Annotated in this window: 51 protein-coding genes, 3 pseudogenes and 1 riboswitch (2 of these 55 cut by a window edge); of the genes and pseudogenes, 43 read left to right on the forward strand and 11 right to left on the reverse strand. The window is 47.0% G+C overall.

Features of this window, described 5'->3' with window-relative positions; translation table 11 throughout:
* The 4 genes and pseudogenes from AC50X8_RS13065 to AC50X8_RS13080 form a co-directional block, all read right to left on the reverse strand.
* A protein-coding gene (locus AC50X8_RS13065) for a hypothetical protein (RefSeq protein WP_494880022.1) crosses the window boundary here: on the reverse strand, positions 1-566 show its 5' portion. 1,201 nt of this gene lie to the left of the window's left edge; 566 of the gene's 1,767 nt are visible here — the first part of the coding sequence; the start codon lies at positions 564-566; its stop codon lies off the left edge, out of view.
* Positions 567-580: 14 nt separating this feature from the next.
* Entirely contained in the window at positions 581-925 is a 345-nt protein-coding gene (locus AC50X8_RS13070; protein WP_494880023.1) for a helix-turn-helix domain-containing protein, read from the reverse strand.
* A pseudogene (locus AC50X8_RS13075) lies at positions 891-1,607 on the reverse strand (Gfo/Idh/MocA family protein); the annotation flags it as partial. The pseudogene AC50X8_RS13075 and the gene AC50X8_RS13070, both read right to left, overlap by 35 nt.
* Before the next feature lie 19 nt (positions 1,608-1,626).
* Positions 1,627-1,983 (reverse strand): annotated as a pseudogene (locus tag AC50X8_RS13080) (gfo/Idh/MocA family oxidoreductase); the annotation flags it as partial.
* A 57-nt stretch (positions 1,984-2,040) separates the two neighbouring features.
* On the opposite strand from AC50X8_RS13080, the gene AC50X8_RS13085 reads away from it, so the two are divergent.
* Positions 2,041-2,388: a jacalin-like lectin gene (locus tag AC50X8_RS13085; protein WP_494880212.1), complete on the forward strand. Its 348-nt coding sequence runs from the start codon at positions 2,041-2,043 to the stop codon at positions 2,386-2,388.
* Positions 2,389-2,547: 159 nt separating this feature from the next.
* Positions 2,548-2,673: a hypothetical protein gene (locus tag AC50X8_RS13090; protein WP_494858952.1), complete on the forward strand. Its 126-nt coding sequence runs from the start codon at positions 2,548-2,550 to the stop codon at positions 2,671-2,673.
* A gap of 224 nt (positions 2,674-2,897) precedes the next feature.
* Here AC50X8_RS13090 and AC50X8_RS13095 read toward each other — a convergent pair whose 3' ends face one another.
* The 5 genes and pseudogenes from AC50X8_RS13095 to AC50X8_RS13115 all read right to left on the reverse strand — a co-directional run bounded on the left by AC50X8_RS13095 (position 2,898) and on the right by AC50X8_RS13115 (position 7,226).
* Positions 2,898-4,385 (reverse strand): hypothetical protein, encoded by a 1,488-nt coding sequence (locus AC50X8_RS13095; RefSeq protein ID WP_494880024.1) that lies wholly within the window; start codon positions 4,383-4,385, stop codon positions 2,898-2,900.
* Positions 4,386-4,690: 305 nt separating this feature from the next.
* Positions 4,691-4,840: pseudogene (locus tag AC50X8_RS13100) on the reverse strand (DJ-1/PfpI family protein); the annotation flags it as partial.
* Positions 4,827-4,967, reverse strand: a complete 141-nt coding sequence (locus AC50X8_RS13105) for a hypothetical protein (RefSeq protein ID WP_494880025.1) — start codon at positions 4,965-4,967, stop codon at positions 4,827-4,829. The pseudogene AC50X8_RS13100 and the gene AC50X8_RS13105, both read right to left, overlap by 14 nt.
* A 28-nt stretch (positions 4,968-4,995) precedes the next feature.
* On the reverse strand, positions 4,996-5,868 hold the full coding sequence (locus AC50X8_RS13110; RefSeq protein WP_494858959.1) for a DPP IV N-terminal domain-containing protein: 873 nt from the start codon (positions 5,866-5,868) through the stop codon (positions 4,996-4,998).
* 35 nt (positions 5,869-5,903) lie between these two features.
* A complete protein-coding gene (locus tag AC50X8_RS13115; protein WP_494858964.1) occupies positions 5,904-7,226 on the reverse strand; it encodes a hypothetical protein in 1,323 nt (440 codons plus the stop codon).
* 462 nt (positions 7,227-7,688) lie between these two features.
* Positions 7,689-7,788, forward strand: a riboswitch (purine riboswitch).
* A 214-nt stretch (positions 7,789-8,002) separates the two neighbouring features.
* Here AC50X8_RS13115 and purE point away from each other — a divergent pair.
* The 22 genes from purE (at position 8,003) to AC50X8_RS13225 (ending at position 32,331) form a co-directional block, all read left to right on the forward strand.
* Positions 8,003-8,488, forward strand: coding sequence for a 5-(carboxyamino)imidazole ribonucleotide mutase (purE, locus tag AC50X8_RS13120; protein ID WP_046231578.1), 486 nt, complete (start codon positions 8,003-8,005; stop codon positions 8,486-8,488).
* Complete coding sequence (gene purK, locus AC50X8_RS13125; protein ID WP_494880026.1) at positions 8,488-9,672, forward strand: 5-(carboxyamino)imidazole ribonucleotide synthase; 1,185 nt, start codon at positions 8,488-8,490, stop codon at positions 9,670-9,672. The genes purE and purK overlap by 1 nt, the downstream gene beginning before the upstream one ends.
* Positions 9,673-9,676: 4 nt before the next feature.
* Positions 9,677-10,972: an adenylosuccinate lyase gene (purB, locus tag AC50X8_RS13130; protein WP_056030629.1), complete on the forward strand. Its 1,296-nt coding sequence runs from the start codon at positions 9,677-9,679 to the stop codon at positions 10,970-10,972.
* A gap of 16 nt (positions 10,973-10,988) precedes the next feature.
* Complete coding sequence (locus tag AC50X8_RS13135) at positions 10,989-11,888, forward strand: phosphoribosylaminoimidazolesuccinocarboxamide synthase (RefSeq protein WP_056030626.1); 900 nt, start codon at positions 10,989-10,991, stop codon at positions 11,886-11,888.
* 191 nt (positions 11,889-12,079) lie between these two features.
* Positions 12,080-12,322 (forward strand): phosphoribosylformylglycinamidine synthase subunit PurS, encoded by a 243-nt coding sequence (gene purS / locus AC50X8_RS13140; protein WP_056030616.1) that lies wholly within the window; start codon positions 12,080-12,082, stop codon positions 12,320-12,322.
* A 3-nt stretch (positions 12,323-12,325) separates the two neighbouring features.
* Entirely contained in the window at positions 12,326-13,021 is a 696-nt protein-coding gene (gene purQ / locus AC50X8_RS13145; protein WP_056030613.1) for a phosphoribosylformylglycinamidine synthase subunit PurQ, read from the forward strand.
* Positions 12,999-15,242, forward strand: coding sequence for a phosphoribosylformylglycinamidine synthase subunit PurL (gene purL / locus AC50X8_RS13150; protein ID WP_494880027.1), 2,244 nt, complete (start codon positions 12,999-13,001; stop codon positions 15,240-15,242). Before purQ ends, purL begins: the two co-directional genes overlap by 23 nt.
* The gene (gene purF / locus AC50X8_RS13155) at positions 15,227-16,705 is read left to right on the forward strand and encodes an amidophosphoribosyltransferase (RefSeq protein ID WP_056030607.1); all 1,479 of its coding nucleotides are present in this window, start codon (positions 15,227-15,229) and stop codon (positions 16,703-16,705) included. The genes purL and purF overlap by 16 nt, the downstream gene beginning before the upstream one ends.
* Before the next feature lie 123 nt (positions 16,706-16,828).
* Complete coding sequence (gene purM / locus AC50X8_RS13160) at positions 16,829-17,872, forward strand: phosphoribosylformylglycinamidine cyclo-ligase (RefSeq protein ID WP_056030604.1); 1,044 nt, start codon at positions 16,829-16,831, stop codon at positions 17,870-17,872.
* A complete protein-coding gene (gene purN, locus AC50X8_RS13165) occupies positions 17,872-18,498 on the forward strand; it encodes a phosphoribosylglycinamide formyltransferase (RefSeq protein ID WP_056030601.1) in 627 nt (208 codons plus the stop codon). Before purM ends, purN begins: the two co-directional genes overlap by 1 nt.
* Positions 18,499-18,567: 69 nt before the next feature.
* Positions 18,568-20,118, forward strand: coding sequence for a bifunctional phosphoribosylaminoimidazolecarboxamide formyltransferase/IMP cyclohydrolase (purH, locus tag AC50X8_RS13170; RefSeq protein WP_056030598.1), 1,551 nt, complete (start codon positions 18,568-18,570; stop codon positions 20,116-20,118).
* A 15-nt stretch (positions 20,119-20,133) separates the two neighbouring features.
* On the forward strand, positions 20,134-21,399 hold the full coding sequence (gene purD, locus AC50X8_RS13175; protein ID WP_494880028.1) for a phosphoribosylamine--glycine ligase: 1,266 nt from the start codon (positions 20,134-20,136) through the stop codon (positions 21,397-21,399).
* A gap of 817 nt (positions 21,400-22,216) precedes the next feature.
* Complete coding sequence (locus tag AC50X8_RS13180; RefSeq protein ID WP_494858978.1) at positions 22,217-23,323, forward strand: polysaccharide deacetylase family protein; 1,107 nt, start codon at positions 22,217-22,219, stop codon at positions 23,321-23,323.
* 44 nt (positions 23,324-23,367) lie between these two features.
* On the forward strand, positions 23,368-24,783 hold the full coding sequence (locus AC50X8_RS13185) for an FG-GAP repeat domain-containing protein (RefSeq protein ID WP_494880029.1): 1,416 nt from the start codon (positions 23,368-23,370) through the stop codon (positions 24,781-24,783).
* 20 nt (positions 24,784-24,803) lie between these two features.
* Entirely contained in the window at positions 24,804-25,553 is a 750-nt protein-coding gene (locus AC50X8_RS13190; protein WP_056030582.1) for a response regulator transcription factor, read from the forward strand.
* The gene (locus AC50X8_RS13195) at positions 25,511-26,959 is read left to right on the forward strand and encodes a sensor histidine kinase (RefSeq protein ID WP_494880030.1); all 1,449 of its coding nucleotides are present in this window, start codon (positions 25,511-25,513) and stop codon (positions 26,957-26,959) included. Before AC50X8_RS13190 ends, AC50X8_RS13195 begins: the two co-directional genes overlap by 43 nt.
* Before the next feature lie 313 nt (positions 26,960-27,272).
* Entirely contained in the window at positions 27,273-27,854 is a 582-nt protein-coding gene (locus AC50X8_RS13200) for a thioredoxin family protein (RefSeq protein ID WP_056030576.1), read from the forward strand.
* A 117-nt stretch (positions 27,855-27,971) separates the two neighbouring features.
* A complete protein-coding gene (locus AC50X8_RS13205) occupies positions 27,972-28,793 on the forward strand; it encodes an alpha/beta hydrolase (protein WP_056030572.1) in 822 nt (273 codons plus the stop codon).
* Between the two features lie 352 nt (positions 28,794-29,145).
* Entirely contained in the window at positions 29,146-30,207 is a 1,062-nt protein-coding gene (locus tag AC50X8_RS13210; protein WP_494880031.1) for a DUF3048 domain-containing protein, read from the forward strand.
* Positions 30,208-30,498: 291 nt separating this feature from the next.
* On the forward strand, positions 30,499-31,110 hold the full coding sequence (locus tag AC50X8_RS13215) for a DUF47 domain-containing protein (RefSeq protein WP_056032854.1): 612 nt from the start codon (positions 30,499-30,501) through the stop codon (positions 31,108-31,110).
* A 24-nt stretch (positions 31,111-31,134) separates the two neighbouring features.
* Positions 31,135-32,130, forward strand: coding sequence for an inorganic phosphate transporter (locus AC50X8_RS13220; RefSeq protein ID WP_494880032.1), 996 nt, complete (start codon positions 31,135-31,137; stop codon positions 32,128-32,130).
* Positions 32,131-32,202: 72 nt separating this feature from the next.
* On the forward strand, positions 32,203-32,331 hold the full coding sequence (locus AC50X8_RS13225) for a hypothetical protein (protein WP_494880033.1): 129 nt from the start codon (positions 32,203-32,205) through the stop codon (positions 32,329-32,331).
* On the opposite strand, the gene AC50X8_RS13230 is transcribed toward AC50X8_RS13225, so the two are convergent.
* Entirely contained in the window at positions 32,328-32,897 is a 570-nt protein-coding gene (locus AC50X8_RS13230; RefSeq protein WP_494880034.1) for a tyrosine protein kinase, read from the reverse strand. The two genes, AC50X8_RS13225 and AC50X8_RS13230, sit on opposite strands and share 4 nt — an antisense overlap.
* Before the next feature lie 341 nt (positions 32,898-33,238).
* On the opposite strand from AC50X8_RS13230, the gene AC50X8_RS13235 reads away from it, so the two are divergent.
* From AC50X8_RS13235 to AC50X8_RS13265, 7 genes are all read left to right on the forward strand, one after another.
* Positions 33,239-33,529, forward strand: a complete 291-nt coding sequence (locus AC50X8_RS13235) for a YerC/YecD family TrpR-related protein (protein WP_046231556.1) — start codon at positions 33,239-33,241, stop codon at positions 33,527-33,529.
* Between the two features lie 13 nt (positions 33,530-33,542).
* The gene (locus AC50X8_RS13240; RefSeq protein ID WP_494880213.1) at positions 33,543-34,328 is read left to right on the forward strand and encodes a sirohydrochlorin chelatase; all 786 of its coding nucleotides are present in this window, start codon (positions 33,543-33,545) and stop codon (positions 34,326-34,328) included.
* Positions 34,329-34,460: 132 nt separating this feature from the next.
* Positions 34,461-35,378, forward strand: a complete 918-nt coding sequence (locus AC50X8_RS13245; protein ID WP_099517062.1) for a diacylglycerol kinase — start codon at positions 34,461-34,463, stop codon at positions 35,376-35,378.
* A 143-nt stretch (positions 35,379-35,521) separates the two neighbouring features.
* Complete coding sequence (rlmD, locus tag AC50X8_RS13250) at positions 35,522-37,057, forward strand: 23S rRNA (uracil(1939)-C(5))-methyltransferase RlmD (RefSeq protein ID WP_494880035.1); 1,536 nt, start codon at positions 35,522-35,524, stop codon at positions 37,055-37,057.
* A 375-nt stretch (positions 37,058-37,432) separates the two neighbouring features.
* Complete coding sequence (locus AC50X8_RS13255; protein ID WP_494880036.1) at positions 37,433-37,918, forward strand: SNF2-related protein; 486 nt, start codon at positions 37,433-37,435, stop codon at positions 37,916-37,918.
* 90 nt (positions 37,919-38,008) lie between these two features.
* Positions 38,009-40,528 carry a site-specific DNA-methyltransferase gene (locus AC50X8_RS13260; RefSeq protein ID WP_494880037.1) on the forward strand — a complete coding sequence of 840 codons (2,520 nt, stop codon included), beginning with the start codon at positions 38,009-38,011 and terminating at the stop codon, positions 40,526-40,528.
* Positions 40,528-43,041, forward strand: a complete 2,514-nt coding sequence (locus tag AC50X8_RS13265) for a DEAD/DEAH box helicase (RefSeq protein WP_494880038.1) — start codon at positions 40,528-40,530, stop codon at positions 43,039-43,041. Before AC50X8_RS13260 ends, AC50X8_RS13265 begins: the two co-directional genes overlap by 1 nt.
* A gap of 479 nt (positions 43,042-43,520) precedes the next feature.
* On the opposite strand, the gene AC50X8_RS13270 is transcribed toward AC50X8_RS13265, so the two are convergent.
* On the reverse strand, positions 43,521-43,736 hold the full coding sequence (locus AC50X8_RS13270) for a hypothetical protein (RefSeq protein WP_494880039.1): 216 nt from the start codon (positions 43,734-43,736) through the stop codon (positions 43,521-43,523).
* A 197-nt stretch (positions 43,737-43,933) separates the two neighbouring features.
* On the opposite strand from AC50X8_RS13270, the gene AC50X8_RS13275 reads away from it, so the two are divergent.
* The 12 genes from AC50X8_RS13275 to AC50X8_RS13330 form a co-directional block, all read left to right on the forward strand.
* Positions 43,934-45,799, forward strand: a complete 1,866-nt coding sequence (locus tag AC50X8_RS13275) for a DNA/RNA helicase domain-containing protein (protein WP_494880040.1) — start codon at positions 43,934-43,936, stop codon at positions 45,797-45,799.
* A gap of 33 nt (positions 45,800-45,832) precedes the next feature.
* A complete protein-coding gene (locus AC50X8_RS13280) occupies positions 45,833-46,009 on the forward strand; it encodes a hypothetical protein (protein WP_494880041.1) in 177 nt (58 codons plus the stop codon).
* A gap of 324 nt (positions 46,010-46,333) precedes the next feature.
* On the forward strand, positions 46,334-46,906 hold the full coding sequence (locus AC50X8_RS13285) for an RNA polymerase sigma factor (RefSeq protein WP_494859006.1): 573 nt from the start codon (positions 46,334-46,336) through the stop codon (positions 46,904-46,906).
* Positions 46,896-47,456 carry a hypothetical protein gene (locus AC50X8_RS13290; protein WP_494880042.1) on the forward strand — a complete coding sequence of 187 codons (561 nt, stop codon included), beginning with the start codon at positions 46,896-46,898 and terminating at the stop codon, positions 47,454-47,456. Before AC50X8_RS13285 ends, AC50X8_RS13290 begins: the two co-directional genes overlap by 11 nt.
* 253 nt (positions 47,457-47,709) lie before the next feature.
* Positions 47,710-48,111: a hypothetical protein gene (locus tag AC50X8_RS13295; RefSeq protein ID WP_494880043.1), complete on the forward strand. Its 402-nt coding sequence runs from the start codon at positions 47,710-47,712 to the stop codon at positions 48,109-48,111.
* Positions 48,112-48,246: 135 nt separating this feature from the next.
* Positions 48,247-49,302: a hypothetical protein gene (locus tag AC50X8_RS13300; RefSeq protein ID WP_056034447.1), complete on the forward strand. Its 1,056-nt coding sequence runs from the start codon at positions 48,247-48,249 to the stop codon at positions 49,300-49,302.
* A gap of 14 nt (positions 49,303-49,316) precedes the next feature.
* The gene (locus tag AC50X8_RS13305; RefSeq protein ID WP_494880044.1) at positions 49,317-50,537 is read left to right on the forward strand and encodes a transcriptional regulator; all 1,221 of its coding nucleotides are present in this window, start codon (positions 49,317-49,319) and stop codon (positions 50,535-50,537) included.
* A gap of 16 nt (positions 50,538-50,553) precedes the next feature.
* The gene (locus AC50X8_RS13310; RefSeq protein ID WP_494880045.1) at positions 50,554-51,426 is read left to right on the forward strand and encodes an ABC transporter ATP-binding protein; all 873 of its coding nucleotides are present in this window, start codon (positions 50,554-50,556) and stop codon (positions 51,424-51,426) included.
* Between the two features lie 44 nt (positions 51,427-51,470).
* Positions 51,471-52,643, forward strand: coding sequence for an ABC transporter permease (locus tag AC50X8_RS13315; protein ID WP_494880046.1), 1,173 nt, complete (start codon positions 51,471-51,473; stop codon positions 52,641-52,643).
* Positions 52,624-54,660 carry a DUF5050 domain-containing protein gene (locus AC50X8_RS13320; protein WP_494880047.1) on the forward strand — a complete coding sequence of 679 codons (2,037 nt, stop codon included), beginning with the start codon at positions 52,624-52,626 and terminating at the stop codon, positions 54,658-54,660. The genes AC50X8_RS13315 and AC50X8_RS13320 overlap by 20 nt, the downstream gene beginning before the upstream one ends.
* A gap of 134 nt (positions 54,661-54,794) precedes the next feature.
* Positions 54,795-55,181, forward strand: coding sequence for a hypothetical protein (locus AC50X8_RS13325; protein WP_494880048.1), 387 nt, complete (start codon positions 54,795-54,797; stop codon positions 55,179-55,181).
* Positions 55,182-55,265: 84 nt separating this feature from the next.
* Positions 55,266-57,671: the 5' portion of a DEAD/DEAH box helicase gene (locus AC50X8_RS13330; protein ID WP_494880049.1), read on the forward strand. The gene runs 753 nt beyond the window's last position; only the first 2,406 of its 3,159 coding nucleotides appear in the window; the start codon lies at positions 55,266-55,268; the stop codon falls past the right edge of the window.

Consider the following 57,671-nt stretch of genomic DNA (forward strand, 5'->3'; position numbering starts at 1 on the left):
GCAAGCCAAGCATCCGCACGAGCGACGAGCGCCGGATCAGGGAACGACCTGTTCAGCAGGCCAAGGGCAGCTGTCAGAATCCAGCGGTGGTTTGGCGTATGACAGCCGCCTTCAAGCATAGCTGGCGTTGCCCGCTTCAGGAACAGCGCAAGCAGGGAAGCGGCTTTTTCAAAAGCAGGATGCTCCACACTTTGCTGCACCAATAGCTCATAAAGCTGTGCAAAGCCAATAACGACAAAACCGGTGTCCGGCGGCGAATGGTAGTTGGTTGATCCTAGCGTAATCGTTCCGTCGCTATGCTGGCGGTTCAGCATATATTGCAGGGCAAGCTCAAGACTGGCAAGCAGCTGGTTGTCGCGGTAGAACGCCGATTCCGGACTGCACAAGGCAGCTGTCCACTTTGCGATAACAGCGCCTGTTCCGACATGGCTTGGATGGGGCAGGCCTGTAAAAGAGTCGATGATGCCTCCGACATTGCGGCTCGCCGAGTCTTTAATTTGAAGGTCAAGAGATAGTGTGACAAGCTGATCATTCAATTGCACCAAGCGCTGATAGATGGAGTCCATGATGTTGCTCCTTTTTAGGTTTGTGGTTGTTTTGAATGCTTGCGGTATTGAGCGGGAGTGCAGCCGTATTTTTTGCGAAAGACACGGTGCAGATAGCTTGCGCTGGTGAAGCCATGCTGCTGGGCCAGCACCTCGACCGTCTCGCTGCTTTCAAGCAGCTGCGTGCACACATGGGTCAATCTGACCTGTTCTACGTAGCTGCTGAACGTTTGGTTGGAATGCGTTTTGAAAATGCGCTGCAGCTGGCGCGCGCTAATCTGGACGCGCTCTGCCACAAGCTCCAGCGTGAAGGGCTCCTGGTAATTGTCTTTAATAAACTGCTCCGCCAGCCTCCACAAGGCCAAGCGCTCCGCTCGCATAACGCAGCGTGACGGCTGCGTTGTCCTCGACTTCTTTGCCGGTCACATAACCAAAGCTTGCGCTCACGCTGCTTGGCATGCCCAGAAACAGCCGCACCAAGTACATCGGATGGCAGCCGAGATCAGTTAGTGCGCCGCCGCCGCTTTGAGCCTGCTTGAAGAAAGCCTCCGGCAAATAGCCGAGCGGTTCAAGCTCGGTGGGCAAAGCGCCGCTATGGGACAGGCGAGCGCGCACAAGCGTTAACTCGCCAAGCAAGCCATCGCGAGCCAACTGCTGTGCGGCTTGCGTGAACGACGTATTCAGCCGGGGCAGCGATACGGTCAGCGCAACGTCAGCTTGCCGCACACTCTCCAAAATGTCGTCGCACTCCGCAAGCGTCAAGACGATGACCTTTTCGGTGAAAATATGCTTGCCCGCCGCCGCTGCTGCTTTTATGATTTCCGGATGGTCGACCGTTGGCGCAGTCACAATAACAGCGTCGATGGAGGCATCCGCCAGCAGCTCGTCAAGCTGCTCATAGAAACGGATTCCCCGGGCTTCAGCTTCCGCCCGGCCGCGCTCCGGCTGCTCGTCCCAGATAGCGGCGAGCTCGGTGCCTGGATGCTGCTGTGCCTGCAAGGCGTAGTCCTTCGCATGCACATGCCAGAAGCTTAATACAGCTGTTCGAATCGGTTTTTGCATAAAGAGAGAAGCCTCGCTTTCAGTCGAAGTATACCGCTTTACCTGACGCAGCAGATTCATAAATGGCCTCTAGTATCTCCGAAACAACGCAAGCCTGCTCTGGAGTGACGACCGGCTCCGTATCATTCAGCAGCGCATCAAACCACAGCCTCATCTCCACATCCTGCATCGATTCCTTCTTGCCTTCGTAGAAATCGACGCCCTTCGGATCGAGCTTGATTTGATTCTCGTACAGTTTACCATATTTCTCGCCGTTTAGGCGCAGTCCATCTGTCATATCTGCGCCGCCTTCTGTACCGCTTAGCGTCGTGCGGGGTTCCTTCGTATCCAGCGTATTCAGCGCCCAGCTGGCTTCGAGCATAATGGTCGCACCGTTCGGGGCTCTGGCGGTGAGCATTTCAACCAACTGGCGCATCTGCCGAGCGGCCAGCGGCTGACATCGCTCAGCATCCGCAGCGGCTCGCGTCTGGATGGCATCCAGCTGGGGTTTGGAAGCGGCGTGGTGCTGAGTGCTGGCGGAACGTCAGCTGCACAGAGCAGCATTCAGCTCGCTTCTGATGAGTATGTGAAAAGTGTAGTGCTGAACCAAGGCAGCCGCAACGGCGGCATGCACATCTTCTATGCCAAGTTTACGACTAACAAAGGGCAAGTGCTGTCTGGCGGCACAACGACGTCCGATGCGGTAACCTTTACGGCGCCGGAGGGCTGGTATATTGCAGGTTTTTATGGCAAGGCGGATAGTGAGATGGATCGGCTGGGTGTCATTTATAAGAAGCTGTAGATGTATTTCTTGAATATGCTTAATGCTTCCTAACAAAACAGGGCATTCTCTCACTAGTCAAAGACTAATGCGAGAATGCCCTGCATTTTTAGCGGAAATTAGTTTAGAACGTGTATGGAAAGGTAGCTTCATGCTATTTATTTCTCGTTTTAGGGGCTCATGCCCCGTGCAAAGATGGATTTGGCGGACACAGCAGCAGCTATTTTAATCAGATCACGGGTTATGGCACGGGCTGCGGACTCAGAAGCCGCTAATACGCTGCCAAAAGCCATTTTGACGGGATAATGAGGGCAATAACGGATTTCCTGTCCGCGTGCGGCCAGAAATCAGAGCAAAAGCCAGAATAGCGGAATCTCAGTCCTTCAAAAAGAAGGGAGCGTCCCGAGTTGCGCAGCCTCAGCAGTATTCGCATGCGGCGGGTATCCAACATTGAATAGTCAGATGAGACTGGCCCCTACTAAGCGCAAAGCAAAGCAAGCAACAGTCCGACTCAGGTCTGCATACATACCCTAATATACAGAAATATTAACGAGGCTTCCTTTAATAAATAGCGTCTGCAACGATTCATTATTGAGGGTTCCAAGCGTTAAAAGTTGAGATGGAGTCGAAGCAGATTGAAGAGGAGCGATTTCACCCGATTTCGTCAAAAACCATGAACCTTGATTTTCTGTAATATAATATTTAACATTTTCAAACGTAAAGGATACTTCATGCCCCGTATTCAAATCCTCTACTAATTGGTTATAAGAATAATCGGAGTCGGTTTCAACTATATACCAAGGGCCTCTCTGCGGTTTGCTGTTATAATGCCAGTCGTGCCTGTGTGGAACATTTGGGTTAATTTGCGTGTTGCCATGGTTGGTATAGTCAATATCCAGCTCAGCCCTGCCATCGGAGCCGTAATACCTTCTTTGTTCTAGTTGGCCTTGTTTAATATTATCCTTCGAACTATATGGTATTCCGGTAACTGGCAAGCTCCGCGCATTTTCTACAATAGAATGATAAGGTGCTGGACTGCCATTACGCTTCGCATTGTCATAAGAGAGAAAAGTATAATTGCTGGCATTTGCTTTTGTTAAGGCAGCGAAGTTGCCCGTTACACTCGGAAAGCCAATAACGATTTGTCCAGTTATTACGCCGCCCGCACGTCCAATAGTTGGTGTTTTATATTGTTTAACTGTATAATCGGCATTCAGTACACCTTGTGGAGCAGGCATAACGATGGAATTCGGGAATACGGTGCTTGAAGGGAATACGACTTCTACGTAACGACTTTTGGTGCGTCCATCTACAAAGATAGGTTTCGTCGTATAGGTGCCCTTCTCAATTTTAAATCGGGTAACAAATTCATTATAGGCATCGCGGGCATTGGCGAAAGGTTTATTATTTAAATCTAATAACCCACTGTAGCTAGGATTTACTCCTGATCTGAATTCAATGGTTGCTTTTCCAGATATATCAATATAAATCGCACGTATTTGAACGTTAGCCATGTATCCTATATTTCCCTCGCCAACAGCATTACTTTGAGCGATAACAGAGCTCGGACGTATAATCGCCCCTGGCCCCATAATATCCGCTATGACTTTGTTGTCATAATAAGTAGCTCCGCCTCCAAAATGGTCATACCATTTGTCCTGCAAGTAAGCGAGTGTCTGAGGCGTCCAGGATACGACATAAGAATTAGGTGTATTCCAGCCATCTCGCATACCATATGTACTTTCTGTGATGGAAGTTTTAATAGAAGCAGGGGCATCATCCCACATCGATTTTGCAAAAATCTGAATATCCTCTTGCAGCTCAGGCTTAACTCCGATTGCCCCATCTACTGAAGCGACATAAACCGCACCGCTCCAATAGGCTAATGCTGCGGCTTCAATGCCACCTTCTGCAACGGGAAGCGAGCTTGCCTCTGTCTTTTTCACAGGAATTGCGATAGTAGCTACTAGTGAAACTAGCAATAAAGCTGCTAAGATTTTTCTTGAAACATTGAACATCCAAATAAACCTCCATTTTTTTGTGATTCCTAAGTATTAGGTCTATTTTACTGATTTAAAGTAAAATTATTATTAATATACTACAAAAGTTGGGTTTTTGCGATATTTGGAATGATATATTTGGAATTTTTCGTTTTAGATGATCTTTTTTACTTTATATAGGGGAAAGGAGAAAGGGATGTTGTTTTCTGTTTAAAAGAAGCCATCGGTTAAATGCGTGCAGCTACATGGGCTGCACGCATTTAACCGATGGCTTTTCCATGCCTGATTAAGCTTGCTGATTGGAGAGAAAGAAATCCCGTCAGCTATAGCTCAAACTGTCCATCATACTCCATTGATCTAGCCGTATTTCTAGCCGCCTGTGGGCCTAAAATACGATCCACCATATGCAGCGACATCTCGATGCCTGCGGAAATGCCAGCCGAGGTGATGACATTACCTTCATCTACATACTTGGAACGGGTGATAGGCATTCTCCTGCCCCCAGTTCAGCGCAGTTACTGCAAAAACCTCGAAAGGACCGGCAAAATCAAGCAGCTCTACATCATTAAATAAAAGAATGCCTACTTTGTAATTTTCCATAGCTGTGTTTCCTCCGCTTCTTCCTATATTATTGCAGCAGCTCATCTGGAACATCAATTACTCTAATTTCATTTCCATTTGGCTGTGCGACAGTCGAGTAGACGATTTGATTTTGCGTAGGCGACCATGCCATATCAGAAGCGTTGCCTGGCAATGGCAGCATGACGGGATCGGCGCTGCTGTCTATTTTATAAATATATAGATTAGGAAGCTGCTCAGGGTATTGTGCGGCAAGTGCAATATGGCGTCCATCCGGTGACCAGCAATAGCTATAAATAACCTCAAAAGGCTTGGGAAGCTGCACTTGCTTCGTTACACGTTTGTTTATGTCATATATATTTATTTGATCTAAGGCAATTCCGTTGATACTATGCGCCTCTGTTTTTTCTAAGAAAAGCAGCTTATTGCCATCCGGCGAAAGCACAAACTCTCTGCCTTTAGTTAAGGCTGGATCGAGCGTATCTGGCGCGGTAGAGCTCTCGGATAGATCAAGTTTGCGAACGCCTTGTTTTGAAGTTCCAAGATAGGCAATTTGATGATGAATGTAGAGGACATTAAACCAAGCGATATTTTTGTGCAAAATCATTTTTTTACGAGAATCAAGAGTGACTGCTCCAAGCTCTCCTTGGAGGCTATTTGAATCTGTTACTGAAAAATAGGCGATTTGCTCGGCGTTCATCCAAGCGGCATGAGAGACAGAGGCTTCAGAAACGAGTTTTTTGCTTTTTCCCGTTTTCATGTGTTTGACCCATAAATTCCGATCTTGAATATAGGAGATTTGCTCTCCATCAGGCGACCATTTTACATATGAGTAATGGGTTCCATTATGGTCAGGGCGGGCAACGACTCCATCTCCATCAGTAAATGCTACTCCTTTAGAGGAACATCCCGCTGTCAGCAAAATGAGGAACAACAACATTATAAAATAGGGCTTATTCATTTCGGTGCCTTATCTATTAAATATTGAGGAACCCACTCTTCAACTTCCCAAAAAGGTTTAGTTGCTGCATCAGCAAATGTAGCTGGATAGTGTTTAGGGTATTCAAATGCCTTTGATGCCATTAAGTAATTAATGGTTCCTAAGTTTGAAGGTACATCGACGATCTCATTCACTTCCTTTTCCATGAGGCTCACTCTGAAAATAACGTTTTCTATGAATTGTTGTTCTGCTGCTGTTTCCTTCTTAAGATAGCCTTCTGAGATCGCGAGCTTGTGTCCGGAGAATATAGAACCATTGTGTGCTTTCCATAAAAGATCCTGATTCGGAGTAGCCATGAAATTCCTCCATTTTATTTCATTTTCAGACCAAATCTCCTCCGCCTTAGTATTTGTTGCTACAATAAATGAGCTTTGAGCCCAATAAATATCGGCTATCATTTGAGCATTAACGTACTGCCAATATTGTGATTTTTGAAATCTTTGAGATTGTTCCTCCCACTCCATAAAACCTATAATATCAATGCCGTAATTGATTTTAATATCTCTTGTACTTGGGTTTGGATAGTGTTTTCCTTGATATTTTTTGAAAAAATTAGCTACATATTCAATTCTTGCTGAAGGATCATCTAAAATATTTTGTAAATCCGTGGGGATCATTATGCAATGTTTAGGATCGCTGCAGGGGGCTGCATGTGAATAGACTTTGCCTTTTACTGTAGCTCTGCACCAATTACCGCTAGTATCTTTTAAAGCTTCTGTCTTATTTGTGGATGCAGTTGTAGCCATGCCAAGTAACCTTGGCATACTACGATAATAATCGTACTTTACCAAGGGTTCTTTTTCCATCTTGCTCGACAATATTTTTACTGCTGTTTGTTTTTTCATCTTTGGGTCAAACTCGACCTTATCTAACTGATCTCTTTTTTGTCCAAGTACTAGCTCGAACTTGATCGTGCTTTTTCGTTCATCGGTTTGTTCAGTATAGCTTTGAACAAATGCATGTGGAAAAATTACTTCTCTAATGGTTAGCTCATTTCTTATAATGAGGATTGTACATTTACGGTAATAATCCTCATCTATCCCGGCCTTTGATAATGCCCAGGTATAAAGCATATCAGAGTTATTACTATTGCCTAATAAAGGTGGGAACAAGCGTATTGCGGCTTCACCTCGAATATAGAGGGTATGAGAAGAGTCTGAGGATTTTGCCCACGAATCTGTTGGAATTTTATGCTTAAAGCTGAACTGGGAAATTTGACCGTTTGTTAAAGCGATAGGAATACGTTTTGATGCACATTCAATTTTTAATGAAATACTCATCCTACAACTCCCCTTAATATATATGATTCCAAAAATGAATAAAATTTACATTCATACTAAATGTATTCTGTAAAATCTCTAGAAATCCTTTCGACAAATTTTTTGAATTTTTAAGGTAATTCAGTAATCTTAATTATTGTATAGAAAGGATTATTTGGTGAACGGGCATAATGAAGTCCGGCGTTTTAATTTGATAGACATAAAGTAGTTGGGAAGGGGAGTAATGCTTAGTTCGGTACATTGGTCAATATGAACTTAAGGCAGGGCCCTGCGAATATTCCTCCCATAAATCCACTTCTCTTATAGCTGTCTGTGCGTAATCCCGAGTAAATTCCTGTCATATTATGATATTTTACCTGCCAAAAACGAACTTTAATAAAAGCTACTCTTTTCAACGTTCGTATTTTGTTGACAGCCCCGTGGGGATTAGATAAACTGGAAGAGGTCAGAAGCGGAGCAATCCGTTCATTATAGTGTTGGTCTCGTATAATCTCGGGGATTGGCCCGAAAGTTTCTACCCGAAAACCACAATTTTCGGACTACGAGCAAGCTTGAAGCGGCTAACTTCAGGCATAAAGAGCGCCATGCGGTTCCCGGAAGACGGGAGGCTGCGCTGTGCGCTTGGCTCGGGTCCCGCAGCATACGTATGATTAATACTCTTACGGTAGCTGTCGGGATTTTTCTGTTGGAATCGGGCAGTTTAGAGGATAAGGAAAGCTTCGGGTTACGGTTTTATATGGTTTACCTATTATATAGATGAAAGAAGGTTTGAACGCATGTCTGCGAAGGTAGGCGTCATCATGGGCAGCAAGTCGGATTGGGATACAATGAAACTGGCTTGCGATGTGCTGGAAGAGCTTCAAATTCCTTATGAGAAAAAGGTTGTATCGGCGCACAGAACGCCCGATTTAATGTTTGAATATGCGGAAACGGCAGCGGAGCGCGGACTTAAGGTCATTATCGCGGGGGCTGGCGGAGCTGCACATCTTCCCGGCATGGTCGCCGCCAAAACGGTGCTGCCGGTTATTGGCGTTCCTGTCAAATCGTCGAATCTCAGCGGCCTAGACTCGCTGCTGTCCATCGTGCAAATGCCTGGCGGCATTCCGGTTGCAACTGTCGCGATCGGCAATGCAGGCGGCACGAATGCCGGACTGCTGGCTGCTCAGATGCTCGGGGCATTCGATCCGGACATTCAGGCACGCGTGATCGCAAGACGCGAGCGCGTTAAGCAGGAAGTGCTGGAAAGCAGTGAGACGCTATGATGGCTGAGGCGGACAAGCAGCGGCAGGATAACATCCGCACGCTGCTGCCAGGCAGCACAATCGGCGTACTCGGCGGCGGGCAATTGGGCCGGATGATGGCGCTCGCAGGCAGCGCAATGGGCTACAAATTCGTCGCGCTTGATCCTGCGGTGGATTCGCCTTGCGGACAAGTCGCAGACCAAGTAGTCGGCGCTTATGACAATCATGAGGCAGCGCGCGAGCTGGCGCAGCGTTCGGATGTCATTACGTATGAATTTGAAAATGTGAATGCGGAAGTTGCCGCGATGCTGATGAAGGAGTCTTACGTGCCGCAAGGCAGCAAGCTGCTTTATACGACGCAGCATCGGCTGCGGGAGAAGCGGGCGATTGAGGCGGCGGGCGTAAAGGTTGCGCCTTACAGCGAAATTCGCAGCAGCGCGGAGCTTCATATAGAAGCTGAACGATTAGGCTTGCCATGTGTATTAAAAACAGCGACGGGCGGCTACGACGGCAAGGGGCAATGGGTCATCCGCGCTGCGGAGGAGATCGACGAGGCGTACGAAACGCTGAGCCGCGCTGGAACCGAGCTGGTACTGGAGAAATTCATCTCCTTTGAAAAAGAGCTATCGGTCATTGCAGCGCGCAGCCCACAGGGCGAGGTGAAAGCATTCCCCGCGTCGGAAAACATCCATATCGACAACATTCTTCATCTGTCGATTGTACCGGCCCGGATCGATGAGGGCATTCAGCGCAGAGCGGAGCAACTGGCGATGCAAATCGCCGAAGGGCTGGGCGCTGTTGGATTAATCGCCGTTGAGCTGTTTTTGACGGCTGACGGTGAGCTGTATGTGAATGAGCTGGCGCCAAGGCCGCATAACAGCGGACATTACACGATGGAAGCGGCGCATACGTCGCAGTTTGAGCAGCATGTACGGGCGGTATGCAATTTGCCGCTTGGGCGTACGGAGCTGCTGACGCCAGTCGTAATGGTGAATGTGCTCGGCCAGCATGTAGAGCCGATCATTCAGCGTTTTGGCGCTCGGGATGAAGCGGCAGAGCGCCTCGGTGTAACGCCGAAGCTGCATCTGTACGGCAAGAAGGACGCCGTTCACAAAAGAAAAATGGGCCACATTAACGTGCTTGCTCCAGATGTGGAAGCAGCGCTGCAATGGATAGATGAAACAACAATTTGGAAGGTGGAGTAGCTACATGTTAGAGCGTTACAGCAGACCGGAAATGAGAGCGATTTGGACCGAGGAGAATAAGTTCCAAGCATGGCTGGAGGTTGAGCTTTGCGCATGCGAGGCTTGGTCGGAGCTGGGCATTATTCCGAAGGAGGACGTGGAAGAGCTTCGTAAAAACGCGAGCTTCAACATCGACCGCATTTATGAAATCGAGCAGGATACGCGCCATGACGTTATCGCCTTTACGCGCGCTGTATCCGAAACGGTTGGCCCTGAGCGCAAATGGGTGCACTACGGCCTGACATCGACGGATGTTGTAGATACGGCTACGGGCTACCTACTGCTGCAAGCCAATGCGATTTTGCAAAAGGATATTGAGCGTTTCATCTCGATATTGCGCGAGAAGGCGATTCAGTACAAAGATACGCCGATGATGGGACGTACGCATGGCGTTCATGCTGAGCCAACTACCTTCGGCCTCAAAATGGCATTGTGGCACGAAGAGATGAAGCGCAACCTGGAGCGTTTCCTGCATGCAGCTGATGGCGTGCAATACGGCAAAATTTCCGGTGCTGTCGGCACTTACGCGAACATCGATCCTTTCGTAGAAGAGTTCGTCTGCAACAAGCTGGGCACGAAAGCTGCGCCAATTTCGACGCAAACGCTGCAGCGTGACCGCCATGCGGAGTACATGGGCACACTGGCGCTCGTTGCTTCGTCGCTGGACAAGTTCGCTACGGAAATCCGCGCTTTGCAGAAGAGCGAATTCCGCGAGGTGGAAGAGCCTTTCGCCAAAGGTCAAAAAGGTTCATCGGCTATGCCGCACAAACGCAACCCAATCGGCTGCGAGAACATTTCCGGCTTGTCGAGAGTTATTCGCGGACATATGCTGACGGCTTACGAGAACATTCCGCTGTGGCATGAGCGCGATATTAGCCATTCGTCCGCAGAGCGCGTTATTTTGCCGGATGCTACGATGCTGCTGAACTACATGCTGAATCGTCTGGGCAACATCATCAACAATCTGCAAGTATTCCCTGAAAATATGAAGCGCAACATGCAGCGTACGTTCGGCGTGCCGTTCTCCGGCCGCGTCATGACGAAGCTGATCGACAAAGGCTTCAGCCGCGAGCAGGCTTATGACACCGTTCAACCGCGCGCGATGCAGGCTTGGGAAGAGCAGCGCCAATTCCGCGACATTATTGAATCGACGAAGGAAATTACCGAGCTTCTGTCGACGGAAGAGATCGACGATTGCTTTAACCCAACATGGCATTTGAAGCATGTGGATACGATTTTCACCCGTCTTGGATTGAACTAAGGAGGCTTACTGGCGTATGACTGCAATCTCTCAAAGCTTGTCCACTGCTGAGCCGTATGTGAAAGCGCCCCTGCTGTACAAGGGGAAGGTTAGAGAGCTTTACGATCTGGGCGAGCATTTTCTGATCGTTGTAACGGATCGCATTTCGGCATTTGATTATGTGCTTGACCCGGCAGTGCCGGAGAAAGGCAATGTGCTTAACCGCCTGTCGGCTTTCTGGTTTGAGCAGACCGCTTCGATCCAGACGAACCACGTCGTGCATACCGATGTGGACAAGCTGGGCGAGCTTATTACGGAGCCTGAGCTGCTTCGCAACCGGATTATGGTAACTCGCAAAGCGGAGCGCATCGATATTGAATGTGTCGTGCGCGGCTATATCACAGGCGGCGGCTGGAGACAATATCAGCAAACGTCTGCGATTAATGGCATCGAGCTTCCGGCAGGCATGCGCAAAAATGAGCGTTTTCCGCAGCCGATCTTTACGCCAGCGGCGAAAAACGACGTCGGCCACGACGAGGATATCCCGTTTGAGCGGATGCAGGAGCTGGTTGGCGCCGAGCTTTCCGAAGAGCTGCGCGACCGCAGCATCAAGCTTTACGAGTTCGCTCACGCTTATTGCGCCGAGCGCGGCATCATTCTTGCCGATTGCAAATTCGAATTCGGCCTGATTGACGGCAAAGTGATTCTCATTGACGAGATTTTCACGCCAGATTCCTCGCGCTTCTGGGCAGAGGGCAATTACGCCTATGACATCGAGATCGACAGCATGGACAAGGAGCCGGTGCGCACCTATTTGCTGGGCTCGGATTGGGACAAGAACAGCAAGCCGGATCCGCTGCCGGAAGCGGTTGTCGAAGAGACGACGAAGCGGTATCAGGATATTTACCGCCGCTTGACAGGTGCGGAAAGCTACTAGCTTTTCCGCGCAGGCAGCAGCGTTGAAGCCAGCAAGAGCAAGCTAAAGAAATAGATCAACAGCGATACAAGCAAAACGATAAAAGCAAAGCGATTTTGCTGGAGGGAGCCTGTGGGGTGCTCGCCTAAAGCAGAAGAAAAGCGAAGCAGCGTTAGCGCTACATTATTATTTTCATTATCAGGAGGCCAACAATGAAAGCAACCGTCTACGTAACAATCAAGGAAAATGTACTTGATCCGCAAGGAACAGCTGTACAAGGAGCATTGCATTCGATGGGTTTTGCCGAAGTGGAAAAAGTGCGGATCGGCAAATATTTGGAGCTAGAGCTGGGCGCAATCGACCGCAGCGAAGCGGAGAAGCGCATCAAGGAAATGTGCGAGAAGCTGCTTGCGAACACGGTCGTTGAAGATTACCGTTTTGAGCTGGAGGGATAGGCGATGAAGTTTGCGGTTCTGGTTTTTCCAGGTTCCAACTGTGATATTGATTGTTACAAGGCGGTAGAGGAAGCGATTGGCCAAAAGGTAGAGTATGTATGGCATACATCGACGGATCTTTCCGGTTTTGACGCGATTTTGGTGCCAGGAGGCTTCTCCTACGGCGATTACCTGCGCTGCGGCGCGATTTCGCGTTTTGCTCCTGTCATGAATGAAGTGAAGAAAGCAGCAGAGGAAGGCAAATTTATCCTCGGCATTTGCAACGGGTTCCAAATCCTTACGGAAGCAGGCTTGCTGCCAGGCGCTTTGATTCGCAACAGCGGCCTCAAATTCCGCTGCCATCAGACGCCGCTGGAAGTTGTGAACAATGGCAACCCGTTCACGAACCAGTATGCGGAAGGCGATATTATCAACATTCCGATCGCCCACGGCGAAGGCAACTACTATTGCGACGACGCGACGCTGGCACAGCTGGAAGCGAACAAGCAAATTATTTTCCGCTATGCGGGCGACACCAATCCGAACGGATCGGTATCGAATATCGCGGGCGTGAGCAACGAGCGCGGCAACGTAGTCGGCATGATGCCGCATCCAGAGCGTGCAATCAACCAATTGTTCGGCTCAGAGGACGGCAAAAAAATGTTTACATCGATTTTGAATGCATGGAGGGAACAGCATGGCGCAGCAGTTAACAGCTAAGGAACCGACAGCGGAACAAATCGCGGATCAGCGGATTTATACGCAGTTCGGCGTAACGGATTATGAATATGAGCTGATTTGCGGATTTCTTGGCCGCCAGCCAAACTATACGGAGATCGGCGTATTCAGCGTCATGTGGTCGGAGCATTGCTCTTACAAAAACTCCAAGCCGATTTTGAAAAAATTCCCGATAACCGGACCTAAAGTTCTAATGGGACCAGGCGAAGGCGCGGGTATCGTTGATATCGGCGACAATCAAGCGGTCGTATTCAAAATCGAATCGCATAACCATCCATCCGCGGTTGAGCCTTACCAAGGCGCAGCTACAGGTGTAGGCGGCATTATCCGCGACATTTTCTCCATGGGCGCACGTCCTGTTGCTTTGATGAACAGCTTGCGTTTTGGCCGTCTTGAAAATGAGCGCGTTAAATATTTGTTCGAAAATGTTGTCAGCGGTATCGCTGGCTACGGCAACTGTATCGGCATCCCGACTGTCGGCGGTGAGGTTATGTTCGACGAGAGCTATGAGGGCAATCCGCTCGTTAACGCGATGTGCGTGGGCCTCATCGATCATGATAAAATCCAACGCGGCGTCGCTAAAGGGGTAGGCAACCCGGTGTTTTATGTCGGTCCGGCAACTGGCCGCGACGGCATTCACGGCGCAACCTTCGCTTCGGTCGAGCTGTCCGAGGAATCCGAGGAGAAGCGTACGGCGGTTCAAGTCGGCGATCCATTCATGGAGAAGCTGGTTATGGAAGCGACGCTTGAGCTGATCGATTCCGGCATCGTGCTTGGTATTCAAGATATGGGCGCAGCTGGCCTAACTTGCTCCAGCGCCGAGATGGCTTCGAAAGCCGGCAACGGCCTTGAGCTGTACCTCGATGAAGTGCCGCAGCGCGAAACAGGGATGACGCCATACGAAATGATGCTGTCTGAATCGCAAGAGCGCATGCTCTTCGTTGTAGAGCCGCAGCATGAAGCGCAGGCGAAAGAGATTTTCGAGCGTTGGGGCATCATTTGCGCCAAAGTCGGCAAAGTAACGGATGACGGACGTCTCCGCTTGTTCCACCAAGGCGAGCAAGTGGCAGATATGCCGGTAACAGCGCTCGTTGACGAGTGCCCGGTTTATGACAAGCCTTCGCAGGAGCCTGCTTATTACAGCGCAAATGCGGCAATCGACACAACAGCTTATCCGGAAGTAACGGATTTGACGGCTGCGCTTGAGAAAGTTCTCGCTTCGCCAACGGTGGCAAGCAAAGAGTGGGTTTACAATCAATACGACTATATGGTGCGTACGTCGACAGCGGTTCAACCGGGTTCGGACGCAGCAGTCGTGACAATCAACGGTACACGCAAAGCACTTGCGATGACAACAGATTGCAACAGCCGTTATGTATACCTTGATCCAGAAGTGGGCGGACGCATTGCCGTAGCGGAAGCTGCGCGCAACATCGTATGCTCCGGCGCAGAGCCGCTGGCAATTACGGACAATCTGAACTTCGGCAGCCCAGAGAAGCCGGATGTATTCTGGCAGATCGAGAAATCGGCAGACGGCATGTCCGAAGCTTGCCGCGTATTGGAAACGCCAGTTATCGGCGGCAACGTCAGCTTGTACAATGAAAATGCAAAAGGCGCGATTTACCCAACGCCGGTTATCGGCATGGTAGGTCTCGTTCATGATATCGATCATATTACGACTCAAGGCTTCAAAAACGAAGGCGACGTCATCATTCTCGTCGGCGAAACGAAAGCTGAAATGGGCGGAAGCGAGCTTCAATACGTGCTGCAAGGCGTGAACGAAGGACGTCCTCCGGTGATTGATCTAGCTGTTGAGAAAAAGATGCTCGGCGCTGTGCTGAGCGCGATTCAAAGCGGCTTGGTCGCTTCGGCGCATGACTTGTCCGAAGGCGGTATTGCGGCTGCGTTGGCAGAATCCTGCATAAGCGGCAAGCTTGGTGCAGAAGTTAATATAAATACAGAGCTGCGCGCTGATCATGCATTGTTCAGCGAATCGCAATCGCGTATTTTGCTGTCGGCGAAGCCGGAGCAAGCAGCAGCGCTGCAAGCATTGCTGTCTGAGCAAGGCGTTGCCCACGCGGCAATCGGTTCGGTAAAAGGAGCTGCTCTTTCGATCAGCATCAATGGCAAATCCGGCATTCAGGCGCCGGTACAACAACTGGAGAAGGTCTGGAAGGATGCGATTCCATGTCTGATGAAATAAAGCAGCCTAAGCTTTGGTCAGGCGATTATTATAATCAAGGCGGCGGTCGGGAGGATTTCTTCGACAAGCTGCGCGAGGAATGCGGCGTCTTTGGTGTCTTTAACCATGCAGACGCAGCATCGCTTTCCTACTATGGTCTTCATGCATTGCAGCATCGCGGCGAGGAGTCGGCCGGCATTTGCACCGTCGATACGACGGACCGCAATCGGTTCAGCTACCACCGCGGCATGGGACTCGTTAAGGAAGTATTCGACAAGGAGCGCCTAGCGGGGCTCCCTGGCGATCGCTCGATCGGCCACGTGCGCTATTCGACGGCGGGAGAGAGCAAGCTGGCGAATGCGCAGCCGCTGATCTTCCGCTATCGCGATGGCGATCTTGCGGTAGCGACGAACGGCAATATCGTAAATGCGCCGGAAATTCGCAAGGAGCTGGAGAACCTTGGTTCTATTTTCCAGACGACGAGCGATACCGAGGTTATTGCGCATTTGATCGCCCGCTCGCCGAAGGATTTTGTGACGGCAGCGAAAGAAGCGCTCCAACGTATTGTTGGAGGCTTCGCTTTCCTGATTATGACGAACGACAAGCTATTGGTCGCTTCTGATCCGAACGGACTTCGTCCGCTCGTGGTAGGCCGCATTGGCGACGGTTATGTGTTTTCCTCCGAGTCGTGCGCGTTTGAATCGATTGGTGCCCAATATTTGCGTGACGTTCAGCCGGGCGAACTGCTTATTTTTGATCAGGATGGCATGAAAGAGGATCGTTATGCGGAAGTGACGCGCCGGGCGACCTGCGCGATGGAATATATTTATTTTGCCCGTCCCGACAGCGACATTCATGAAATCAATATTCATTCCGCGCGCAAGCGGATGGGCAAGCAGCTCGCGATGGAATCGTTCGTCGATGCTGATATCGTAACGGGTGTGCCGGATTCCAGTATTTCCGCAGCAATCGGTTATGCGGAGCAGACGGGCATTCCTTATGAGCTTGGACTTATCAAAAATAAATACACCGGACGTACGTTCATCCAGCCTTCGCAGGAATTGCGCGAGCAGGGCGTGAAGATGAAGCTGTCCGCCGTGCGTAAAGTCGTAGAAGGCAAACGCGTCGTTATGATTGACGACTCGATCGTTCGCGGCACGACGTCGCGCCGGATCGTCAATATGCTGCGTGAAGCAGGAGCGACGGAAGTGCATGTGCGAATTACATCGCCGCCTTTCAAGAACCCTTGCTACTACGGCATTGATACGCCAAGCCGCGATGAGCTTATTGCTTCTTCCCGCACCGTGCAGGAAATTTGCGAGTTGATAAATGCGGATTCGCTGTCCTTCCTTAGCGACAGCGGCTTTATCGATTCGGTTGGCGGCAATGACGGTGCTTATAACCGCGGCATGTGCCTCGGCTGCTTTGATAATGATTACCCGACGCCTGTGGATGAGGAATCGGACAAAAGCTGCAGCTGCTAGACATAAGGCAGTCTAGCTGCAGCATGAAGCTTTGCTTGTGTAATTAGGATTAATAGTGCTGCATGCGTGCACGCCTGGTTCAGGCGTGCCAGCTTGGCGGCTACGATAAAGGGGTTGAACGATGTGGCAGAAGCGTATAAAAAAGCTGGCGTCGATATAGCGGCTGGCAACGAAGCGGTCGAAAGAATGAAGAAGCATGTCAAGAAGACGTTCCGTCCTGAGGTGCTGACGGATCTTGGCGGCTTTGGCGGCCTGTTCGGCCTAAACAAGGATAAATATGAGGAGCCGGTGCTCGTATCGGGAACAGATGGTGTTGGCACAAAGCTGAAGCTGGCTTTTGCAATGGACAAGCATGACACGATCGGTATCGATGCGGTTGCCATGTGCGTCAACGACATCATTGTACAAGGCGCTGAGCCCTTGTTCTTCCTCGATTACCTCGCTTGCGGCAAAGTTGTGCCGGAGAAAATCGAAGCGGTAGTCAAAGGCATTGCAGACGGCTGCGTACAGGCAGGCTGCGCGCTGATTGGCGGCGAGACGGCAGAAATGCCGGGCATGTACCAAGGCGACGAATACGATATCGCGGGCTTTACGGTCGGCGTTGTCGATAAGAAAAAAATCATCGACGGCACGACCATTGCGCCCGGAGACGCAGTAATTGGCCTTGCGTCAAGCGGCATTCACAGCAATGGCTATTCGCTCGTTCGCAGATTGCTGCTGGAAGAAAGCGGTTATGCGCTTGATCAGGAGCTGGCAGAGCTTGATGGCGCGAAGCTTGGCGATGTATTGATCGAGCCAACGCGCATTTATGTGAAATCGGCGCTTAAGCTGATTGAGCAAGTGAAGGTGAAAGGCATGGCGCATATTACAGGCGGCGGCTTCATCGAGAACATTCCGCGCGTATTGCCGGAAGGCGTTAACGTAAATGTGGAATACGGCTCTTGGCCGATTCACAACATTTTTGGCCTGATGCAGGAAAAAGGTTCAATTACGAATCGTGACATGTTCACGACGTTTAATATGGGAATTGGCCTCGTAGTTGTTGTACCGGCTGATGAAGCGGAAGAAGCGCTTCGCGTAGCAAATGAGCTTGGCGAGAAAGCTTACCGCATTGGAACAGTAACGGAAGGCAGCCGCATCGTCACGTTTACAGGAGCGACGGTGTAATGGCAGCGAAGCGTATAGCCGTATTTGCATCTGGTCAAGGCACAAATTTTCAAGCCTTGGCCGATGCGGCATGGCAGGGGGAGCTCGATGCAACTATCGAGCTTCTTGTTTGTGATAAGCCGTCTGCGCCGGTTATCGAGCGGGCGCGCAAGGCTGGCGTAGAAACGTTCGTTTTTAAGCCGAAGGACTATCCGTCCCGCGAAGCGCATGACAGCGTGATTTTGGCGGAGCTTGAGCGCCGTGGCATTGAGCTTATTGTACTGGCAGGCTATATGCGCATCATTACGCCAGTGCTGGTGGAGCCTTTCTATGGGCGGATGATCAATATCCATCCTTCATTGCTGCCAGCGTTTCCCGGCATTAATGCGATTCGCCAGGCGCTTGATTACGGCGTGAAGCTGACGGGCGTCACCGTGCATTATGTGGACGGCGGCCTCGACAGCGGCCCGATTATTGCCCAGCAGGCAGTCGGCATTGCGGACGGCGAGTCGGAGGATGAGCTTGCGGTACGCATTCATGCGGCCGAGCAGCAGCTGCTCCCGCAGGTCGTGCGGCAAATTGCTGGCGGACGGGTTCATTTGGACGGACGTTTGGTGCGGATCGATGTGAACAAGCAAGCTGAGTGATTGGGCATTCATAACGATAAAAGTAGTTAGAGCGTAACCGGGTTAAGACAAAAAGGAGGGCTTTGTGGAATGGCTATTCGTAGAGCATTAATCAGCGTATCTGATAAGACGGGTATTGTGGAGTTTTCGCGTGAGCTGGCAAGCCAAGGCGTAGAAATTATTTCGACAGGCGGAACGTTCAGCTTGCTGGAAAAAGAGGGCATTCCGGTCATCGGCATTTCCGATGTGACGGGCTTCCCGGAAATTTTGGATGGACGCGTCAAAACGCTGCATCCTGCTGTTCATAGCGGCCTGCTCGCTGTTCGCGACGATGCAGAGCACCAAAAGGTGATGGAAGAGCTGGGTCTCAGCTACATCGACCTCGTTGTCGTGAATCTGTACCCGTTCAAGCAGACGATTGCGAAGCCCGATGTGGAATATGCGGATGCGATTGAAAACATCGATATCGGCGGTCCAACAATGCTGCGTTCAGCTGCGAAAAACCATGCATTCGTTACCGTTGTCGTAGACGCTGCGGATTATGCGGCTGTGCTGGAAGAAGTCAAAGCAGGCGGCGACACGACGCTTGAAACGCGCAAGCGCTTGACGGCGAAAGTATTCCGCCATACGGCTGCTTACGATACGCTGATTGCTGAATATTTGTCCAAGCAGACAGGCGAAGAGCTTCCAGAAAGCTATACCGTTACTTACGAAAAAGTACAGGATCTCCGCTACGGCGAGAACCCGCACCAGAAGGCTGCTTTCTACAGCAAGCCGCTCGCTTCGGCAGGCAACATTACGACAGCAGAGCAATTGCACGGCAAAGAGCTGTCCTACAATAACATTAATGATGCAAACGCTGCGCTTGCGATTGTAAAGGAATTTGATGAGCCGGCTGTAGTTGCCGTTAAGCATATGAATCCTTGCGGCGTAGGTACTGGCGCTGACATTCATGAAGCATATCAAAAAGCGTATGCGGCTGATCCGACTTCCATCTTTGGCGGCATAGTTGCGGCGAACCGCGTGATCGGCGCAGACACAGCTGAGCTGCTGGGCCAAATTTTCCTTGAAATTATTATTGCCCCGGACTTTACGCCGGAAGCGCTTGATATTTTGACAAAAAAGAAAAACATTCGCCTCATGAAGCTCGGCGAGCTTTCCGTTGCTGCAGCTGACCGCAAGCCTGAGCTGCTCGTGACGACGGTTGACGGCGGCATGCTCGTACAGGAAAGCGATGTTCGCAGCCTGACGGAAGCAGACCTGCAATTCGTAACCGACCGCAAGCCGACTGAGGAAGAGCTCAAGCAATTGCTGTTCGGCTGGAAAGTCGTGAAGCATGTGAAATCGAATGCGATTTTGCTGGCGAAAAATAATATGACGATTGGCGTAGGCGCAGGCCAAATGAACCGCGTAGGCGCTGCTCGCATCGCAATCGAGCAGGCTGGTGCGCAGTCCGCTGGCGCTGTACTGGCATCGGATGCCTTTTTCCCAATGGGCGATACGGTTGAGCTCGCAGCTAAAGCTGGCATTACGGCGATTATCCAAACGGGCGGCTCTATTAAAGATGCCGAATCGATTGCCGCAGCAAATGCCAACAACATTGCCATGGTACTGACTGGCGTTCGTCATTTCAAGCATTAAGGGGGAGCTGACAAGATGCGAATTTTAGTAGTAGGCGGCGGCGGCCGCGAGCATGCGATCGTATGGGCGCTGAAAAAAAGCGAGAAGGTCCGGCACATTTATTGTGCGCCGGGCAATGCGGGCATTGCGCAGCTCGCGGAATGCGTGCCGCTGGCTGTCAATCAATTTGACGAGCTGGTAGAGTTCGCGAAAGATGCGGCTATCGATCTCGTATTCATCGGTCCGGATGATCCGCTAGCTGACGGCATCGTCGATGCGTTCGAAGCGCATCAAATTCCGGTATATGGACCGAATAAAGCGGCAGCGGAAATTGAAGGCAGCAAAATTTTCATGAAAAATTTGCTCAAGAAATATAATATTCCGACGGCTAAATATGAGACGTTTACCGAATATGAGGCGGCTTCTGCTTATTTGCAGGCACAGCAGACGCCAATCGTCATTAAGGCGGACGGACTTGCGGCAGGCAAGGGCGTAACGGTGGCCTTTACGATGGAAGAAGCACAGCAGGCGCTGAAAGAAGCGATGCTGGATAAAGTGTTTGGCGATGCGGGCAACCAAATCGTGATCGAGGAGTTCTTGGAAGGACAGGAAATGTCCATCCTTGCTTTCGTAGATGGCGAGACGGTGCGGGCGATGGTGCCGGCACAGGATCACAAGCCGATTTTCGACGGCGATAAAGGCCCGAATACGGGCGGTATGGGCACATATACGCCGCTGCCGCATATTGATCAGGCGATTATCGACGAGTCGATTGCGAACATTATTATTCCAACGGCGAAAGCGATGGTCAGCGAAGGCCGCCCGTTCCGCGGCGTATTGTTCGCCGGTCTGATGATTACGAAGGATGGCCCGAAAACGATCGAGTTTAATGCACGCATGGGCGATCCAGAAACACAGGTTGTGCTTCCGCGTCTGGAAACCGATCTTGTCGACATCGTATTGGCTTCACTGAACGGCAGATTGGAGCAGCTTGATATTACGTGGAGCGATGAAGCAGCGGTCTGCGTCATTATGGCTTCCGAGGGTTATCCGGCATCGTATCCGAAAGGCCGCGTCATTGAAGGGCTGGCGAAAGCCGAAGCGCAAGGCGCGCTTGTGTTCCATGCTGGAACAGCTGAGAAGGACGGCCAGTTCGTAACGAGTGGCGGACGCGTGCTAGGCGTTGTCGGCCGCGGCCGTGACATCGCAGAAGCGCGTGCGCGTGCTTATGATGCGGTGGGCGTTATTCATTTCGAAGGCATGCAGAGCCGTTCGGATATTGCGGCGAAAGCGCTGGTTTAATGTTCATTCTCAAACGTAGTCATTCCTATATGAAATAAATTTATTAAGCTTGAAGCCGCCTATGTGCGGCTTTTTTTATTCAATCATAGTTTTACTAGGATGTGTATGCAAACCGAAGTCGGCTTTCAGCTCTTTGTTTAGCGTTTATTCCAGGGCAATTTTCTCTGCCGAATTAAAGGCTTATAGAACCCCATTATGCGAATGTTGCTGAGTCCGCTGTGGGTAAAAGCACTGTTGCAGAGGCCATCAGCTCGGAAGCTCACTGCTTTTTTTGAAGGACTGAGGTTCCACTATTCTGGCTTTCCATCCGATTTGAGGCCACACGCGGACAGGAGCGCCGTTATTCCCCTCATTATCTCGTCAAAAAGGCTTTTGAAAACGCATTAGCGGCTTCTGAGTCCGCAGCCGATGCCATAACCCTTGATTTGGTTGAAATAGCGGCTGCTGTGTCCGCCAAGTCTAACTTTGTTCAAGGGGCCAGCCCCTGAAACCAAGAGTATGACGGTGGCTATAATCAGGAACTGAATCGCTTACTTTTGCATTCACACCCTAGTAACACGAGAGCCGAAGTCGTTTCATTTTTTACTTGTATAGTGCTATTTGCTACGATAGCAACGGGGATATCCAATACTAGCTTGTTTGATAATCTTATTTTCACAGCCCTCTCCTATCCATATTCTAGCAGTTCATTATAGCATGCAATGGGGAGGTTTTTTTGCTGTCAAATGCGGGCGAAAGGTGTAACTAATTTGTAACGCACTGCGTCTATGAATGCGATAAGATAAATCTATCAGCAGGGAATAGAAGGGTGAATCGGATGAAGTATAACACACGAACTAGAGTAAGCAGCATGAAGACGCGCAAGAGAACAAAACGAAAACTAGCAATTGCAAGCTTTCTACTTGTAGCACTAGCCTTATGGCTTGGCGGCTGCGGGACTAAGGCTTCATCGAGCCTGGAGGTTCTTGTGCCTGGCAAAGAGGGCAGCGCAAACATCCAGCAGGGCACTTCATCCGAGGATACCATCCATATTAACCATCCGACGTTGTCGGAAGGGACAAGCAGCGGTACGGACACGGCAAGCCATCCGGCGAGCACCGATGATTCCCATTCCCCTCAGAAAGGAACGGACGGCGCATCCGGTGCTTCGAATGGTTCCGGTACATCGGGTACATCCAGTGGCACTGGCGGAAAAACGCAAGGTGAAGGTTCCAAACCGGGAAAGAGCGTAACGTCCAGTACATATACAACTAAGCCTTCAAGCTCGGCTACACCAACGAGCAAGCCGGCTCCCACGCCAACGCCTTCGGCGTCTCCGCAAGGAGAGAAGGAAACGGGCAAGCCGGATAAGGAGCAGAAGCTTGTCGCCTTAACCTTTGATGATGGGCCAGATAACCGTTATACACCAGCGATTTTGGATATCCTGAAAAAGAAGGGCATTAAAGCAACTTTCTTCGTAGTCGGCGTTCAAGTGAAGAAGGACCCCGAGGTGCTTCAGCGCATAGTGGACGAAGGCCATACGATTGGCAATCATACAACCCATCATAAAGATTTGACGAAGCTGACCAAGAATCAAATATGGGACGAAATCACCACGACGGATAAGCTGATCAAAGATGTAGTCGGCTTTACTCCAAATCTGGTGCGCGCCCCGTATGGAGCTGTGAATAGTACCGTCAAGCAGCTAATGAAGGACAAAGGAAGAGAATTGGTAAGCTGGAATGTAGATACCCGTGACTGGGCGGGAACGTCTGTCGCTGTGATGAAGAAGAACATTAGCGAGCATACGAAGCCGGGTGGTATAATACTGATGCATTCTTTTGGAGGCAAAGGGATTAAAAACACGGTAGACATGCTGCCAGACGTCATTGATAGCTTGCAGAAGAAAGGCTATACATTTGTTACGATTGACGAAATGCCTTGATTCCGGTCTGCTTTCGGGCCGTATGTTTAAGGGGGCTTAAGCAATTGTTTATATTCAAAATAAGCGGGGCGCTGCTTGCAGCCGCCTTGCTTTGTTTATTAACCGGCTGCCGTTATACGGCGGCTCCTGCGGATTTGCTTGAAAAGCCTACTATCGCCTCGGATAAGCAGGCGCTCGTTCAGGCTGTGCAGAAAGCTTTGCCGCCTCATGCGCAGCTTGCGCTTCCGATGCGGGATGACAATCTTGGCGCCGTGCGCCTGCTCGATGTAGATGGCGATGGCATAGACGAGGCGCTCGTTTCTTTTAACAATGAATACAGCTCTCCTGAGCTAATGCTGCTCCGCTTTCGGGGCAACACCTGGAAGCCCTATTATACGATTCAGCAGCCTTTATCGATGCGCATGGACTGGATGAAAGTAAGCGATTATGACAAGGATGGCAAGCTCGATTTAGCCGTCGGCTGGATCGGCTCCTATGATGGCTCCAATATGGTCGAGCTGTATTCGCTTAGCCAAACGCCAGTGCGCAATGAGGAAGGCAAGCTTGTGCTTGAGCCGGAGGATTCCTTGCCTTATTTGTACGCGGAAGCAGGCGATCTGAACGGAGATGGAAAGCTGGAGCTGGCGGTCGTCACGGGGGATTGGGCGAATCAGGAAGTGCAGCTGCCGAACTATAAGCTGACGGTATATGAATGGACAAAGGGCAAGCTTCATGCGCTCCAGCAGCTCGATCTTAGCAATGATGTCATTAATTATGACCGGCTGTTGATTGGCAAAATTTCCGAGCGGCATACGGGCATCGTATTGGAAGCTGCGGTAGGCGCCCATTCGATGTATACGTTTATGTATGTGTGGGGAAAAGGCAAGCTGCGGCCAGTTGCGTTATCCGAGCAAGGCGAATATGGAAATGCGCTCGTTTCGGGAACGCCGACGCAAAATGAAGATATAAACGGTGATGGTATTATCGAGCTATCGCGGCCAAAAGAGCCAGCAGGCTATCCGGATCTCCCTTATGCCGGGATGCTGTGGGTGAACGAGTGGCTGCAATGGGATGGAGATAAGGGCTTCAAGTCGATCAAGGAAGAGTTTACGAGTAACAGCTACCAAATCAGCTTTACGATTCCGAATCAGTGGAAGGGCCGCTATACGCTGAGAAGCCCGGAAGTCCACCGGGAATATGGCCTCGTCACCTTTGAATATTGGAATGAAAAAACCGGCTACAAGTCCGAGATTGGCACATTATATGCGGTTCCATTAACGAAGTGGGGCAGCGTCCAGGAAGAGTGGAAAGAGACAGACCGCTCTTACCATGTCGTGTTCAATTATGCGGGCTTGGTGTACATTTTTGCACAGCAGCTTGCTCCTCCAGGAACGATGGATATCAGTGATCGCCAGCTGTTTTATGCAATGCAGCTGAATAAGGATCAACTGCCTGAATTGCTGGTACCGAGGCCGGACTAATGGAAAAAGTGGGTGGACCTATGCGTATTTTGCTGCTGGAAGATGAAGAAGCGATTCGCGGCTTTGTCCGCATTAATCTAAAACGCAATGAGATGGAAGTGACGGAAGCAGGCGACGGTGAAACGGCGCTCGCTTTGGCTGATTCGGAGGGACCATTTGATATTGCGCTGCTTGATGTGATGCTGCCGACTATTAGCGGCTTCGAAGTATGCGAGCAGCTGCGCAGCAAATTCCCCAGCATGGGCATTATTATGCTGACCGCGAAGTCGCAGGAAGAGGATAAAATACACGGGCTGGAGCTTGGCGCCGACGATTATGTGCAGAAGCCATTCAGCCCAGGCGAGCTGATTGCCCGCATCAAGTCGCTCTACCGCAGAATGCAGCCGAGTGCTGCGCTGCTTCAGGCGGTGGCTAGCCAAGAGCTGGCGGCGGCTGCTCCCGTGCAGGAGGTAATGGATGATGAGCTGACCATTGGGCCATTCCGCTTGTCGGTATCTGCGCGCAAGCTATGGAAAAACGATGAGGAAATTATTTTGACCCCGACCGAATGGACGCTGGTGCGGCTATTAATGGAGCGGGAAGGCAAAAGCGTCAGCCGCGATGATATTTTGAGCGAGGTTTGGGGCCGTTATTATGTGGGCGACCTTAAGGTCGTTGACGTAAACATTAGGCGGGTGCGCCAAAAAATTGAAGACAATTCCTCTGAGCCTGCTTTCATCGAAACGGTATGGGGCTTCGGCTACCGCTGGAGAAGGGGCAGCAGCGGATGAACAGTCTGAAGACGAGAATCGTGTGGAGCTATTTGCTGCTGATTGCGCTCGTTGTCGTCGTGCTCGGCGGACTTTTTGCTACACTGATTACCAACTATTATTATGGCAGCGCACAAAGCTCGGTTAAGCAGCGGGCTGTATCCGCCCTTGCCACGCATAACCGGACGATGGCTTCGCTGAAAATGCATGATCAAGCCGATTACATGCTGCAATATATGGTGGAGGGCGATACCCGGCTTCAGCTGCTTGATGTGTATGGCAACGTACGCATGGACTCCGACGGGCTGGTGGAAGATATACATTACAGCACGCTGGACGTGCAGGCAGCGATGAACGGGAATACGGATATTTGGCAGGGCAATGATCCTTATTACAAGGAACGGGTCACGTCGATTACGATACCGGTCTGGAACGATACGCATGTCGTATCCCTGCTGCGTTATTCGGCCTCCATCAGCGCTGTGGACGATATGGTAAGCCAGCTGCTGCGCATGACGGCATTCGTGGGGCTGGCAGTTATTTTGCTGTTTCTGGGCTTAAGCCTGTGGCTGGCGCAGCGTATTGTACGGCCTATTCGCGAGCTGACACGTGCGGCAAGATATATGGCCGATGGAGACTGGACGAGGCGTGCGACAAAGCGAAGCAATGATGAAATTGGACAGCTGGCGGAAACGTTCAATTCGATGGTCGTGGAGCTGAATCATCGCGAGAAGCTCAAAAATGATTTTATCTCCTCCATTTCCCACGAGCTGCGAACGCCGCTTACGTCGATTAGAGGCTGGAGCGAGACGCTGAAGGAAGGCGATCCGGCCGACAATGAGGAAATGAAGCTGGGGCTGCAAATAATTAGCCATGAAACGCTGCGCTTGTCGGGGCTTGTTGAGGATTTGCTCGATTTCTCCAAGCTGTCGGCAGGAAGCATGGAGCTTCATGCCGAGCTGCTGGATCTCAACAGCCCAGTGAAGGAGACGGCGGCCCAGCTTGGTGTCCGGCAGGATCAGACGGGCGTGAAGCTGCTCGTCACGCTAGGCAAATCGCCGGTGATGGTGTATGCGGATGCCAATCGCTTGAAGCAGGTTATCATTAATTTGATTGACAATGCATTCAAGTTCACACCAGCAGGCGGCACCATTCGCGTGTCGATCTCCATTACGCCTGACGAGAACTTTGCGCTGCTGACAGTTGCCGATACCGGCTGCGGCATCGAAGCCGAGGACATTCCTCATGTGACGGAGAAGTTTTATAAGGCGAATACGGGGCAGGGCGGAAGCGGGCTTGGGCTCGCGATCTGCAAGGAAATTACCGAGCTGCATGCTGGCGAGATGAAAATAGACAGCGAGCGTGGTGCTGGAACGGTAATCACGATCAAGCTGCCGATCAGCCATCAGGACAAACCAGCAACATAGCCAGAATTTATCAGCCGCCCGGAAGGGCGGCTAATTTTTGTTAAACAGCAGATTGCGGTTGAACAATACCCAGACGACAGCAACGACGACACCAAACGTTAGCATAACGGAAAGCCAGTGTTCAGTTAGCCATACGATCCATGCAGGCATATAAGCTCCACTCCTTCCTTGGCGGCCTCGAAAGCTGCCTAATTGAATAATAACTTGCTGCTTTTCATTAATATGTCCGAAGCATTCTCGGGCCATCAAAAAAAGCTTTGCCTAATTGTGGTACAATATAGGGGATGGTCATTTCATACTGGGAGGGATTTATATGTCTTTCACTGTTCAGATTGGTCAGCAAGCACCAGATTTTACGCTTCCGGCGACGGATGGCAAAAGCTATTCGCTGCAGAATTTTGCCGATGCGGACACGCTGGTCGTATTTTTCACCTGTAATCATTGTCCTTATGTCGTTGGATCGGACGAGCTCACGCGCAAGACGGCCATCAAGTTCAAGGAGAAGGGCGTTGCTTTCGTCGGCATTAATGCGAACAGCATTGCTACGAAGCCGCATGATTCCTTCGAGCATATGGTGGAGCGAATGAAAGAGCTGGAGTTTCCTTGGACGTATTTGCGCGATGATACGCAAGAGGTAGCCAAAGCTTATGGGGCGCTGCGTACGCCGCATTTTTATGTTTTTGATAAAGAGCGCAAGCTGGTTTATACGGGCCGGGGAGTTGACCAGCCTAAGGATTCGAGCAAAGTGACGGTTTATGATTTGGAGCGTGCGCTTACCGAGCATACGCTGGGCAAGGAGGTGTCGGTGCCGTACACCAATCCGATTGGCTGCAACGTCAAATGGGATGGACAGGATGAGCACTGGATGCCGGTTGAAGCTTGCGATCTAGTATAAAATAACGGATTGACAGCAGCATCTGCGGGTGCTATTATGACTTTAACAAATTCAAAGTATTCGGGTAGGAATTAACATAATTAAGACGCTGTATGGAAACGGCAGGAGGTTTTGGACATGGAGAAGCATCTGGTATTGCGCCATGAAGGATTGGAGCTGGCAGCTACGCTGCATTATCCGACGGATGAGAAGAAGAACGACGACTGCAAACGGCAGGCGATCATTATTTGCCATGGCTTTGTTGGAAGCCGCATCGGTGTGGACCGCTTGTTTGTCAAAGCAGCCCGCGCCCTTGCAGCCCAAGGCTCGTATGTGCTGCGCTTCGATTATGGCGGCTGCGGCGAGAGCAATGGCGATTACGGCTCGCTTGGCTTCGACAGCATGGTCGATCAGACGCGCACAGCGCTTGACTACATCACTAGCATGGAATGCGTCGACCCGCGCCGGATTGTATTGCTTGGACATAGCCTAGGCGGAGCCGTCTCCATTATGACAGCCGTCAAGGATAGACGGGTCAAGCGCCTCCTTCTATGGTCGCCAGTTGCTTATCCCTTCAATGATATTGTCCGAATTGTCGGCAGGAAGGGCTATGATGAAGCGGTTGAATCCGGCTTTGTTGATTATTCCGGTTTTACGCTGAAGCCCGTTTTCTTCGACTCTCTGCTTGAGCATCAGCCGTTCCAGGCAGCAACACGCTTCTCCGGCGATGTCCTTCTCGTCCATGGCACGAGCGATGAACTCATTCCCGTCGATTACAGCTTCCTCTATCAGAAGGTGTTCTGGACCCGCAGCGAGGGACTGTGCGACAAGGAAATTATTTTTCAGGCGTCGCATACGTACTCCAACCGCCAGCATCAGGAGGAAGCGATTCGCATCAGCTCGGAATGGCTGGAGGGGCTGGATAAGAAGCAGCAGGAATGGCATCACTGGAGCATTTAAATTGGAAAAAAAGGTAGTGCCGCTTACGGCGGCATCCGGCTTTATGGCAGGACCTGTCACGCGGGACTAACGCGTGAGCAGGTCCTGTTTTTAGTTAATTTGTTACTCCTTCTATCATCCTGTGGTATAGTAGAAAGGTAGAAAAGGCAGCTAAGCTGCTTTTGCGAGCTTTTTGCTGCGTAAATTGTCATGTTATCTATCACGCTAGAGGATAGATTTGAAATTATAAAAATATAAGCATTTATAAGTTTCAACTTATAAATGCTTATATTTCTCGGATTGAAACGCGCCGCGCCCCAATTGGCAACAGCCGTTTCACCTTGGATCATTCGGATAAAGGCGGGTATCATTCATGAAATTGGGAAAAAGAATCGGTTTATCGTCCAGCATTCTGCTGCTGCTGCTTGTACTGCTTGCAGCTTGTGCGGGAGGCAGTAAAGGGGAAGCGGTTCCATCCGCTTCGCCAGAGCCAAGCGCTTTGCCAAGCCCTAGCGTCTCACCGGGAGCACTGCCGTATCAAGCGCCATTAACGGGAATTGGTCGGCAGACAGAAGCATTGGAGCGGCCAATTGCTGTCATGATCAACAACTTGAAGCCGGCTCGCCCGCAATCGGGATTGTCGAATGCCGATGTGGTGTGGGAGGTGCTGGCGGAAGGCGGCATTACGAGGCTCGTTGCGCTGTTCCAAAGCACGGATGCGATAACCGATTCGATTGGTCCGATTCGCAGCATCCGCCCTTATTTAATTAATATTGGCGAAAGCTACGGCGCTGTACTTGCCCATGCAGGCGGCAGCAATGACGCTTATGCGATTTTGCAGCAGCAGAAGAAGCCGTATTTGGATGAAATTTCGAACGCGGGCGCCTATTTCTGGCGCAGCAAGGAGCGCAAGGCGCCGCATAATCTGTATTCGGATTTAGAGAAGCTGCGTTCCGGCGCGGAGAAGAAAAATTACAAGCAGGATACAGCAGTGCCTGCCTACGTGTTTGCAGAGAACGGCGCAGCGGAGGCAACGACTCCTGCGACGGCGGTAACGATCCATTTTACGCTGAAGGATTATAAGGTTTCTTACGCCTATGATGAGGCGAGCAAGCTATATAAACGTTCTATCAACGATGAAGCGCATATTGACCTCAACAATAATGAGCAGCTTGCGGCTTCGAATCTGGTCGTACTGGCAGCAAGCCATAAGACGCTGGACAATGAAGGCAGGCTCGCGGTTGATTTGCAAGCGGGCGGAGATGCGATGCTGTTCCAGCAGGGTCGGATGACGGAGGCGTCGTGGGTACGGGCGCCGGACAATATGATCCGGATCGTGAAGGATGGCAAGGAGCTTGCTCTTGTGCCGGGCAAAACCTTTTTCCACATTGTCCCAAATACAAAATCGATTGCTGATCATGTGATGTATGGGTAAAAAAAGCACGGTTCGGAAACACTTTTAGCAGGTGAAGAGTGCTTCTGTGCCCGTGGCAATATAAGCTTAGGCGCTGTCTCTTTACGAGGCGGCGCCTTTGTTTTGGAAGCGGAGGAAATGAACGTTATGACTGCATAGAGTGAAAAAAAGAAATTTTTTTTCATGAACGTTAATATTCCGTTAACAATTTTAAAGTAAACTGTGTTAAGATATTCTGGGCTTATCCACCAAAGGTCACCAATGGTCGACAAAATGCTCAAACAAAACATCCAGCCGGTAAAGGGGATTACGATGTTCAAGAAAAAAGATATTTTCTTTAAAACGTTTGAAGAAATGGCCGATGCGCTCGTTGTCGCTGTTGAGTATTTCTCAAACGGATTGTCGGATTTGTCCGATGTCTCTGCTTTCGCCAAGACGATGAAGGAATACGAAAGCCAGTGCGACAAGTATGTGCACACGATTTTGAAGGAATTGAACAAAACGTTCATCACTCCGATTGAACGAGAAGATATTATGGCGCTGACGACCTCGCTTGACGATGTGCTTGATGGAATCGAGGCTTGCGCTTCGCGTTTCGAAATGTACAACATCAAGGAGAAGGATGAGTACATCCAGCTGTTTGGCGACATTTTGCTGCGCTGCGCGCATCAGATCAAGAAAGCTATTTATTTGCTGACACAGAAGAAGCTGCTGGCTATTCGTGAGCCGAACATTGCGCTGAACGAGCTGGAAAATCAAGCCGATGATCTGCTTCGCGTATGTATTACAAGCTTGTTCGCGAACGTAAGCGATCCGATTGAGCTGATGAAACGCAAGGAAATTTATGAAATGCTGGAGCAAACGACCGACTATTGCGAGGATGTTGCCAATACGCTGGAATCGATTATTATGCGCAATAGCTAACGCGGAAAGTGGGAGTCAACTCTAATGGATTCATATATTTTATGGACGGTTGTCATTCTGGCACTCGGTTTTGATTTTATTAACGGCTTCCATGATACCGCGAATGCGATTGCGACGTCGGTATCGACCCGTGCGCTCAAGCCTCGTGTAGCGATTTTGATGGCTGCGGTGATGAACTTCCTCGGTGCAATTATGTTTACCGGGGTAGCCAAAACGATCGGAAGCGGCGTTGCGAATCCGGCTGATTTGCCGAATGGTGTCGAAGTCGTTATCGCTGCGCTCATATCAGCTATTATCTGGAACCTGGTTACGTGGTGGTTCGGTATTCCGTCCTCCTCGTCCCATGCGCTCATCGGCTCGCTGGCTGGTGCGGTTATTGCGGGTTCAGGCATTGGCACGATTAATGCTTCTGGTTTCACAGATATTGTTAAAGCTCTCATTTTATCGCCGCTGATTGCTTTCTCGGCTGGTTTCATCATTATGTGGCTGCTCAAGCGGATTTTCGCAAAATCGAGCCCGCATCAGGTGAACAAAGGCTTCCGTTTCAGCCAAATCATAACGGCAGCCTTCCAATCGTTCTCGCATGGTACGAATGATGCGCAGAAGGCGATGGGAATTATCACGTTCGCGCTCGTTGCGGCGGGAGTTCAAGATAGTTTGGACGTTCCGCTGTGGGTTAAGCTGTCCGCTGCTCTGGCGATGGCGCTTGGTACGTCCGTCGGCGGCTACAAAATCATTAAAACGATGGGTACGAAGATTTTCAAAATCGAACCGATCAATGGTTTTGCTGCCGATGTAGGCTCGGCTGTCGTTATTTTGACGGCTACGGTGCTGCATTTGCCAGTAAGTACGACACATGTTATTACGTCCTCGATTCTCGGTGTAGGCAGCGCGAAGCGCTTCTCCAGCGTGAAATGGTCGATGGCGGGCCGCATTTTGGTCGCATGGGTCATTACGATTCCGATCACTGTCCTGATGGCAATGGCCGTCTACTGGGCAATGGATTTGTTGTTCATTTAAGCTTGCATAGCGTTTAGAAGCCCGGTCCGTTAGTGGATGCGGGCTTTTTTGTTGGGCGGGGAGGGCTGGACGGTGAAAAAGAGAGCTTCTGCCAGCAATGCTTGCTGCTGGCAGGAGGGGCGCGCCATGCTGGGCTGTTCGCTTCGCATGGCGGAGGAGGCAGGCCGGTTAGCGGCGCTGCTCTCCGCTGCCGGGGCTTAGCGCCGGCGTTTTCTTCTGCGTCTACGGGCGGCGGGACTTGAGCCAGAGCCGCTGCCGGACTTGCGGCGCTTGCGTTTAGGGACGAACTCTTCCACGTCGTCGGTGGCGTCGTCCTCGGCCCCTTTTTTCCCAAAGGAGCCCATAATCACCTTCACGAGCGGAGCCATCTGGGATACGCTGCTCATCACCTTCTGAACCTTCGTCACCGTGGTCAAAATGCCGTCAATACCGCCTATGCGGTCGACGAAGCCTTTGATCTCTCCCAAATTAGCGAGCGAGAATCCGCCGCCTTTGGCAGGGGCTACGGTTTCAGCAAGCTCGGCCGCTGTAGCTGGAACGACGGTTTGTGACTCCGGCTGTACGGCTTGAACTGATTGAAGCGGAGGCTGAAACTCTGGAATCGCATTTTCATTCAGTAGGCCGGATACGCTGGCGTTATGGTTAACGGTGGGGCTGAGCTGGCTCGGCCCCTGGCGGCTGCTGCGATGCTGGAAATGCTGCGGCTGCTGAGCATGCGGGTAGCGGGGATATTGGGGATAGCCGCCGGGATTATTGCGATAATTCACGCTGATCACCCTTTTAAATTTTATAGTCGAATCGCCGTGCCTCATGGTGGAATGCTCTGCCTGTGGAAGACGAGGTGCGTTGTGCAGAGCGGTCATGGTGAAGCGCGGGCTCCCTCGCCAATGCGGCGGTGAAGCGGTGTACACTTGGTATTAGTCTATGGCATAGGCAAACGTAAGGATTGGACGAATGTCACGGGTATTGAAGAAAAATAACGGCAGATGCCCCACGTTAGCTCTTCTGTTCTGTAAAGCGTGAATACGGTAATGCTTGAAAAAAACGGGTAAAAAAGCTACAATGTGAGCATTGGAAGTCCGGTTTGAAGACTAGAGGAGTGAAGAATATGCAGCTCAAAAAGCTGAACGATAAAGCGGTAGATCAATTGTTTGAGGCCATCTTAACTTTAAAGTCCGTTGAGGAATGTTATGTGTTTTTTGATGATTTGTGCACGGTCAATGAAATTCAGTCGCTGTCGCAGCGTCTGGAAGTAGCGCGCATGCTCGGCAAGGGCAGCACGTACAATCAGATTGAAGCGGAGACAGGGGCGAGCACGGCTACGATCTCGCGGGTGAAGCGCTGTTTGAATTATGGCAACGACGGGTATAAAATGGCTTTAGAACGTTTAGGACGGTAGGTGCGTGAAAGCCATGACAAAACCCGGCATTCTCGTTATAAGCCACGGCTCGCGCGATGCGCAGTGGGTGCAGCTTGTAGATGAAGCAGTAGAACGGGCAACAGAGACGATGCAGCGGGCCGAGGTGCCCGTGTATTCGTCTTTTCTTGAAATTATAGAAGGTCGGCTTATTCAGGACGGCATTGATGCGCTGGAGGCGCAGGGCGTAAACGAGCTGTATGTGCTGCCGCTGTTCATTTCATCAGGCAGTACGCATATCGATGAAATTGGACAGGCTTTTGGTTTTGCGCCGATCTCGGATTTTGAGGGCGATCTGGGTAGGTTTAGGGTGAACGCGCATGTTCATATGGGCATACCGATAAATGATGATCCAGAAATTGCTGAGCTGCTGCTGCAAAATATGAAGCCGCTCAGCGCGGAGCCGAGCCGCGAAGCGCTTCTATTAATTGGCCACGGCAGCAAGGAGCCGGTGTTTCATGAGCGCTGGCAGCAAGGACTGGGTGCGCTAGCTGGTCGTATACGCGAGCTAGGCGGTTTCGCGCGCGCGGAAACGGCTATGCTGCTGCCTGATCAGGCTGCTGAGCGGTTGAGAGGCATGCAGGTGGAATGGCCGGAGGAAGCGGTTATCGTCGTTCCGTTATTTTTGAGCAATGGCTATTTTACGAATGAGGTCATACCGGAGCGCTTGTCGGGACTGGATTATCGCTATAATGGAAGGCCGATGCTGCCTGACCCGGCGATTGAGCGCTGGCTGGTGCGGAATATGACGGATTGGCTGGCGGGGCTGGAAGCCGTATAATAGGGGAAAGTGGAAGGAACGCACGGGACGATAGGGACAAAGGGCAAGAAAGGCAAGAATTACGCATGCGCGAAGGCGATAGGTAGGCCTGCCGACACATGGGAAAATGGAAAAGGGCTGGAGGTCACGCTGATGTCAGCATATAAAAGAGCAAGATTGATCTATAATCCTTCTTCCGGCAGGGAAGAAATGAAGCGCAGGCTTCCAGATATTTTGCAGCGGCTGGAGCGCGGCGGCATTGAGACGAGCTGCCACGCGACGATAGGCGAGGGCGATGCGACGCTTGCGGCGGCCGAAGCCGCGGAGCGCGGCTATGATCTGATTATTGCGGCGGGCGGCGACGGAACGCTGTATGAGGTTATTAATGGGCTGGCGGAGAAGCCGAATTTGCCGCCGCTGGGCATTTTACCGCTAGGGACGACGAACGATTTCGCAAGGGCACTGGGCATTCCGAAGCATTGGGAATATGCGGTCGATCTGATCATTCAGCAGTATACGCGCCCGATTGATGTCGGCAAGGCGAATGAGCGTTATTTTATTAATATTGCTGGTGGCGGTTCGATGACGGAGCTGACGTATGATGTGCCGAGCAAGCTCAAGACGATGATTGGGCAGCTGGCGTATTATATGAAGGGCATGGAGAAAATGACGCGCCTCAGCCCGACGGAGCTGAAAATCCAGGCCGCAGGCGTTGGCGATTTTCATGAGGAGTTTATGCTTTTTCTCATCTGCAACAGCAACTCGGTTGGCGGGTTTGAGAAGCTGGCTCCGGACTCGAAGCTCGACGATGGATTGTTTGACGTCATTTTGCTGCGAAAATGCAATTTGCCGGAGTTTATCCGCCTCGTGTCGCTCGCGCTGCGCGGGGAGCATATGAATGATCCGCATATTATCCATTTCCGCACGAATGAGATGAAGGTCACGACGCCAGACTACGTACAGATTAATCTCGACGGCGAATACGGCGGCAAGCTGCCGTTTACGTTCTCGGTGCTGCCTTCGCATTTGCGAATTTTTGCCGATGAGATGGGCGAGTCGACCTATCGGTAGTATAATGGATTTATAGTGGATAGAGAAGATTAGGGATTCGTGTATGCTGGCGAGTCATTTTGTGAAAAAGAATAAGAGCAGAAAGTTGGCCGCTTAGCGGCCTGCTTGCGTTAATGGCGATATAGAGCGGAGCGGGTAGAGCAATGAACAGAAGGAATAACAGAGGTGGTGGCGGGCGTGGGCGCAGCGATTCCCAGTCGAAGCCGCCAGAAAATGTGCCGGTAAGCAAAAATGAAGAGGTCGTTCTCGATATTATCGGACTGACGCATGACGGGGAAGGGGTAGGTCGCGCTGAGGGCTATACCCTTTTTGTGCAGGGCGCACTTCCTGGTGAACGCGTGCGCGCGAAGGTCATGAAGACGAAGAAGCAGTATGGCTATGCGCGCCTGCAGGAGCTGCTGGTCGCGAGCGACGACCGCGTCGAGCCACCATGCGACATTTACAAGCAATGCGGCGGCTGCCAGCTCCAGCATATGGAATACGAAGCCCAGCTGAGCTGGAAACGCCAGCATGTGGTGGACAATCTGGTGCGGATCGGGAAGCTGAGTGTTGCTGGGGAAGCGGAGAAGGCACAGGCAGGTGGATCGGCGGAAAATAAAGCGGCGGAAGCTGCCGTTATTGTGCATCCAACTATTGGTATGGACGAGCCTTGGCGCTACCGGAACAAGGCGCAGGTGCCGATCGGCATGATGACAGGCGGTCATGCTAATGACGGTGATGGTGCGGAGAGTAAGCTGATTGCTGGTTTTTATGCGCGTGGCAGCCACAGGATCATTGATATGGATGATTGCCTGATTCAGCATGACCGCAATGATGAAATCGTGCGGGCAGTGAAGGCGATTGGGCGCGAGCTAGGCGTAACTGGCTATGATGAGGAGAGCGGACGCGGCGTACTGCGCCATGTTATGGCGCGTACGGGCTTTGTAACGGGCGAAATGATGGTTGTGCTCGTGACGAATGGACGCAAGCTGCCGCAGGCTGAGCGCTGGGTGGAGCGCATCCGTGAGGAGCTGCCAGGTGTGACGAGCATCGTTCAAAATGTGAATGAGCGGAACACGAATGTGATTTTTGGCGATGAGACGAAGGTGCTGTGGGGCAGCGATGTTATTTATGATGAGCTCGACGGCATTCGCTTCGCGATATCGGCGAGATCGTTCTATCAGGTGAACCCGCTGCAAACGGTGGCCTTGTACCGCAAAGCGGTGGAGTATGCGGCGCTGACTGGAACGGAGTCGGTCATTGATGCTTATTGCGGGATCGGAACGATATCGCTGTTCCTGGCGCGGCAAGCTGGGCACGTGTACGGCGTAGAGATCGTGCCGGAGGCGATTGAGGATGCGAAGCGGAATGCGGAGCTGAACGGGATTGGAAATGCGACGTTCGAAGCAGGACCTGCTGAGGTCGTCATTCCGCGCTGGCGCGAGGAGGGCGGCATTATGCCCGACGTCATCGTCGTCGATCCGCCGCGCAAAGGCTGTGATCCTGAGCTGCTGGAGACGATTTTGGCGATGCAGCCGGAGAGAGTTGTGTATGTGAGTTGTAATCCGTCGACTTTGGCGCGGGATTTGCGGGTGTTGGAGGATGGCGGGTATCGAACGGTTGAGGTGCAGCCGGTGGATATGTTTCCGTGGACTACGCATGTGGAGTGCGTGGTAGGAATGCAACGAATAGATACGTAGAAATCCTTTGTTTTCAACACTTTGCGGGTTTTCTTTCTATGGGAATTCATTCTAGGTGTATAGCTTAATTGGAGGTACTGTAATAGGTATACCCCTTAACATTCTCTTTACTATGCATATGAATTAACCAGGCTATCTGGCGTGGATGATGTAGGGAAGTTTTACAGGCCCTTGTTTGATACTGTCGTCAACCTGAACCTACATCAAATCGAGGCAGTTTTATTCGAGTTACGTTCGCCACTATCTGTATTGCTGGCCGATGAGGCAGGTCTAGGTAAGACAATCGAGACTGGGCGTGTCCTTTGGAAACTCTGGGTAGAACGCAAGCGAAGATTATTTATTAGTTGACCAGCTTCGTTGCGCAAACATTGGAGCATGGAGCTGAAAGCAAAATTCCATTTACCGAGCTTCATTATTGAGGCAAAGGCATATTGGGAGGCTCAGAAGCAAAGTATCAGTAACCCCTTAATGCAAAATGGTATTATTATTACCTCGTATCAATACGCGAAACTAATAAATCACGAACTACGTTTAATTGCCTGGGACACTGTCGTCATATACGAAGCACATACGCTAAGGAATTTATACCGAAGCAGCAAAAATCTCAGACAAGGGATTAAGTGTGCTCTGGAGGATCGAAAAAGGTTGCTCCTCACAGCGATACCCCTTCAAAATTTGTTGCAAGAGCAACAAGGGCTTTCTACCTTAAATGATGATCCCTTATATGGAGATATTACGGCGTTCCGATCGCAATATATGACTACCAAAAGCGACTTGAGCTTATTGAAAGTTAGGCTAATAGGCTTTACGCATCGCACCTTGCAAAGCCAAGTCTTGGAATGTATTTATTGCACCGAATGAAAAGCGATTACATTTCCGTTCCACCCTACAGACGTAGAGCAGGCACTTTACCAAGCCGTGTCCGACTTCCTGCGACGTGAGAATATACATATGAAATCTCGCAAAGACAGAAACCGCGTTTTGAGGGTTGTAGAATGGCTTAATGCTAATTATGACATAATTAAAGCTATGGAATTTGGTATTGGAGGAAGAATGATGGCAGCAATAAATGACTTAGTTAATCAAATTTCAGATTTACGCCTTAGAGCAAGGTTGTCTGAAGAAGTTGCATATTTGACGAAAAAGAAAAAGTTCGGTTTAGTCTTTGAAGAACACTTACCAGAAAATGCTTTATTATACAATTCAGAATTGCAAGTAGGTATGACTGTCTGTTATAAAAACAAGTCTGTTGATGATACATATCTAGTTACAGATATAAATGCTAACGAGGTCACGCTAAGAAACTTGAAGACAGGTGAGTTATTTTTAGAAGAAAAGCGGAAAGTAGTTCAAATTCGTAGATTTGGAGAAGCTGTCTTTCCTATGTTAAAACATGTTAATTCAGTGCAAAAAGGTTCAAAAGATACTGCTTGGCACATGCTAATTGAAGCAGATAATTATCATGCCCTTCAATTACTAGATTATCTGTATCCTGGAGAAGTCGACTGTATTTATATTGACCCTCCATATAATACAGGAGCTAGAGATTGGAAATACAATAATAGTTTTGTAGATAGTAATGACGAATGGCGACATAGTAAGTGGTTAGCTTTTATGAAACGTCGTTTAGAATTAGCCAAAAAACTTTTGAAGCCAGATGATTCTGTTTTAATTATCGCAATTGACGACAATGAATTGTTTGCTCTTGGTATGTTGCTAGAAGAGCTATTCAAAGGTTCAGAACGTCAAATCATTGATATTACTATAAATCCCAAAGGAAAAGCTCGGGATCAACGACTATCACAAGTAGATGAATATCTTTTGGTAGTATATTTCGGGGATGGTGGAGCTCAAGAAATGATAGATGGAGGAGGGCTAGAGGAGATAAGATGGCCTTATTTGAGACGAAGTGAAGCCTCATCTGTTCGTTCCTCGCGAAAAAATCAATTCTATCCGATCTATGTTGAAGATGAAACAAAAAAAATCATGAAAATTGGTCAACCAATAACAACCGAGGTAGATAGAAATAGTGTCCCGCAAATTAAAGGATGTACAGCTGTGTTTCCAGTGACTGAAGAAGGTGTAGAAATGATTTGGGGGTTAACTGGATCAAGCCTTCAATTAGCAGTAGATGAGGATTATGTCCAGGTTAACTTTAATAAAAAAAATAATTTTCAACCATATACAATAAAATATGTAACTGCTCCTTCAATAGAGAAGGTAGAGAATGGAGATTATAGTGTTGTGGGTCGAAGAGATGATGGTTCAAAGATCGTTGTTAGTACCCAAAGTTCATCTAAGAGAAAAACAACTGTTTGGAAGAAAAATCTGTACGATGCTAATAAGTATGGGACACAGATTGTCAGTTCAATTATTAAGAACAAACATTTTCCTTTTCCAAAATCTTTATATGCCGTTCATGACACTCTCAAATCCTTTTTGAGTAATAAGAAGGATGCACTTGTAGTTGATTTCTTTGCAGGAAGTGGGACAACTTTACATGCATTGAACTTATTAAATTTAGAAGATGGCGGTAACAGAAGAGGGATTTTAGTAACTAATAATGAAGTTTCTTCAAGCGAGGAGACCGATTTGCTAGGCAAAGGATACTTGCCAGGTGATGATGTATGGGAGGACAACGGCATATGTCGTTCAGTGACTTGGCCACGTGTGAAACACTCAATATTAGGTGTAGATACTGCAGGAGTCCCAATAGGTGGAAATTACTATCTTGATAAGTATCGAATGGAGAGTAAAAAAAGAACGGTTAAGCAAATTGACTATATATCGCCTTCCAAGGTGACGACTGTAGCACAGAAGAAGAAAATTATTTCTCTATTAGGAACGCAAAGAATTCCAAGCACAAAACTTGTAAGCTCGGGCGCTTTTGCAATAGACGATGAAAAGCCAACAGCAATTCTATTTGATTTGTCATATGAGGAAGAGTGGTATCAAGAGCTCGAGGGCAAAGATAATGTCACTGAGGTGCTAATTGTCACAGAAGATAAATTGGCTTATAAAAAAATTTCTGAGAAGAGTATTGAAATTCTCGGTACCAAAGATTCTTACTCTCAAGAAGAAAGAGCAATGTCAGAAGGTTTTAAATCGAACTGTGAGTATTTTTTATTAGACTTTTTAAACAAGGATGATGTCGAGATAGGAAATGAATTCGAGAGTATTCTTACTATTTTATGGGCTAAGTCGGGTTGTGTTGGAATGCGCCCAGAGAATGTCGAAGATGTTGATTTTATCTTCCCAATCGAAAACAATTTCTCAGTTCTAATTAATGAATATGCATTTGCTCAGTTCAAAGAAGAAATGAAAAATCACGTTGGTATTGAGTATGTTTATATAGTTACGAATTCAAATGATGCTTTTTCAGAAATGGCTTCAGAATTTTCGGGTGTCAATAGTTATCAACTGTATAAAGATTACTTAGATAATTTCATGATACAAGGAGGTGTAAAATAATGAGAACAGTATTGTTTCCATTTCAAGAAGAAGCACTGGTTAGTCTTCACAAAAATATTAAAATTGCACATTCAACCAATGAGCAATTTGGTAAAAATTCAGTGATCTCATTTTCTTCTCCCACAGGTTCCGGGAAAACAATTGTAATTACAAAGCTATTTGAAGAAATATTGTTCGGATCAGAAGTAAATGAAGGTAATAAAAATTCAATATTTTTGTGGCTATCTGATTCGCCAGAGTTAAATAAACAAACGCAAAGCAAAATTGAAACTCAATCAAATAAGATAAATGTAAGCCAAATAGTACAAATTGATCAAGCGTTTGATAAGGAATTTTTTGAATTTGGTCATATCTACTTCTTAAATACACAGAAGTTAGGGTCGGATAAGAAACTCACCTCATATTCAAATGAACGAGAATATACAATTTGGGATACGATTGAAAATACAATTAGACAGTATCCTACAAATTTCTATTTGATTATCGATGAAGCCCATAGAGGTGCTGTATATAATGCCATATCAGAAAAGAAGGCACAGTCAATTATGCAGAAGTTTTTGTTAGGTAGTGTAGAAGATAAGTTATCTCCTGTACCACTAACAATTGGGGTTACTGCGACACCCGAAAGATTTATGCAACTTATTGAGCAAAGTGACTCACTTTCATTAAAGATAATGATTAAGCCAGAGGATGTTCGAGAGTCGGGATTGATAAAAGACCGAATTAAAATAGCCTATCCTGCTTTAGCAATAGATAATGAGGTGACGATGCTAAATGAAGCATTAACTGATTGGGACAATAAAGGTAAGCAATGGAAATCATATTATGAAGATGACCAAGATGAGACTTTGGTTAAACCTATTATGGTTATTCAAGTTGCTGATGGTTCTAAGGATAATATTTCTAATACAGATTTAGCTTTAATCGTTGCAACCATTGAAAAATATCTTGGAAGAGAGTTAAACGATGGCGAACTGATTCAAACTTTTGATTTGAAATCATCTATGGAAATAGGTGGTAAGGTCACCCCATATGTTGAACCATATAGAATTCAAGATGATGAGAACATCCGATTTGTTCTATTCAAAATGAATCTATCTACAGGGTGGGATTGTCCTAGAGCTGAAACAATGATTTCCTATCGAACGGCAAACGATGCTACTTATATTGCTCAGCTACTTGGTCGTATGGTTCGAACACCGCTCGCCCGAAGAGTTAGTACCAATTCTGAATTGAACTCTGTTTCGTTGTTCCTTCCTGGATACGATCAAGAAACGGTTGATAGAGTAGTTATTTCTCTTCAAGAAAGTGATGCTCTTATTCCGGGTGAAACAGGGACAAAGAGAACACTCGTTGATTATGTCAGAAATACCGAATTTGAAGAACTATTCCCCGAGCTTAATTTTATAACTACTTATGAAGTTCCAGGTAAAAGTTCACTTTCATTCTTGAAGCAGTATTCTAGATTATCAAGGCTATTGACTATGAATCAGATTGATATGGAAGCTCAGAAAAATACGTACGATGCAATTGTTACAAAAATGCGAGAATTAATAGAAGAAATGAAAACTGATGGTGAATTTGATTCAATCCGAGAAACAATCGAAAATATTGGTATCAATCAAATTGAATTAAGTGTGAGAGATAATTTGGTCGATACAACAAATCAGTATTCATTAATAACGGATGTAGTTGATATATCGACGGCATTTGATAAGCTTAAGAGTTTATTTGATGGTCTAAATGTTTTTTATTGGTCTAAATACACTAAAGTTGAAAAAAATTATCGTCAACTTAAACTTGAAGTGCTTGTTTTGTCTAAGTCTGAAAAACAGATGAAAAAATTATTTACTTACTGCGAAAATCAATTCAATGATTTATATGAAACTTGGAAGTTTGATATTGCCAATCAAACAGAAGATATAGGGTCTGAGTTTAAGCGACTTCTTTCACAAGTAGAAAATCCAATTGATAAACCATTTTACCTTCCTGAGGTTGTTGGATATACCGTAAGTGATAAATCGATTGAAATTGAAAAGCATATTTACGTTGACAAGCAAGGTAAATTCAAAATTGACCTTAATGGTTGGGAAAAAGATGTTGTAAAAACAATGCTTGAAAAAGCTGACGTGTATGCATGGTTAAGAAACCCAGACAGGAAATATTGGTCAATGTGTGTTCCGTATGAAGATGGTGGAAAAATTATTCCAATGTTCCCAGATTTCATCTTTATTCACAAGCAGAATGATAAGTATGTATTTGATTTATTTGACCCACATGATTCGAGTAATAAAGATAATGTACCAAAAATCAAAGGTCTAGCTCATTATGCTGAGAAGAATTGGACTTTTTTTCCTAGAATTGGACTAATTCGAAAACAGAAAGGAAAAGATAAGCAAGAACGCTATTATTTACTAAACGTGTCCAACACGAGTGTTAGAAAAAAAGTATTGAAAATAACGACTGATGCACAGTTAGATGATTTGTTTATAGAATATGCTGAAACATTGTGATGCACTTAAGGTAACTCCGCAAAGGGGTTGCCTTTTTTTTGGTGACTTTGTTTTTACAGTATCCCTTACTGTATTGAACAAACATCTCCACAATTTCTTGTTTATCTTAAGCGTGTCACTATAGTTATACTAACCAGCCGTGCAATTGAATTAGTATGGCTTTAAACGGTCATACTTTGGTCTTATTATGGTTTCCATGTAATTGTATTCATAGTGATTACCAAATCCTCTAACGTATGTTTGTCAACAGAAAACTGGACAACATTTATGAGGTTAATCGTCTATCTTCTGCAGGTGTAAAAACAACCTAGCGTACCGTGAATACGATGATAGTTATACCAGTTGACGTAGCTCTAAGTTCCAGCGCCAATGGCTCCTAATTTCCTTGTGGAATAGTTGGATGGATTCCACTCGCACAGAAATACTCGCGATCGCCTTGTAAACCAGTGCGGCTGTCTTTTGGGGACCACTGCTAAAGCTTATGATTTCGTGATTAAACAGATCGACAAAAAGGCAGACATACTGCCATTACCGGTAACACGCACGTACGTTAAATTGCTGATTACAACGGCATAGGGCTCGTTCTGAGTAAACTGGCGCCGCAAATGGTTTTCTGTTATGGACACATTGGAGTCTGTCTTATACGGCTTGAATTGGGTAATTGTGTACATGGAGACTAGGCCATGTTTTTTCATGATTGGGTGAGAGAATACTTCAAATAGGACATTCCAATAGAAGTCCATACTCTAGAACTGTTGTACAAAAAGGAGTCTTGCCTTATTTTGTCGAATTATACCAGCAAAAGAATTTGTAAAGAAAAAGTCCTACGCAAGATTCGTTTAGTTTTTGATTTAAGGCTACATGCTAGCATTACTACATAAGAAGGTGCCTAATGATTATATACAGCAGCTCCGTTGCTGACTTTAAAGAGGCAGTGGATGACAATAAAATTACTAATAGGATCGAAGCTGCGTTTGTTGAAAAGCTAGGGAGGAAGCCTGCGATTTCGGAACGGCGTTCTTGGAATAATTCCATGCAGTTCATGGAGCGGATCATCCGTAATTCGAAGGTTGCTGACGACTGCGGGGTGTTGATTGAATACAATATTCCGTCTACAAGTAAACGAATCGACTTCCTCATTGCTGGACAGGACGATAAGCAGAATCAAAACTTTATTATTGTGGAGCTCAAGCAATGGGAAGAAGCATGGTCGACGGAGAAAGAGGATATCGTCAGGACATCATTAAATGGCGGGGTGAGAGAAACCACGCATCCATCCTACCAAGCATGGTCTTATAGACAATATATCGTTGATATGAATGCAGCCGTACATAGTCAGGATGTGAACGCACATTCTGTTGCTTTTTTGCATAATTATCAAGAAAAAAATCCTGAACCTCTCAAGTCCAAACAGTATGAGAAAGTGATTGCGGAGGCTCCTTTATTTTTGTCTCATGAGACGAAGAAGCTGCAAGAATTTATTTTTAAATATGTCGGCAAAGGCAAAGGAATGGAGCTCCTTTATAATATTGAAAATGGGAAAATAACGCCTTCCAAAGCTTTGATTGACCATATAAGTGCTTTGTTTGATGGCAATTCAGATTTTGTACTGCTCGATGAGCAGAAGGTTGCTTACGAGACCATCGTAACCCTTGCCAAGAAACAAGACAAAAAGAGGACGATTGTCATAAAAGGTGGGCCAGGCACGGGGAAATCCGTTATTTCTATGAACTCGCTTGGAGGCTTGCTGCGTAACAGCTTGAATGTGAAATTTGTTGCGCCTAATTCCTCTTTTCGAAATGTTATGGTGGAAATGTTGACGCAGCAAAGTTCCAGATCGAAGACGAGAACGAAGAGCTTGTTTCTAGGATCGGGCAGCTTTGTTGGGGCGGATGTTGATTCGTTTGACGTTTTGATTGTAGATGAAGCACATCGTCTGAAGGGCAAAGGCGCCTATATGTATAAAGGTGAGAATCAGATAGAAGATATTATAAAAAGTACAAAAACTAGCGTATTTTTCATTGACGATATGCAAAGAATTAGGCCCGATGATATCGGTACAGTTGATGAAATTAAGAGAATTAGCAAGGAGTTAGGAGCAGAATACCATGAGTATTCTTTGCATGCTCAATTTCGATGTGCCGGAGCAGAAGGCTATTTAAACTGGGTTGATGACGTTCTAGACATTAGACAGACGGGGAATTTTAACGGGTGGGATAAGGAAGTTTTTGATTTTCGCATTGTAGATTCACCGCATCGTTTGTATGAGCTTATTAAAGATAAACAAGCTAACGGTCATAAAGCACGTCTATTAGCCGGTTATGCATGGAGCTGGACAGGTCCGAAACTAGGGAATACGAATGGACAGATTGAAGATGTTATTTTAGAGGAGCACGGCTTTAAAATGCCATGGAACGGTTATGCCATTCGTGAATCATGGGCGATCCATCCTGATGGAATTGACCAGATAGGCTGCGTTCATACGACGCAAGGGCTGGAGTTTGAGTATGTCGGCGTCATTATAGGAAATGATTTAAGATATGATGCTGAGACAGGGACTTTGTTTTCTGATTTTAAGGACTACAAAGATATTACGGGGAAAAAAGGCTTGAAAAACGATCCGGCCAGGCTCAATGCCCTTATCAAGAACATTTACAAAATCCTAATGTCTAGAGGAATGAAGGGCTGTTATATCTACTGTAGGGATCAAGCTCTTCAAGCTTATATCCAGACTAGACTGGCAAAAACGACACTATAGTAAGAACGGTAGAACTGAAGTGTACCCCTTAGAATGGACATTGGAAAACCCCCTGGTTTTTCCGATGGAAAGCTCTCTTTTCATATAGATATCCTTTGTAAGCCGATTGCCCTGAAATTCAGCGCAGTCGGTTTTTTTGCGTTGAAGGGAGGAAATGAAATGACTAAGGTAATCGCATTATTTTCCAGCGAAGGGGATTCCCCTTTTTGAGAAGTTACGAAAAGTATGCAGGAAGTATATTATAAATGGTTTGACGTTATAGTGAGAAAGCATTTGGACTTCAATCATTTCCAGCTCCTCAAAGGGAAATAGAATTTTTTGGAGAATATGTAAGAATGACTTCTCCCTATTCGTGCTTGTTCGATATTGTTGGTGTCGTTACCACAATCTTCGACAAACTGGGGCGAAGTCCCTTTTTTACTCTTGAAATCCTGCGCCTTACAAGGGTCAGGATTGTTATAAATACTCGTTGTGCAGTAGAGTAGCTATTTCTGACTTTCTGGAATAACTAGACCTAAGAGGGAGGAAGCAAAAATGGATGAGCTCATACTGGGTCTATTTCGCAGTAATGTTCGTGAGCTAGACGAATTAACTCAACGTAAATTGTTTATGACCTATAGAGAATTTGTATATCGATATATTTACCTTATGCTCCATGACCATGCATTTACAGAAGATGTCATACAGGAAGGCTTTATTAAGGCTATGGAGTTTGGCCCTAAAACAAAAGCGGATTCCAACATAAAGGCATGGCTCATGCAAGTTACACGCAGAACCGCCATAGATTTTATTAGAAAAAATAAAAAGTACCATCTGGTTTTTGACCTTGAGTCCGTTATTATTTATGAGAACAATGAGTTGTTGAATCCAACAAGCGAAATAGTTGAAAAAACACTACAGAACGAACTACTGCTTGAAGCTCTTAATGAACTTACACTTAATCAACGAATTATTTTAGTCATGCGATATATAGAGTACATGTCTTATAAAGAAATTGCTAAGGAGTTAAACATTAATGAACATGCATTAGGTAAACGTTTAGAAAGAGCCAAAAAGTCATTAGCTAATCTGTTCAAAGGAAAATGGGGTGAGAACCATGAAGTCTAATAATCGAGAAGACAATAAAAATGATCTATTAGCATCCGCAATCAATGATATGCATTCTTCAATTGATATCCCAGATGGAGAAACAGCTTGGAGACGGATGCAGACCAGAATAATTCAGCAGCAAAAACGATCCCACCGTAAAAGAGTTTTTAAAATTGGAATTGCAATAGCAGGCTTCTCACTTATTCTTGGAACGTTTGCCACCTCCCCAAAGGAGAGCTATGCCTCTATGCAAAGTTTATTTGCAATGGTAAAAGACGCTAAACAGGGACTGATTAATCTCCTATATGGAGAAAATCGTCCAAAGAATACTGAAGGTGCTAAGACATTGCCCCCTCCTGATGCTTTAGGAAGCGAGTCTGGGCATGATAACAATTCAATTTCATCCACTTTGTCAGGAGAAAGTATTCAGGCAAAGGAAACAACCCTTGAAACAGCTCGTAACAAATTAGATTACAAAATTCGTGCGCCAGAGCGTGTACCTAATAATTTATCTTTTTTACTGAAAGGAAGCTTACTACTGATAGCACGGGGTGGAACAATTATCTAAATGAAGCATCTGGAACAATAAAAGAAGTTAGCATAATAGACGTAAAATACTGCTAATTGCTCTTTGATTTTCAATCACATAATCTCATCGTTGTAAAATTTTATAAATTCATGTCAGATTTTATCATAATGATGCGTTTATATAGTAAGCAGCCAATAATGAAAACACAAAAGGACACGAGAGGAGTGCAAGAGATATTCTAGTCAATGCGTTTATTATTGACATGCTAAATTTCATACGAGGAGGATTCACAATGAAATTAGCTAAAAAATCCATTGTTGGTATTATTGCTTCTGTTGCATGCTTGGCGTTTGCTGTAAATGCGTATGCAGGTACGAATACGTCTGTCGTTCCGGCAACGGGTTATGGATCACTAACCGGTACATTGGAGTATGTATCTGGAAATGCGTATGCCATGTGGTATACCAATGTTGCTAACAATCCTGATAATGCATATCCGACCATTGTCGGCTCACAACAGAATATTAGCGGAACAACACTTCACACATTTTCACAGAACGGTCTCAGAGGTACTGGGGGGATTGGTCGAGGTGATGACTTATATCCAGGCGCATACGCTTTTTATGGGACGCATGGTATACAGGGCGGTAATACGTATTCCGCTTATGCTGCTTACACCGTAACACATACGTAAAAGTGAATAATGCCTGCTTCATGGTGAAATGTTTATGCCGTGGAGATAGAGCACAAAACAGAGATTAGTGCTTGACAGATCGTCAAGCACTAATTTTGACATGGAGCCGGAAATCAAGAGGGGGATGACAACACGGTGAAAAAATTATTAGGATTTAAACGCATGGCGTTCCTAATCATGATGACACTTGCAATCTTCGCGGGGGGATGCTCCCTGAACAAAATTGAGGAACCTAATGATACTGTAGATGCAACCCAAAATCCATTTGAGAAAAATAAACCGCAAACCACCGTTCTTGGTAGTATCGGTCATGGTTTCATCAATCGTCAGCTTGATGTAAACGGAAGGGTTCTTCCTTTGGAATACAATGGCGGCGAATTGAAAATCGAATACTCTGTACGTGCTTCCGGTACAGCAAAAAATGTTGGATTTTTTATTTTTGTTGATGGAAAGGCTCAACCCTACAAATTGGACGAGAGTGACTCTCCGTATCAGTATATGCATCTCCTTGAATTGAAGGATGATGACAAAGAGACGCCGTTCGCTTTTGTATTTACTCCGGTCACAGGAAAACAAGGGGATACTTTGCAACTCAGTATCGCTAGCCTATATAATCCAAGTTTTATACCTGACATGAAAACAACAAGCTCCTATGGAGGCTATCAAACGACTTTGGAGGCAGGCAGACCGCTAATTTTCAAGAAAGATGCAGAATCTGTTGATTTTGCTCCTTATGCACAACAAGGGGGTTTAAATCATGTTCAACTGTCAACGGAGCCAATGACACAAGAGCTATTGGATAAGCATAGTATTGTGGAAACCGTAGACATTGATAAATTGGACAAAAATGTGTATGGCGGTTTATATATAGATGGGGCAATGCGACAAGACCACTTTCAGATACAGAAAAGCGGAACGCTCCATGTGACCTTCAATCTATTTGGTCATCCCGGAATGAGATATCGTAACACGTTTTATATTAATCATCGAGCGTTGGCAGCCGAGGATGGTGTATCCTTTGAAACGGAGTTGACCAAGGGCAATATAGCGGTTATTGACGCCGATATAGAGCTAGAGAAACTAGAGGATTTCAGTACTTTTTATGTGGTCTCTGTTCCTATTAATGCAAATGATTTTCCTGATGATGTCGTTGTATTAATGAAGACCCCTTCTTTGCTACTATATAGGTGATGGGAGAAACATGTATGATGCGAATGAAGCTTTTGATTGTGACCATGATTTTCTCTTTGCTTATCGTAGGATGCACACAGGCAGAATTGAATCCTACACCTGTGAATGCTGCTGCTGAAGCTACTCCGTCTTTTCATGAGACGCCCCCTATAAATCCCACCGAATCATCTCCTCCATTGGAATTACTCTTGGAAGGGATACAGGGACATATCAGGAACGTCCATTATGCTGACGAAGACCATGTGTTGATATCGGCGAACAAGCTATATCTGTATGACTTAGATACCGGTCGCATTGCAGCGGAAACTTCGGATGAAGGAATTCAATCGATACGAAAGGTAGAGGATGGCTATGAAGCTATTCAAGTTGCTGCCGATTTCGGAAACAATAGCAGCGGGAGCGGTGGGGGAACATCGGGCGGCGTCCTTACATACAGCGCTATCTTATACGACCCCGATCTGGTTAAACAATCAGAATTCAATTTCAGTTCTCTATTAAAAGAGAATGAACGGATTGTTTCCCCTGAGTCCATCGCGTTCTCGGCAGATGGTGAACGAGCAGCCTATGCTACGAATAACGGACTATATCTGTATGATTTCAATATGAGTCAACAAACAACGCTCATCGATTTAAAGCAAGCGGAGCTTACTGATCTTAAGGAGCGTTCAGGTGTTGCTGCATTTGAACAAATTGGATTTACGAATGGGGACAAGGACTTGGCCTTTACGGCGCAAAGCTTTGATGTTCCCCCTATCGACGGCAAACCTTCCTTTTCTACTTGCGGCACAGTTCATCTGGATGGTAGCAAATTGACAAACCAAAAATTCGAGTCTTATACATGCAGAGAGTTAATCGACTACAACGAGTTTGTATTTTTTGCTGAGGATCTAGATTTTACTATTCCTTCGGGAAAGCTGTTGGTTATGAATATGCCTAGCGGTAAAACGAGGTTTCTTTCCATGATCGAAGCAGGCGAAAGTCGATTTGTTTCGGGATCAAATAGGGGAAGCTATTTCGCGACAACGCTCGCAGATCAGACCGATTGGAAGGTTCGGCTATATGATGCGAATACAGGCAAGCTTGAAGATGAGCAACGAATCTCAAGCGATGGAGATATGCGTTATATGGCTCAAGATCCAATCGTTAAAATACTGGATGAGAGACGGGTTTATATCGTATTGGTAGGCGCAAAGAACCCTGAAATTCAAACAAAAGTTGTGATCGGCCAGTTTTAAGAGGAGTGAGCAGCCTGTGAAAGTAACATTTAAAGAGATTTCGAAACAATATAAAGGCAAATATGCACTACAGAATTTTTCCGCAGAGCTGGAAAATGGCGTTTATGGTCTCTTGGGAACCAACGGCGCTGGGAAAACAACGCTAATTAATATTTTTGTTGGCATTCTTAAAAGTGATAAAGGGCAGGTGCTTATCAATGATGTGGACGCAAGAAAATTAGGAATCCAATTTTTATCCCATATTGGTTACTTGCCGCAGTTCCCACACTTCTATAAAAACTTTGAAGTGATGGACTTTTTGAAATATATGTGCGTATTGAAGGAGATTCCTCAGCATCAAGGGGAGAAACGAGCGAAGGAACTGCTGGAGATTGTCAATTTAAGCAGCGCAGCGAGTACAAAAATTGGCGCTTTGTCTGGAGGGATGCGCCAGAGAGTCGGAATTGCGCAAGCGATGTTGGGCGATCCAGATATTTTGATTTTGGATGAACCGACAGCGGGACTTGATCCTCAGGAACGAATTCGCTTCCGCAATCTCATTACCAAGTTCTCTGAGAATCGAATCGTTTTGCTTGCTACCCACATTGTTTCCGATATCGAGTTTATCGCAAACCAGGTTATTTTGCTCAAAGACGGACATCTGCTCAAACAGGATACGCCTCAAGCGCTTGTAGAAAGTTTGAAGGGAAAAGTATGGCATGTAGCGGCAACAGACAAAACTTTGGATGAGAAGATTCAGCGGCTTAGAATCAGCAATATGCTGCGGGAGCAGGATAATATCCTTCTGAGGGTTATAGATGATGAGAAACCCGATGTTCATGCAGTGAGCGTACAGGCCAATTTGGAGGATGTTTTTCTGTACTATATCGGAGATGGCGAACAATGGTGAGGCTGATTGGCTTTGAATGGCGTAAGCATTTTCTGAAGAGGTCCATGATTGCAGCAGTGCTGCTTTTTTCTGTCCTGAATGTCGTCAAAATATACAGCGTGTACGAAGGAAGCTCATTGTTTACAAACCCGGGCTGGAAAGAGTTGTATTGGGAGCAGTACGCTGATTTCGGTGGAACGATTAAGAACGAGAAAATAGAGAAGCTTATGGATATTTATTGGCCGCTTGATCAACAGGTAGCCGAACGGACGACCAGTACAGAGTATCGTACTCCAGATACCTACTTGTCCAATGTCTACGAGGATTGGAACTTCTTTCGTTTCAACTATGTCCAACCGATGAAGTATGCATACGATTACAAAGCGTACGCCCAAGGTGTTGTTAGCGCGGCGAATGAAAATATAGCGTTTTATGAATCGTTGGGTAACACATACGAGAGTAGTAAGAATGCAGCTATTGCGGAGCTTTTTCAAGGACGTTCAATCACGAGTTTTGCCTACACGGAAATGTATCAATATTATGTTGGGTATGATTTTTCAGGGTTACTAGTGTTGTTGATTTGCTTGTACGGATTAATGAGTGTTTTTCTGTATGATAAGGAAACAGAAATGGATATTTTACTCCTTACGACTAAGGCAGGAGGAGGCGCGTCAATTAGGGCAAAGCTTATAGCCTCTGCCTTATTTGTATCTGGTGTTTCCTTGTGGTTTTGGTTAATAGATTTTGTTGCATTTTCTACGATATTCGACTCATGGGATGCAGCTTCTTCTCCTTTGTACATGCTTGAAGATTTTATCCACGCTGCACTAAACGTGAGTTTGGGGCAATACGCTATACTATCAGCACTTGTCAAAACGGCGGGAATGCTTGTGTTTGCCTTGGCATTTTTGTTCATGTCGAATTTGTTCCGAAATGCACTTATTCCATTTATTATCGGTTTATCTGTTTCGTTTGTTTGTATTTACTTGGAGGAAGTTTATATGGGCTCAGGGCGTATTTGGATCAAAGTCATAAACCCATTTGTATTGTTGGTTAATCGAGAATTGTTTCGAAAAATAGAGTTTGTTTCTATGGCGGGCTTTTCCCTTCCAAGTTATATTGCTGCCTTATTGATAACGACTGCCTGGGGAGTACTGCTTCTTAGCGGCATTTTAATTGTTGTGAGGAAGAATGCTCTGAGGAAGGGGGGAGAGAAACGTGTCCATCTGGAAGTATGAAATGAAAAAAATGCTTTTCCAGCATAAGGGTTTTTTATTTATTGGTTTGTATATCATCTTGAGTATTGCATCAATGGTGATTTTGGATAAGCCTGCTAACCCGGACGTTGAGATGAATCGTTCGCAATATCAGTTCTACCTAAATCAGGTTCAGGGTCCCTACTCAGTAGAAACCGAGCATTTTTTTGCAAATGAAGCGGCCAAAATTTCGGATGCGAAGGTTGCCTTACAAAGAATAAGTGATAATTTCTATGATGGTGAGTTGGAAGAACAAGAGTTCCTTACCCATTCCGATTCACTGGCGAGTATTCTGAAGAACGAAAAAGGCTTTCAACTGGCTTACAATCAGTACGTCTATGTGCGTGAAATTCCAGACAATCGTTATTTTCTTTATACCAATGGCTGGGATGGATTACTCTCCAATGATAGTCTTGATATCCTGTTTGTGTTGTTGGTTTTGCTTCTAGTTACACCGATGTTTTGTTACGAGTTTGAAAGTAAGATGGATGCGCTCCTTCTTACCGTCAAAAAAGGATCAAGAACTCATGCGTTATGTAAAATCAGCCTGGTGCTCGTGATGGTTAGTCTTCTCTGTCTTCTGAGTGCCGGTTTACGATATGGCTTCTACGATTTCAAATATGGCTTAGATAATGGTCATTATCCCTTAGAAAGCTTGTCCTACTTTGGCACGTCGATCAAAGATGTTACATTGCTTCAATCCTTTTTATGGATTACGGCAGGTAAACTATTTGGAAGCCTATGTTTTACTATCTTGATTTTATTTGCTTCGGTTTGCTTTAAGAAATATGCTATTACATTGTTTTCATGCACGGCAGTAGTGCTGCTACCTTACTATGGACTGCAGCTGGAATCCACCAAATATTTCTTGCCAGGGCCACTGGGGTTCATGGTGTCAACTGGCTATTTTCGCGGGAACGAATTCAAGCTTAATTCGTGGGATGATCAGATGGATATGATTTTCCGAGAGGTTTCATTTACAGCATGGAGCATTGTTTTTGCCATTACAGTTAGTCTTAGCGTAGTCATGCTCTTTGTAATCCTGCGTAAGCGATCCAATGTGTGGATTGTAAAACAGCGAAAATATAGAGGGAAGAGACTGCTGCCTACGTTACTCATTCTTTGGATGGCGGTCTCCATGCTTGTTGGCTGTAGTTCTTCTAATGGTGCCATGGCAGGTGTTACTTATAACTACGCTTCTAAGCAGTCCTTTCAAAATAATAAGCATCGATTTTATATGGATCCAAAGGAAATGGAGCTTGGGAATAATCAAATTGTATTTGAGGATCAAACAAGCGGAGAAAAACGTAAACTTGTCCGTGATCCTCTGACCTCATTAACTCGAACAGCGGGAGCCATTTTTGGGGATGGCACGGATGTCTACTATATGAAATTTGATTATGAAAAATCAGGTCTCAGAGAAGGTGCTACTCGGTTTTCGGTCATCGGAGTGGATACAACGAGTTTTAATGAAAAAATTATTTTCGAAAAGAAGCTAAGTGCCGATAAGGGCACCGTGCTGGGGCTCGTGAAAGGGAATGCATATGTTGCAAGTTTTTACCTCACCGTGAGCGCCTTCTTTTTGGATGAATCTAGTCTTTACCTTATAGGGCAAACTGATGGACAAACCGAAATTCGGCAAATTAACCGACTAACAGGAGATATGCGTGTTCTTCTCCAAATTCCTGTATTAAGAAGCCTCGCATTTGACGGCCGGACAATCTATTATGTCGATGAGAAGTCCCAAATCATTAAGTATGATACCAAGACGGACACCATGACAACAATCACCGATCTAATTACGAGGGAGTTTATTTTGACGGAGAGTGAATTAATATACGTAAACCGCAAGGAGCAACAAAAACTATATGCTATGAATTTACATGACTCGACCATCCGTAAGCTAACGGATGTTCCCATACTTAGTTTTCGATATGACAAACCGTATATTACCTATATCGGGAAGCTAGACATGAAAGAGTATCAGTTAAGCTTTTAATCAAATAACAAAGTGAAGAACTTCCTGTACAGGAGGTTCTTTTTTCTACATTCTTCGACTCACGGATATACTATTTTGGTGGATATTGGTATGATTATTATAGAACTCGGATTTTATAGATTGCGGAGGACAAAGTGGAGAAAAATTATGAATTTTTATATAAAATTAAAGATGTATTGACAGATAGGGCATTCGAAGGGATTCCCCTAGGCAGTAAATTTGATGAATCCAAATTTGAAGATATTAGAATAGTAGACGATACGGGATATCCCATTTATTCATTTAATAATATGGAGCTTGAAATTGTAGATGATTTAATTTATAGAATCGGAATATGTTGTGATGAATCGGTGCTTATTGATGATGTAGTAAAAATATTTGGAGATACTGAGTTTAAAACGTATGAGCAGTTTACATTTGTATCCTACATGTATGATTTTTGTGTAATAAATTTTAAATTTGTTGGGTTAGATGCACCTGCCATAGACATATCTATATGTTCAACTATGTTCATGGACTAATTTAGTTTTTATCTGAGAACCTCAAGAAATATAAGTTAGAAAATCCATGCTTAATGACTGATTTTAAACACACAGAGGTGCTCCATGAAGCAAGGTCTTTATGAACAGATCATCAATAACGGAACGTTGAGGCAGCTGGGAGCATTAGATCCGTCGGCCTATGATATTGGCAAGGAGCCGCTTGATCCGGAAGAAGCACGGAAGCTGCTTTCCAATTATATCGCCACTGTCATTCGCCGAGCATTAAAGCTGGTGCGTGAGAGCTCGAGCAGCGACGAGGAAGCGGTACTAGCGCAGGTTCGAGCGTGCAATGAGATGATAGCCTCACTCAGAAATAGCCTCGATCATCAGGATTATGAGGAGCTGGAGCTGCACGAGCAAGGGGAAATCCTTACCTACGTGTATGCCAAGCTAAATTCTCATCGCGCAATCAAAAATGATAAGGTTGTGCGGCCAACGACGCCGCTATCCCAAAGCTCGCTTTTCACAGGTTCACATGCCGAGCCCAATATGTTAAACGAATTAAAGCAGGAAATTGTAACGGCGGACCGCATTGAATTTCTCGTTTCTTTTATCAAGTGGAGTGGACTTCGTTGTCTCATGGAGCAGCTTGAGCAATTTACCGCACGAGGCGGACAGCTGCGGGTGATCACGACTACCTATATGGAAGCGACAGATTTCAAAGCGGTTATGGAGCTAAGCAAGCTGCCTAATACGGAAATCAAAATCTCCTATGATAGCAGTCGTACAAGATTGCATGCCAAAGCTTATGTTTTCAAAAGGGATACGGGATTTACTACTGCTTATGTCGGCTCATCCAATCTTTCAAACCCAGCGCTTACAAGTGGACTCGAGTGGAATTTGAAGGTAACGGAGAAGGATTCCTACGACGTTCTGAAAAAAATCGAAGCGACCTTCGAGAGCTATTGGAATGATCGTGAGTTTACCAGCTATTCTGCTAACGATCTGGAGCATGAAGACCGACTAAAGCAAGCACTTGGAAAACGGGATAAAAATGATTCGAATCAAGAAACGATGTATTTTGCCTTCAATATTATGCCTTACGATTATCAGAAGGAAATCCTCGAGAAGCTGGAAGCGGAGAGAACGTTATACGGCAGGTCGAAAAATTTACTCGTCGCCGCTACAGGTGTAGGCAAAACGGTCATTTCCGCCTTTGACTACCGACGGTTTACTCAGCGGAATGCCCGAGCCAGGCTTTTATTCGTTGCCCATCGGGAAGAGATTTTGAAGCAAAGCCTGGACACGTTCCGCTTTGTTCTGAAGGACCTGAACTTTGGTGAGCTGCATGTCGGGAGTTATCAGGCCCGAGCCATTGATCACCTTTTTATCAGTATTCAAAGCTTTAATACGCTTAAGTTAACGGAACATACAACAGCAGACTACTACGATTTTATTATTGTGGATGAGTTTCACCACGCTGCGGCGCCAACCTATCAGAAGCTTTTGGCTCATTACCGACCGAGCATTTTACTGGGCTTAACGGCAACGCCTGAACGGATGGATGGCAAGGATGTTCTGCATTATTTTGACGATACGATTGCTGCTGAAATTCGTCTAACGGATGCGATTGACCGGAAATTGCTTAGTCCCTTTCAATATTTTGGGGTGAGCGATCATGTGGACCTATCTCAAGTGAAATGGTCAAGACGAGGCTACGATCTGCAAGAGCTTGAAAACCTGTATACGAACAACAAAATTCGAGCCACACAAATCATTAACAGCTTGAAAAAATATGTGACCGATATAGACGATGTGAAGGGTCTTGGGTTTTGTGTAGGCGTTAACCATGCGCTTTATATGGCTAAAGTATTTAATGAAGCGGGTATTCCAGCGCAAGCGTTGCATGGCGGTTCAAGTGAACAAGACCGGAATCAAGTCAAGCATAAGCTTGTTAATGGCGAGCTGAAAATGATTTTTGTCGTAGACCTCTATAATGAGGGTGTCGATATACCAGAAGTGAATACGGTGTTGTTCCTGCGTCCAACGGAAAGTCTGACGGTATTTTTGCAGCAATTAGGCCGGGGCCTCCGCTTGGCGGAAGGGAAGGAATGCTTGACGGTTCTTGATTTTATTGGCCAATCGCATAAGGACTACAATTTTCAAGATAAGTTTCGAGCGATTTTGGGAAAAACGAAGCATTCTGTCCAGCATTATGTCGAGCATGGGTTTTCGAGTCTCCCGAAGGGCAGCTTTATTCAGCTAGAGAAGCTGGCCAAAACCTTTATTCTACAAAATTTGAAGCAGGCAACGATAAATAGACGAAGCCTGATTTATAAGCTGAAGTATTTTGAAGGGGACACAGGACTGGAGCTGAGCCTTGAGAATTTTGTCCATTACCATGGGATGACCTTGCAGGAGCTTTATGGCGGGAGAACAGGAAAACGTTCCTTTCGAGGCTTGATGGTGGAAGCAGAGGTTCTAGATGCGTTTGAAATGGAGCAGGAGGATTATTTAGTCAAACGATTG

This window comes from Paenibacillus sp. JT22N15, assembly GCF_059383755.1.

Excerpts from the sequence above, each read along its gene's own strand:
- AC50X8_RS13070 (WP_494880023.1), bottom strand. The coding sequence starts at position 925 with ATGCGAGCGGAGCGCTTGGCCTTGTGGAGGCTGGCGGAGCAGTTTATT.
- AC50X8_RS13090 (WP_494858952.1), top strand. The coding sequence starts at position 2,548 with ATGCCCCGTGCAAAGATGGATTTGGCGGACACAGCAGCAGCTATTTTA.
- AC50X8_RS13095 (WP_494880024.1), bottom strand. The coding sequence starts at position 4,385 with ATGTTCAATGTTTCAAGAAAAATCTTAGCAGCTTTATTGCTAGTTTCA.
- AC50X8_RS13105 (WP_494880025.1), bottom strand. The coding sequence starts at position 4,967 with ATGGAAAATTACAAAGTAGGCATTCTTTTATTTAATGATGTAGAGCTG.
- AC50X8_RS13115 (WP_494858964.1), bottom strand. The coding sequence starts at position 7,226 with ATGAGTATTTCATTAAAAATTGAATGTGCATCAAAACGTATTCCTATC.
- purE (WP_046231578.1), top strand. The coding sequence starts at position 8,003 with ATGTCTGCGAAGGTAGGCGTCATCATGGGCAGCAAGTCGGATTGGGAT.
- purK (WP_494880026.1), top strand. The coding sequence starts at position 8,488 with ATGGCTGAGGCGGACAAGCAGCGGCAGGATAACATCCGCACGCTGCTG.
- purB (WP_056030629.1), top strand. The coding sequence starts at position 9,677 with ATGTTAGAGCGTTACAGCAGACCGGAAATGAGAGCGATTTGGACCGAG.
- AC50X8_RS13135 (WP_056030626.1), top strand. The coding sequence starts at position 10,989 with ATGACTGCAATCTCTCAAAGCTTGTCCACTGCTGAGCCGTATGTGAAA.
- purS (WP_056030616.1), top strand. The coding sequence starts at position 12,080 with ATGAAAGCAACCGTCTACGTAACAATCAAGGAAAATGTACTTGATCCG.
- purQ (WP_056030613.1), top strand. The coding sequence starts at position 12,326 with ATGAAGTTTGCGGTTCTGGTTTTTCCAGGTTCCAACTGTGATATTGAT.
- purL (WP_494880027.1), top strand. The coding sequence starts at position 12,999 with ATGGCGCAGCAGTTAACAGCTAAGGAACCGACAGCGGAACAAATCGCG.
- purF (WP_056030607.1), top strand. The coding sequence starts at position 15,227 with ATGTCTGATGAAATAAAGCAGCCTAAGCTTTGGTCAGGCGATTATTAT.
- purN (WP_056030601.1), top strand. The coding sequence starts at position 17,872 with ATGGCAGCGAAGCGTATAGCCGTATTTGCATCTGGTCAAGGCACAAAT.
- purH (WP_056030598.1), top strand. The coding sequence starts at position 18,568 with ATGGCTATTCGTAGAGCATTAATCAGCGTATCTGATAAGACGGGTATT.
- purD (WP_494880028.1), top strand. The coding sequence starts at position 20,134 with ATGCGAATTTTAGTAGTAGGCGGCGGCGGCCGCGAGCATGCGATCGTA.
- AC50X8_RS13180 (WP_494858978.1), top strand. The coding sequence starts at position 22,217 with ATGAAGTATAACACACGAACTAGAGTAAGCAGCATGAAGACGCGCAAG.
- AC50X8_RS13190 (WP_056030582.1), top strand. The coding sequence starts at position 24,804 with ATGCGTATTTTGCTGCTGGAAGATGAAGAAGCGATTCGCGGCTTTGTC.
- AC50X8_RS13195 (WP_494880030.1), top strand. The coding sequence starts at position 25,511 with ATGGGGCTTCGGCTACCGCTGGAGAAGGGGCAGCAGCGGATGAACAGT.
- AC50X8_RS13200 (WP_056030576.1), top strand. The coding sequence starts at position 27,273 with ATGTCTTTCACTGTTCAGATTGGTCAGCAAGCACCAGATTTTACGCTT.
- AC50X8_RS13205 (WP_056030572.1), top strand. The coding sequence starts at position 27,972 with ATGGAGAAGCATCTGGTATTGCGCCATGAAGGATTGGAGCTGGCAGCT.
- AC50X8_RS13210 (WP_494880031.1), top strand. The coding sequence starts at position 29,146 with ATGAAATTGGGAAAAAGAATCGGTTTATCGTCCAGCATTCTGCTGCTG.
- AC50X8_RS13215 (WP_056032854.1), top strand. The coding sequence starts at position 30,499 with ATGTTCAAGAAAAAAGATATTTTCTTTAAAACGTTTGAAGAAATGGCC.
- AC50X8_RS13220 (WP_494880032.1), top strand. The coding sequence starts at position 31,135 with ATGGATTCATATATTTTATGGACGGTTGTCATTCTGGCACTCGGTTTT.
- AC50X8_RS13235 (WP_046231556.1), top strand. The coding sequence starts at position 33,239 with ATGCAGCTCAAAAAGCTGAACGATAAAGCGGTAGATCAATTGTTTGAG.
- AC50X8_RS13240 (WP_494880213.1), top strand. The coding sequence starts at position 33,543 with ATGACAAAACCCGGCATTCTCGTTATAAGCCACGGCTCGCGCGATGCG.
- AC50X8_RS13245 (WP_099517062.1), top strand. The coding sequence starts at position 34,461 with ATGTCAGCATATAAAAGAGCAAGATTGATCTATAATCCTTCTTCCGGC.
- rlmD (WP_494880035.1), top strand. The coding sequence starts at position 35,522 with ATGAACAGAAGGAATAACAGAGGTGGTGGCGGGCGTGGGCGCAGCGAT.
- AC50X8_RS13255 (WP_494880036.1), top strand. The coding sequence starts at position 37,433 with ATGGAGCTGAAAGCAAAATTCCATTTACCGAGCTTCATTATTGAGGCA.
- AC50X8_RS13260 (WP_494880037.1), top strand. The coding sequence starts at position 38,009 with ATGAAATCTCGCAAAGACAGAAACCGCGTTTTGAGGGTTGTAGAATGG.
- AC50X8_RS13265 (WP_494880038.1), top strand. The coding sequence starts at position 40,528 with ATGAGAACAGTATTGTTTCCATTTCAAGAAGAAGCACTGGTTAGTCTT.
- AC50X8_RS13270 (WP_494880039.1), bottom strand. The coding sequence starts at position 43,736 with ATGAAAAAACATGGCCTAGTCTCCATGTACACAATTACCCAATTCAAG.
- AC50X8_RS13275 (WP_494880040.1), top strand. The coding sequence starts at position 43,934 with ATGATTATATACAGCAGCTCCGTTGCTGACTTTAAAGAGGCAGTGGAT.
- AC50X8_RS13280 (WP_494880041.1), top strand. The coding sequence starts at position 45,833 with ATGGACATTGGAAAACCCCCTGGTTTTTCCGATGGAAAGCTCTCTTTT.
- AC50X8_RS13285 (WP_494859006.1), top strand. The coding sequence starts at position 46,334 with ATGGATGAGCTCATACTGGGTCTATTTCGCAGTAATGTTCGTGAGCTA.
- AC50X8_RS13290 (WP_494880042.1), top strand. The coding sequence starts at position 46,896 with ATGAAGTCTAATAATCGAGAAGACAATAAAAATGATCTATTAGCATCC.
- AC50X8_RS13295 (WP_494880043.1), top strand. The coding sequence starts at position 47,710 with ATGAAATTAGCTAAAAAATCCATTGTTGGTATTATTGCTTCTGTTGCA.
- AC50X8_RS13305 (WP_494880044.1), top strand. The coding sequence starts at position 49,317 with ATGATGCGAATGAAGCTTTTGATTGTGACCATGATTTTCTCTTTGCTT.
- AC50X8_RS13315 (WP_494880046.1), top strand. The coding sequence starts at position 51,471 with ATGATTGCAGCAGTGCTGCTTTTTTCTGTCCTGAATGTCGTCAAAATA.